Below are 55,439 nucleotides of genomic sequence, written 5' to 3'. Positions count from 1 at the left end.
CGTCTTCGCCGAACTCGACGCGGATCGACGCGCGCGACTGGCCGGCGTGGTGGCGGATTTCGAGCAGGTCATCGTGACGGCCGCCGTCGAAGGCGACGTCCCCGAAGCGCTCCGAGTGCGGACCGTCCGAGTCGAAGCGGGCACGATCGTGACGGATGCCGATGTCTGATCCCGCCGGCATCCCGGAGACGGTCGCGACGTACATGCGCCTGCGCGGACTCGAGCCGTCGGCCGCCAAGAAGCGCCGCAAGCGCCGCCGGAACGACGACGACGAGAACCAGCCGTTCACGTCGGGACGCGATCCGAAGGGGGTCGGCGATCTGCTCGCGGACCTGACCCGTCAGTCCGGGTGGGATGCGCAGCTCGCGAAGGAGGACCTCGTCCTCCAGTGGGCCCAGGTCGCCGGCGAGGAGACCGCCCGTCACGCGGATCCCGTCGCGCTCAGCGACGGCGTCCTCACCGTGCAGTGCGATTCGACGGCGTGGGCGAAGAACCTGCACCTCATGCGGTCGACCATCGTCACGGAGCTCATCCGACGATTCCCCGAGGCCGGCGTCGAATCGGTGCGTTTCGTGGGGCCGGACGTCCCCTCATGGAAATGGGGCCCCAGAGCCGTTCCAGGGCGGGGCCCTCGCGATACCTACGGGTGAGGCACGTCCCGCACCATCCGGGAAGCTTTCACGCGCTCACAGCGCCGTTCAGCCGCTCATCGCGCCCCCTTTCCGATAGACTGGGGAGAAGGCCTGAACGATGGATGTGGAGCGCACGAAACCGATGACGTCAGAAACCCCCGACACCGTTCCCGAAGAACCCGAAACTCCCGCCGAACCCCGGATTCCCGCCGAATACGGCGCCTCCGAGATTCAGGTGCTCGAGGGTCTCGAAGCGGTTCGCAAGCGGCCCGGCATGTACATCGGATCGACCGGTGAGCGCGGCCTCCACCACCTCGTGTACGAAATCGTCGACAACTCGGTCGATGAAGCCCTCGCGGGCTACTGCGACACGATCCACGTGACGATCCTCGAAGACGGCGGGCTCCGCGTCGTCGACAACGGTCGCGGCATCCCCGTCGACCCGCACTCGTCCGACCCGAGCAAGTCGACCGTCGAGGTCGTGCTCACCGTCCTCCACGCCGGCGGAAAGTTCGGTGGCGGCGGATACGCGGTCTCCGGTGGTCTCCACGGCGTCGGCTCCTCTGTCGTGAACGCCCTGTCGACGCGGTTCGAGGTCGAGATCGCGCGCCAGGGTCACGTGTGGCGTCAGACCTTCTCAGGCGGCGGCAAGCCCGAGGCGCCGTTGGCGAAGGGCGAGGAGAGCGACAAGACCGGCACGACCATCACGTTCTGGCCGGACGGGTCGATCTTCGAGGCGACGGACTTCGACTACAACACCCTGCGCACGCGCTTCCAGCAGACCGCGTTCCTCAACAAGGGCCTCCGCATCACCCTCACGGACGAGCGTCCCGAGGCCCTCGACGTCGTCGACCTGCCCGAGGGCGGGTCCGAGACGGCCCAGCGCCACGACGACTTCCTGTACGAGCGCGGCCTCGTCGATTACGTCGAGTACCTCAACAAGGTCCGCAAGGCCGAGGTGATCAATGACGAGATCATCGAGATCGAGTCCGAGGACACCGTCCGCCACATCTCGCTCGAGCTCGCGATGCAGTGGACCGCGGGATACACCGAGAACGTCTTCACCTTCGCGAACACGATCAACACGCACGAGGGCGGTACCCACGAAGAGGGTTTCCGCGCCGCGATGACGATGTACATCAACCGCTACGCGAAGGAGAAGGGCCTTCTCAAGGAGAAGGACGAGAACCTCGCCGGTGAGGACATCCGCGAAGGACTCACCGCGGTCATCTCCGTGAAGCTCGCCGAGCCGCAGTTCGAGGGCCAGACGAAGACCAAGCTCGGCAACACCGAGGCGAAGGCCTTCGTGCAGAAGGTCGTCGGCGACCAGCTCATGGACTGGCTCGACCGCAACCCGCAGCAGGCCAAGCTCATCATCACGAAGGCGATCGAAGCCGCCACGGCGCGCATGGCCGCCCGCAAGGCGCGCGAGACCGCGCGTCGCAAGAGCGTCTTCGAGTCGGCATCCATGCCCGAGAAGCTCAAGGACTGCACGAGCAAGGACCCGTCCATCAGCGAGATCTTCCTCGTGGAGGGCGACTCGGCCGGCGGCTCGGCGGTCTCGGGTCGCGACCCGGAGCGGCAGGCGATCCTGTCGCTGCGCGGCAAGATCCTCAACGTCGAGAAGGCACGCCTCGATCGAGCGCTCGGCAACGCCGAGATCCAGGCGATGATCCAGGCGTTCGGCGCCGGCATCGGTCCGGACTTCGACATCGCGAAGGCCCGGTACCACAAGGTCGTCCTGATGGCGGATGCCGACGTGGACGGCCAGCACATCACGACGCTGCTCTTGACGCTGCTCTTCCGCTACATGCGCGGACTGGTCGAGGCCGGCTACGTCTACCTGGCGCAGCCGCCGCTGTACCGCTTGAAGTGGTCGAACGCTCCTCACGAGTACGTGTACAGCGACGCCGAGCGCGACGCGCTGATGCGCGACGGGCTGGCGGCGGGCCGCCGCATCCCGAAGGACAACGGAGTACAGCGCTACAAGGGTCTCGGCGAGATGAACGCCAAGGAGCTGTGGGAGACGACGATGGACCCCGAGACGCGCACGCTGCGTCAGGTCACCATCGACGACGCCGCGGCGGCCGACGAGATCTTCTCCGTGCTGATGGGCGAGGACGTCGAGGCGAGGCGCGGGTTCATCCAGCGCAACGCCAAGGACGTGCGGTTCCTGGACATCTGAGTCCGCTGCATCCGCCCCTGCACTCCGACGACGACGAACGAAGACTGAGAGAACATGGCTGACGAAGAGCGTCCCGACCCGACTGCCGGCTACCAGCACGGCAACATCGACCAGGTCGACCTCCAGGTCGAGATGCAGCGGAGCTACCTCGACTACGCGATGAGCGTGATCGTGGGGCGTGCGCTGCCGCGCGTCGAGGACGGCCTCAAGCCCGTCCACCGCCGTGTCATCTACGGCATGTACGACGGCGGTTACCGTCCCGACAAGAGCTACTCGAAGTGCGCTCGCGTCGTCGGCGAGGTCATGGGTCAGTACCACCCGCACGGTGACAGCGCGATCTACGACGCCCTCGTCCGCCTCGTCCAGCCGTGGTCGCTGCGCTACCCGCTCGCCGACGGTCAGGGCAACTTCGGCTCCCCCGGCAACATGGGTGCCGCCGCCCCGCGGTACACCGAGACGAAGATGGCTCAGCTCGCACTCGAGATGGTGCGCGACATCGACGAGGACACCGTCGACTTCGAGGACAACTACGACGGCCGCACGCGCGAGCCGGTCGTCCTCCCCTCGCGCTTCCCGAACCTGCTGGTCAACGGCTCGGTCGGCATCGCGGTCGGCATGGCCACGAACATCCCGCCGCACAACCTCCGCGAGGTGGCCGACGGCGTGATGTGGGCGCTGGAGAACCCGGATGCCTCCCGCGAAGAGCTCCTCGATGCGCTCATCGAGCGCATCCCCGGGCCCGACTTCCCCACCGGTGCGCAGATCCTCGGCACCAAGGGCATCCGCGAGGCGTACCGCACCGGCCGCGGATCGATCACGATGCGCGCCGTCGTGAACGTCGAGGAGATCCAGAACCGCACGTGCCTGGTGATCACGGAGCTCCCGTACCAGGTCAACCCCGACAACGTCGCGGCGAAGATCACCGCACTCGTGCGCGAGGGCAAGCTCAGCGGCATCGCCGACATCCGCGACGAGACGAGCGACCGCACGGGTCAGCGGCTCGTCATCGTGTTGAAGCGGGATGCCGTCGCAAAGGTCGTCCTCAACAACCTGTACAAGCACACGCAGCTGCAGGAGAACTTCGGCGCGAACATGCTCGCGATCGTCGACGGCGTGCCCCGCACGCTGCCCATCGACGGTTTCATCAGCTACTGGTTGACGCACCAGTTCGAGGTCATCGTCCGTCGCACCCGCTACCGGTTGCGCGAGGCCGAGAAGCGCATGCACATCCTGCGCGGCTACCTCAAGGCGCTCGATGCGCTCGACGAGGTCATCGCCCTCATCCGCCGCTCCCCCACGGTCGACGAGGCGCGCGAGGGACTGAAGTCGCTCCTCGACGTCGACGACGCGCAGGCCGATGCGATCCTCACGATGCAGCTGCGCCGACTGGCGGCCCTCGAGCGCCAGAAGATCGTCGACGAGGCGACCGAGCTCGAGCTCAAGATCGCCGACCTCAACGACATCCTCGCCTCGCGCGACCGCCAGAGCGCGATCATCGGCGACGAGCTCGGCGAGATCGTCGCGAAGTTCGGCGACGAGCGCCGCACGCACATCCTGCACGGATACGACGGCGACATGTCGATGGAGGACCTGATCCCCGAAGAGGAGATCGTCGTCACCGTCACGCGCAACGGGTACGTCAAGCGCACACGCAGCGACAACTACCGCTCGCAGCACCGAGGCGGCAAGGGCGTGAAGGGTGCGCAGCTGCGCGCCGACGACATCGTCGAGCACTTCTTCGTGTCGACCACGCACCACTGGCTCCTGTTCTTCACGACCAAGGGTCGCGTCTACCGCGCGAAGGGCTACGAGCTCCCCGAGGGCGGGCGCGACGCGAAGGGTCAGCACGTCGCCAACCTCCTGGCGCTCCAGCCGGGCGAGGACGTCGCGCAGATCCTCGACATCCGCGACTACGCCGCCGCCGAGTACCTCGTGCTCGCCACACGCGACGGCAAGATCAAGAAGACGGCCCTCACCGAGTACGACACCAACCGTCAGGGCGGCATCATCGCGATCCGTCTGCGCGGGCAGGACGAGGAGAACGGCGACGAGCTCGTCAGCGCGATGCTCGTCGACTCGACCGACGACCTGCTGCTCGTCTCGCGGCTCGGCATGTCGCTGCGCTTCACGGCGAGCGACGAGTCCCTGCGTCCCATGGGTCGCTCGACGGAGGGTGTGAAGGGCATGTCCTTCCGCGACGGCGACAGCCTGCTGTCGGCATCCGTCGTCCGTGATGAGGGCTTCGTCTTCGTCGTCACCCAGGGCGGGTACGCCAAGCGCACGGCGGTCGATCAGTACCGCGTGCAGGGCCGTGGTGGTCTCGGCATCAAGGTTGCCAAGCTGCACGACGACCGCGGCGAGCTCGCCGGCGGTCTGATCGTCAGCGCGGACGACGAGGTCCTCGTGGTTCTTGCCAGCGGCAAGGTGGTACGCTCGGCCGTTGCTGAGGTGCCCGCCAAGGGCCGCGACACGATGGGCGTGGTCTTCGCCCGGCCCGACGACGACGACCGGATCCTCGCCATCGCCCGCAACGGCGAGCGTGGACTGGCCGAAGCCGTGGCCGACGCGGAAGCCCCGGCCGATCCCGCAGCCGCCTCGGCTCCTGAGACCACCGAAGAGAGTGACGCATGAGCTCTGTTGCCGACAAACTCGCCAAGAAGTCCTCGAGCCGGACGACCGCCAAGCAGGTCCGCCTCCGCCTCGTCTACGTCGACTTCTGGTCGGCCGTAAAGCTGTCGTTCCTCGCTGCGGTCGCCCTCGCGATCGTCACGGTGGTCTCGACTCTGCTGATCTACCTCGTGATCAGCTCGACGAACCTGATCGGCCAGGTCGACCAGCTCCTCGGTGCCGTCAACGGTGAGAACTCCTTCACCCTGTCGTCGGTGATCAACCTTCCGCAGGTGATGGCGTTCGCTGCCGTCGTGGCGATCCTCAACCTCATCGTCGTGACGGTGCTGGGCGCGGTCATGGCCGGGATCTACAACCTCATGGTCAAGGTCACCGGCGGCCTGCTGGTCGGCTTCACCTCGAACTGAGTCGGATGCCGCGGCATCCCGTCACGCGACGGAGGTGCCCAGCAGCAGACCCAGCGCCCACGTGACGGCGAGGGCGAGCGCCCCGCCGACGACGAGGCGGGTGACGGCGCGACGTTTGCCGGCGCCGCCGAGGCGGGCCGAGATCGTCCCGGTCAACGCGAGCGCGATGAGCACGGCGACGAACGTCGTCGGGACGCGCCATTCCGCCGGTGGGAGGACGATCGCGAGGAACGGCAGCAGGGCGCCCAGCGTGAACGCGATCGCCGACGACAGGGCGGCCTGCCACGGGCTCGTGAGGTCATCCGGGTCGATGCCGAGCTCGATGTCGAGGTGAGCGCCCAGCGCGTCGTGCGCGGTGAGCTCTTCGGCCACCTTCAGCGCCGTCTCCTCTGACAGTCCCTTCTCGCGGTACAGCTCCGCGAGTTCTGCCAATTCCTGCTCGGGCATCTCGGCCAGCTCGCGCTTCTCCTTCTCGATGAGGGCGCGCTCGGTGTCGCGCTGGCTGCTCACCGAGACGTACTCGCCGAGTGCCATCGAGATCGCCCCACCGACGAGCGCCGCCGAGGAGGCCGTGATGATGGGACCGAGGTCGGTCGTGGCGCCGGCGACGCCGACGGCGACGGCCGCGACGGAGACGATCCCGTCGTTCGCGCCGAGTACTCCGGCGCGCAACCAGTTCAGGCGCTGCCCGAGGCCAGCGCCCTGCGGTTCGGTGTGGAACGTCGTGCTCATGAGCCCAGTGAATCAGAACGAGCGGATGCCGCGGCCCACCCGTCGCTCGGATTCGTCAAACAGGCCCATCGTCGGGTAAAGTCTTGGAGGTTGCAGGCGTGAGCCGGCAACGACGGGGCTATAGCTCAGGCGGTTAGAGCGCTTCACTGATAATGAAGAGGTCCCAGGTTCAAGTCCTGGTAGCCCCACCGTCACCGCACCGGGGGCCTTAGCTCAGTTGGTAGAGCGCCTGCTTTGCAAGCAGGATGTCAGGAGTTCGAATCTCCTAGGCTCCACAGTACGAACGCCGGAATCCGCATCGGATGCCGGCGTTCTGTCGTTCTGTGATCGTTTCGTTGCCCGATCTTGCGGCTTTCTTGCGGTGGCCTTGCGCCTTCGTTGCGCCGAGGCGGCGACGATAATCGTGTCGCCGAAAGAACCGATGACCCGAATCTCGGATCCTTCGAAGAGCACCGGCTCCCGCGGGGGACGCGGAGCATGTTCGCGACATTCGCCTGGGGCGCGTGGCTGGGGAGCCCGCGCTCCAGGCAGTCGCGCGCCCACCGGCATCCGTTCCCACTAGGGTGAACGCGTGGACATCCGCGTCGCTGCCTACGCCGTCATCACCGACGGAGACCGCATCCTTCTCGCCCATTGGAACAGCCCCACGCGTCCCGCGTGGACGATGCCGGGCGGCGGATTGGATCCCGGTGAGGATCCGATGGATGCCGCGGTGCGGGAGGTCCTGGAGGAGACGGGGTTCCACGTGGAACTCGACGGGATCCTGGGGACGGACTCGCAGGTGATCGCCGAGAAGGACCGATTCCACGGCAGCGGACCGATCCAGGCGCTGCGGATCGTCTACCGCGCGCACGTCGTCGGTGGCGCGCTCCGGAATGAAGAGGATGGCTCGACGGACGAAGCCGCATGGTTCCCCCTCAGCGACGTCCCCTCCCTCACACGGGTCGGGCTCGTCGACACGGCGATGCGGATGGCGGGCCTGGGCGCCTGACCGCGACCCGGCCGGGTCACTGAATCGTCTTGATGTAGGCGAGCACGTCGTCCACGCGCTCGGGGCAGAACGTGACCGGCCCCATCCCGACCATCCCGGACGCGCTCTCGCTGTCGAGGAATGTGCCGGCCGTGACGATGAAGTTGTCGATCGCATCCTTCATCGGCAGGGTCTCGAGGTCTGCGCACAACTCCCGCGAGATCGCGAGGGCCTTGGTGATGTCGACGTCGGGGAACTCCTTGGCCGTGTACTGCTTGAAGGCCTCGACGAGCTTGGGCTCGTCTCCCGGACAATACGTCTCGACGGCGGGCGTCACGATGATGTCGACCGCGTCCTCGCCGTACTGCTTCCGGATCTTGTCGTTGAAGACCCCGTACCCCAAGATGTAGCCCTTGTCGTCGTCGTACAGGTCCTCGCAGAGCTGGTGCACCATCGGGATGAGCGTCTCCATGTCGGCCTCGGGCAGCTTCGCCGTCACCTCGGCCGTGAAGGCGGCGTCTTCTGCCGACACCGTCGGTGTGGGAGTGGACGACGGCGATGCCGACGGTGACGCCGTCGTGCCGGCGGCCGGACCCGTCGCCGTCGGAGCCCCGGAACAACCGACCAGGGTGAGCGCGGTCACGATCACGGCGAGGGCGGGCAACAGGCTGCGCGAGACGGCGGAAGTCATGACTTCATGCTGGTGCACGCCCCCGCTGACGACAAAGGCTGGCGCCGGGCACCCCGCGCCCCCTAAAGAAGGGTCAGACCCGTCGCTCGCTCATCGGCTGCGAGATGTCGTCGACGACGGCGTCATAGGAGCGGATGAGGTCATCCGCGTCGACGAAGAGACTGAACCCGTGCGCCCCGGCGCCCATCGCGATCCGTTTGCCGACGATGCTCGCATCGGCGTAGACCGGCCAGGCGGTCGTGCTGCCGACCGGTGTGATGGTCCCGCGCTCGAATCCCGTCGCGGCAAGCGCCAGCTCGGGTTCGGGGAGTCGCAGCTTGTTCACCCCGACGACGGCGCGCAGCTTCGGCCAGGAGATGGCGCGGTCCCCCGGGATGAGGGCGAACAGATACGTGTCGTCGCTGCGTTTCACGACGAGGGTCTTGACGATGTCGGATGCCGCGAGTCCGAGAAGCTCCGCGGCCTCGTCGATGCTCTCCGCCGCCGGACGAGCCACGAACTCCACCGACAAAGACCGGGAGCGCGCCGCTTCAGCGACGCGCTCCGACGGTACGGGCGTGGATTCAGGCATCCGGTGCGCGCAGCGGGTCGTCCGCCACCCACAGCTCGTCGTCAGCACGAAGCGTCTGCCACGCGGCGTAGAGGACACCGGCCGTGGCGGCGACACCGAAGATGATGGCGAGGACGCCACCGGCGCCGAGGCCCTTCTTCTCGGGGACCGACAGCTTCTTGGTGGCCTTCTTGCCGGCCTTGGCAGCATTCTTGCGGAACGAGTCGGCGTCGAACCCTCCCAGGCCCTTGCCCTTGGAGAGGCGGTGGCGCTGGTCGTTGGCGACATCCCACACCGACATCGCGGTGCCGACGACCGCGCCGGCGGCGGGAACGATCGCGCCGTTCAGCACCTTGCGGCCGGTCTCGACGCCACGGTCGACGTACGGTGCGGCGTAGCGCTCGTAGGAGTCCTTGGCGGCAGGCACGACGTGGTCGTGGTTGTACTTGCCGAGCTGGCGACCCGCCTCGCGGGCGACGTCACCGGCCTGACCGACGAGCACCTGCTGTGACTCCCACAGGTTCGCAGCCTGCTTCTGCAGCTTGCGGAGTTCCTTCTTGGTCTTGCGGTTGAGGCTCACGGGGCCCTCCCTTTTCGGGGTTCATCCGGGGACGTAGTGGGTCCATACTGCCAGACGCATTCAGGCGGCGCGGGGGGTTGCAAGTGAGAGGATGATGAGTATGCCGATTCACTCCGCTGTCGCAACACTGCACACCAACCACGGCGACATCGTCGTCAACCTGTTCGGCGATCAGGCGCCGCGCACCGTCAAGAACTTCATCGGTCTGGCCGACGGATCCCAGGCCTGGACGCACCCCGCCACGGGCAAGCCCGGCGAGGGCCCCCTGTACACCGATGTGATCTTCCACCGCATCATCCCCGGTTTCATGATCCAGGGCGGCGACCCGCTCGGTCAGGGCGTCGGCGGACCCGGATACAACTTCGACGACGAGATCAGCCCCGAGCTGACCTTCGGCACGCCCTACCTCCTCGCCATGGCGAACGCGGGCCTCCGCCGCAACGCCATCACCGGCAAGGCCGAGGGCACCAACGGCTCGCAGTTCTTCATCACGACCGACCCGACTCCGTGGCTCAACGGCAAGCACACGATCTTCGGTGAGGTCGCCGACGACGCCTCGCGCGCCGTGGTCGACGCCATCGCCGCCGTTCCGACCGGAGCGCAGGACCGCCCGGTCGAGCCCGTCGTGATCTCGTCGATCGACATCACCGAGGCCTGACACCTTCGTGACCTCAGCCGACCCCCGGACCAATCCGGACAACTTCTGCTACCGGCATCCCGACCGTCAGAGCTTCGTGCTCTGCCAGCGGTGCCTCCGCACCATCTGCCCCGAGTGCCAGACGCCGCTTCCCGTCGGCGTCATCTGCCCGGAGTGCCTGGCGGAGCAGCAGAAGGGGGCGCGGTCGGCTGAGGTGAAGCGGATGCCGGGGCGGTTCGCGCGCAAGATGCGCAGCGACCGCCCCGTCGTCACCTACGCGATCGTGATCTTCACGCTCGCGATGTACCTCGTGCAGCTCATCCCCGTCGTGGGTGGTGCGGTCACGAGCGCGCTCGCGTTCGTGCCGGCGTACGCGGTGCCCGGCACGGGTCTGCCGTTCGAGCCGTGGCGGATGCTCACGGTCGCCTTCGTCCATTCGACCCCGCTCCCCTTCCACGTCGCGCTCAACATGTTGGCGCTGTGGGCGCTCGGCCGGAGTCTCGAGCCGCTGCTCGGCAAGGCGCGCTTCGTCGCGCTCTACGCACTCAGTGCGATCGGTGGTTCTGCCCTGGTCGCACTCATCGCGCCGGGTACCGTCGTCGTCGGCGCCTCGGGTGCCGTGTGGGGGCTTCTCACCGCGATGCTGATCATCGGTCGCAACCTCGGCGTGAACATCCTGCCGATCGCGATCCTGCTCGGGATCAACCTGGTCTTCTCGTTCGTGGGCTCCGGTGTTTCCTGGCAGTCGCACATCGGGGGCGGCCTGGTGGGCCTGCTCATCGGGTTCATCTTCTCGAGGACGCGCGCGCAGAAGCGTCAGCCGTTGCAGGCAGCACTGCTCGTCGCTGTCGGTGTGGGTCTCGTCGCGCTGACCGCAACGGTGCCGGCTCTGCTGTACCTCTGAGTTATCCACAGATTCATCCCCAGGCTGGGGATGAATCACACCGGTGTAATTCCTGTCGGTGGGATGTCGCGGCTCAGCGCCAGCGCGTCGTCATCAAGAAGCCGACGAAGGCGATGCCGAAACCGATCGCGAGGTTCCACGGACCGATGTCGGGGATCGGGAAGGCCTGGCCGCTCAGGTAGAAGACGATGATCCAGACGAGGCCGATGAGCATCAGCCCGATCATGATCGGCTTGAACCAGACCGGGTTGGGGGCGGCGTCGCCCTCGGGCTGGACCAGTCGGTCCTCGTCCTTGTCTCCACGTGCCATGGCGAGAAGTCTACCTGCCAGCCCTGTTTCAGCCTGCGCTGGCTAAACTCCGATCGTGACCGCCTCCTCGCCCACGGAGCACCAGACCCGACGCACTCGTCGGAACCGTCCTCGTCCACGCACCACCGTCCTGAGCGTCGTCGGTGAGATCCTGCTGACGCTCGGTGTCGTGACCCTCCTCTACGTCACGTGGCACACCTGGATCGGTGACGCGATCGTGCAGGGCGAACAGCATGCGGCCGCGCAGGCGCTGGCTGATCAGTGGGCCGCCGAGGGTGACCCGACCCCCGACGCCTCGGCCCCCTCGACGCCGGCGCCGGACGACCCGGCGGCGATCCCGATCCTGGGAGATCAGAAGCACGCCGAGGTGTTCGGCATCATGAAGGTGCCGCGCTTCGGCAAGGACTGGCAGTTCAAGATCGCCTCCGGCATCTCGCGCCCCGACATCCTCGACCGCGGTGAGATCGGGCATTACCCCGACACCGCCATGCCCGGGGCGGAGGGCAACACGGTCTACGCCGCGCACCGCTGGACCTCGGGTGCGCCGTTCGATCCGATCGACCGGCTCGTCATCGGCGACGCCATCGTCATCCAGACCAAGGCCGGCTGGTACACGTACCGCTTCCGGTCCCTCGAATACGTGCAGGACACCCAGATCCAGGTGCTCCTGCCTGTCCCCAACAAAGAAGGCGTCGCCGCGAACGGTCGTTACCTGACGCTCACGAGCTGCGCGCCGAAGCTGAACTCCCTGGAGCGCATCATCGCCTACGCCGTCTTCGACGAGTTCACTCCCGCGGCCGCCGGTCCGCCGGCCGCGCTGACCGCCGGGGTGGGTGCCTGATGTACGCGGCATTGTGGCGCGTGCTCCCGGGTCCGTGGTGGGTACGGGTGCTGATCCTGCTGGTCCTCGCGGCCATCATCTTGTATCTGCTCTACTTCTACGTCTTCCCCTGGGTGTTCCAGACGGTGTGGCCCAGCGAGGAGTCCACCGTCGGCGGCGGCGGGTGAGCGGCGGCATCCGGGTACTGGTCGTCGACAACCACGACAGTTTCGTCCACACCCTGATCGGCTACCTCGCAGAGCTCGGGGCCGAGGTCGACATGGTCGAGTCGGATGCCGCCGATGCCGTCGACCGCGTCGGTGCAGCCGACGCCGTGCTCATCTCTCCCGGTCCCGGTACCCCCGAGGGTGCGGGCGCGTCGATCGCCATCGTGGAGCGGTGCGCGAGCACGGCCACCCCGCTCCTCGGGGTGTGCCTGGGACACCAGGCGATCGCGGTCGCCTTGGGCGGGGTCGTCTCGCACGCGGCCGATCTGATGCACGGGCGGACGTCGCTCGTGCACCACGACGGTTCCGGTGTCTTCTCGGGTCTGCCGCGGCCGTTCACCGCCACTCGGTACCACTCGCTCGCCGTGGCGCGCGAGTCGCTGCCCGTCGATCTGCGGGTCACGGCGTGGACCGACTCCGGCACCGTCATGGGCCTGGCCCATCGGTCACTGCCGGTCGAGGGGGTGCAGTTCCACCCCGAGAGCGTCCTCACCGAAGGCGGTTACCAGCTGCTCGGTACCTGGCTGGAGGGCGTCGGACTGCCGGATGCCGCGCGTCGGGGTGCGAGCTTGAGCCCGCATCGGGCGGTCGGCTGAGCCTGAGCGGTCAGCCGCTGCAGGTCGTGAGGGTGATCTCGGACCCGACCGGCACCTCGCCGATCGCGGACTGCACCTTCACCATCCGCGGGTCGGTCGCGGGGCACGACGGATCCTCCTGCACCACCGGATCGAGGTTGTACTGGTCGGACTCGAGGATCTCGACGGCCTTGTCGACCGTGTAGTTGAGCGCGAAGTCCTCGACGGTGACCGTGCCGGTGGCGACGACCAGGTCGACCGCGCTCCCCTTCGGGATCTCCTGCCCGTCGGTCACCGCGGCGCCGTTCACAGACCCGCTGATCACAACGTCGGCCGCCAGCCGCGGATCGTTGCGCCGGGTGATCGAGCCGAGCTTCAGGCCGGCCTGCTCGAGCGAGGAGGTGACCTCCGAGACGGTGAGATTCGCGAGCGCGGGGACGGCTGCCTTCTCGACGCCCTGCGACACGTAGACCGTCACCTGCTCGCCGGGTGCGACCGTGGTCCCTGCAACGGGATCGGTGCGGACGACGGCGCCTTCGGGCACGTCGGCGCTCGTCTCGTCGACCTGCTGCGGAACGAGTTTGGCCTTGTCGATCACCTGCTCCGCGCGGTCCCAGGTCATGGTGACGACGTCGGGCACCGTCAGGGCGTTGGGCGTGACCGTGCCCTCGTCGGGTCGGAGCGTGTTCACCCAGATGAAGACGGAGACCAGCAGCACCGCGAGCATCGCGATGCCCGCCCACACCCACGCGACCGGCGGTCCCGACTGGGTGCGGCGCATCGTGTCGTCGCTCGTGAGCTGACGCAGCGACCGCGCCGTCTCGGCGGCCTGCTTCGGATCGGGGCCGTAGAGCTCGTTGCTGAGCGACTCGACGCGGCGCTTGCTCGGAGCCTTGCGTCCGGTCGCGGCCGCAAGGGCGTCGCGGAACGCGACGGCCGTCTGCGGACGCTGGAACGGATCCTTCGCGAGCGCGCGGAGCACCAGGGCGTCGAGCGAGCGCGGGACGGTGTCGACCAGCTCGGACGGCGGAACCGGAGCCTCGGAGACGTGCTGGTACGCGACGGCGATCGGGTTCTCGCCGCGGAACGGCGGCTGCCCGGTGAGCAGCTCGTACAGGACGATCCCCGCCGAGTAGATGTCTGCGCGGGCGTCGACCGGGTCGCCCTTGGCCATCTCGGGCGAGAAGTACGACGCGGTCCCGATGATCGCCGTGGTCTCGGCGACCGTCGACGACGAGTCCGACACCGCGCGCGCGATGCCGAAGTCCATGACCTTCACCTGACCGGCATCCGTCACCATGACGTTGCCGGGTTTGATGTCGCGGTGGACGACGCCGGCGCGATGCGAGTACTCGAGCGCCTCGAGGATGCCGTCGGTGTACCGCAGCGCGTCCTCGAGCGGAACCGGGCCGTCGCTGATGATGTCCTTCAGCAGGTGCCCGGTGACGAGCTCCATGACGATGTACGGCTCGGGATGCGGCTGGCCCGCGGCATCCATCCTCGTCTCCTCGCCGGCGTCGTAGACACGGACGATCGCGGGGTGCGACATGCGCGACGCCGACTGCGCCTCGAGCCGGAACCGCGTGCGGAAGGCGCTGTCTGCGGCCAGGTCGGCCGCGAGGATCTTGATGGCGACCGGACGACCGAGGGTCAGGTCCTGTCCGCGGTACACGGAAGCCATGCCACCCCGGCCGATGAGGTCATCGACTCGGTAGCGGCCCGACAGCACGCGTGACGTAACGGACACTTCACTCCCCGGAATGGAACCCGGACAGCCTATCCGACCGTGTTCGAAAGCCTGCTGAATGCGGTCGTGATCAGCCGTCGCTGCCGTTGCCGCCGCCGTCGCCACCGTCAGCGGGAGGGGTCTCTTCCTGAGCGGGGACGATGGATGCCGCAGCCTCCGACGACTCTCCCGAGACCCGCTCGGTGCCCTCGCCGTTGCAGGTGACGTTGTAGGTGACCGAAAGGGCCTGACTGTTCGTGCCGACGACGACCTCCTGCGGACGGTCGCCGATCGCGAAGCTCGCGGTCGACTCGCCGTTCTTCTGGAAGACGCCCCCCGAGAGGGTCATCGTGTAGCTCGTGGCCTGCGGTGCGCCGGCGGGGCAGGTGTAGCTGTCCCACATGATCCGCACGGTCGACCCGGCGGTGACGGTTCCGTCGTCGTTGCCGCCCTGGATGCTCGGCGCTGCGGGCGTCTCCATCTGGGCCGTCTTGTCGTAGTACAGCAGGGTGATCTCACGATCGAACTGCACGTTGCCCGTGGGGTTGATGCTGTAGACCGTTCCGACCTGGTCGTCGGTGTTCGCCTGGTCGCCGCGCTCGCAGACGACGTTGGCGAATCCGTTGTCGTTGAGGATCTGCCTCGCGTCTTCGCACGCCTTGCCCTCGATGTCGAAGGACTCGGGATCGGCCGAGGTCGGCGCCGCGGGCGTCGACGGCGGCGGTGAGGACGGCGGCGGGCTGGAGACCGGGGCCGGGCTGCTGGGCGGCGGCGTGGTCGGTCCCGTCTCGCCGGTCGGCTGGAAGAGGGTGACGAGGGCACCGATCAGCACGACGGCCAGCAGGACGATGAGGGCCACGAGGGGCCAGGTCCACGGGCTGCGCTTCTTCTTGGCGGGCTGCGAGCGAGCGGGCTGCTCGGTCGCGAGGGCGGCCGTCCCGGTCCCGACGCCTGCCGCTGCGCCGACGCCGGCGGCTGCTCCGGCCGCTCCGGCCGCGCCCGCAGAGGGGAGCAGGCGGGTCGTCGCGTCGGTGCCGTTGTTGGACGTCAGGAGCTGCGTGAAGGCATCCGGTGACACGGCGCCGGCGATCGCCGGAACGATTGCGGCCGCGCCGGCGACATCGCCGCGGCGGAGTGCACCTGCAGCGCGGGCGACGGCCGAGGTCGACGCCGGACGCTCGTCGGGCTTCTTCGCGATCATGCTCATCACGAAGCGCTGTACGGGCTCCGAGATCGTGTCGGGAAGCGGCGGCGGGGTGTCGTTGATCTGCGCCATCGCGATCGCGACCTGCGATTCGCCCGTGAATGGCCGTCGGCCGGCCAGCAGCTCGTACGCGACGATGCCGAGCGAGTAGATGTCGGTCGAGGGGGATGCCGCGTGACCCGACGCCTGCTCGGGCGAGAGGTACTGGACCGTGCCCATGACCTGACCGGTCGCGGTGAGGGGCACCTGATCGGCGATGCGCGCGATGCCGAAGTCGGTGATCTTCACGCGACCGTCGGGAGTGATGAGCAGGTTGCCGGGCTTGATGTCGCGGTGGACGAGGCCTGCGGCGTGGGCGGCCTGGAGCGCCGAGGCGGTCTGCGCGACGATGTCGAGCGTCTTGTCGGTCGACAGCGCGCCCTCGCGCTCGAGGATCGTCGACAGGGCTTCGCCGGGGACGAGTTCCATCACGAGGAACGCGGAGCCGTTCTCCTCGCCGTAATCGAACACGCTGGCGATGCCCTCGTGGTTGACGAGCGCGGCGTGGCGGGCCTCGGCGCGGAAACGCTCGAGGAACCCGGGGTCGCCCATGTACTCGTCTTTGAGGATCTTGATGGCGACGGTACGCCCGATGACGTGGTCGGTGGCCTCCCAGACCTCGCCCATGCCGCCGATCGCGATCCGCGAAGCCAGTTCGTACCGTCCGCCGAAGCTCACACCCTGCGTCGGTCTCATTCGCTCAGCACCGCCTCAATCACTTTCTTCGCGATCGGGGCCGCGATCCCGTTGCTCGTTCCGTTCTGGCCGAGCCCACCACCGTTCTCCACCATCACCGTGACGACCACCTTGGGGTCCTCCGCGGGGGCGAAACCGGTGAACCACAGCGTGTACGGGTCCCCCGGATCGTGCTCCGCCGTTCCGGTCTTCCCGGCGACGTCGACTCCGTCTATTCTCGCACCCGACGCGGCGCCGTTTTTGACATTGCCGATCATCAGCTGCGTCATCGTCTGGGCCACCTCGGGCGACACGGCCCGGCCGAACTCGGTGTCGGCGGGCTCGTCCTGAACCGTCAGGTCCGACGCGACGACGCGGTCGACCATGCGCGGGTTCATGACGACGCCGTCGTTCGCGATCCCCGCGGCGACCATGGCCATCTGCAGCGGCGTCGCGCGGACATCCGTCTGGCCGATGCCGCTCAGCGCGGTCTGCGGCTCATCGAAGCCCTCACGGTAGCGGGACGCGGTCACGTCGAGCGGGATCTCGAAGGCCGAGTTGAACCCGAACTTCTGCGCCTGCTCCCGGATCGCGTCAGTGCCGAGCTCAAGCGCGAGCTCGGCCATGGGGATGTTGCAGCTGAGCCGCAGAGCTGTCTCGAGCGTCGTCTTCTCGCCCGGACCGCACGTGCCGCGATCGAAGTTGTGCAGGACGTTCGTCGTTCCGGGGAGCGTGAAGGTGGCGGGGTTGTCGAACGTCGAGTCCGGCGTGTACTTGCCCGACGCGAGCGCCGCCGAGGCGACCACGAGCTTGAACGTCGACCCGGGGGGCTCGGTCTCGCGCGTCACCCGGTTGGTGAGGGGACGCAGCGGGTCGGCCTGCAGCTTCTGATCCGCCGCGTTCACGGACGAGCTGTTGTGCGAGGCGAGCAGGTTCGTGTCGTAGCTGGGGCTCGTGGCCATCGCGAGGATGCGACCGGTGTCGGGCTCCATCGCGACGACCGCGCCCTCGAGACCGTCGAGCGCGTCGTAGGCGACCTTCTGAACCTTCGGGTCGAGCGAGAGGAGGACGTTCGATCCGCGCGCCGGCTGACCGCTGACGATCTGGTCGAGACGGGTCAGGAACTGCTGGCTTCCCGTTCCGGCGAGGGCCGCGTTCATGGCGTACTCCATGCCCGTCGACGAGCGGAGGACGGGGTTGATGAACCCCGTCACGGGCGCCCACATCTCGGCATCCGGGTACGTCCGGATCCAGCTGTAGACGTCGTCGCTCGGCTTCGACGAGGCGATCGCCGTGCTGCCCGCGTAGACCGTGCCGCGCTGCACCTCGTACGAGTCGTACAGGGTGCGGCGGTTCTCCCGGTTCTCGTTGAGCTGACCGGCGAGGGCCACCTGGATGACACTCGTCGCCGCGAACAGGCTGAGGAACATGAAGAGCACGACGACGCTCAGTCGGCGGAGTTGCTTGGTCATCCGATCACCACCCGGGGCCTGGAGCGAACCGCATCCGAGATCCGGAGGAGGATCGCGATGATGAGGAAGTTCGCGATGAGCGACGAACCGCCCGCCGCGAGGAACGGCATGGTCAGACCCGTGAGCGGGATGACGCGGGTGACACCGCCGACCATGATGAACACCTGCAGGGCGAGCGTGAACGAGAGCCCGGTCGCGAGGAGCTTGCCGAAGTCGTCCTGGCCGGCGATGCCGATGCGGATGCCGCGGCTCACGAACACCATGTAGAGCGCGAGGATCGCGAACACACCGACGAGGCCGAGCTCTTCACCGAGGCTCGGCAGGATGTAGTCGTTGTGCGCGAGCGGCGTCAGGTCGGGGCGGCCGAGGCCCCACCCGGTGCCGATCAGCCCGCCGTGCGCGAGACCGAAGATGCCCGAGACGAGCTGGTAGCTGCTGCCGTTGATGTAGTCGGGGTTGAACGCGTCGAGCCAGTTCGAGAAGCGCGAGCCGACGTAGGGCAGGATCCGCGATGCGACGATCGCGCCGCCTGCTGCGAGGAGGACCCCGAGGATCGCCCAGCTGGCCTTGCCCGTCGCGACGTAGAGCATCGCGATGAACATCCCGAAGATCAGGATGCCGGTGCCCAGGTCGCGCTGCAGGACGATGATCCCGAGCGAGACCCCCCAGATGATCAGCAGGGGGCCGAGCTGGCGGGCCTTCGGCCAGGTGATCCCGAGGAACTTCGTGCCGACGGAGCTGAGCGCCTCGCGGGTGCGCACGAGGTACCCCGCGAAGAAGACGGCGAGGCAGATCTTCGCGAGTTCACCGGGCTGGAACGAGAAGACGCCGCCGATCGACACCCAGACGTCCGCGCCGGCCTTGATGCCGAGCCCCGGCACGAAGGGCAGGAGGAGCAGCAGGATGCCGCTCAGGCCGAACACGTAGGTGTAGCGGAAGAGGACGCGGTAGTTGCGGAGGAAGACGACGATGAGGATCGCGCCGGCGATCGCGATGGCCGCCCACACGAGCTGACGGAAACCGAGCGAACCCCAGCCCGCGCGGTCTTCGGCGATGTCGAGGCGGTAGATCATCGCGATGCCGAGACCGGTCAGCAGGGTCGCGATGGGCAGGACGAACGGGTCCGCGTCGCGCGCGCAGATCCGGGTGACGATGTGCATGGCGAAGGCGAGTCCGGCCAGGCCGCCGCAGTACGAGAGGAACGTCGGGTCGATCTGGTCGCGGGTGCCCAGCTGGACGAGGATGACCGCGACGGTCGTCACGACGATGGCGAACAGGAGCAGCCCCAGCTCGCGGTTGCGCTGGGTGGCCGGCATCCGCAGTTTGCGCAGTGCCTTGATGACCGTGGTGTCGGTCTCTACCGAGGCTGTCATGGGGTCCCCTGGCGGAGGTTGTCGACGATCGCCTGCGCGTCGGCGAGGGATCGTGCGGAGATGGTCTGCTCGACCGACTGCCGCTCGAGGGCGTCCAGGTCGGCGAGGAGGATGTTCGTGTCCTCGTACGGTGTCGACAGTGAGATCGGGCCGATGTCCTGCTGGATGCCCCGGTAGATCACGACGCTGTCGTCGTCGGCGCCGATGAAGTACCGCGTCTGCGTCCAGGCGTAGCCGGCGAACACACCGGCGGCGATGACCGCGATGATCGCGAGGAAGCCGACGAACCACCAGACGCGACGGCGCCGGGCACGACGGCGGTCCTCCTCGATGAGTTCCTCGAGGTACTCCGCCGCCGGCTCGAAGTGGCTCGGCTCGTTGGCCGCCTGGCGCCCGGTCTGGAACCAGCCGGTGCGCGCCGGTCGCGCGACGGGGATCTCGATGCCCTTCGGCGTCGCGGCGGAACCGACGATCGTCGCGGTCCCGCTGTACATCGGATGCCGCCCGCCCACGTCCACGAGGACGATCGTGACGTTGTCGGGGGCACCGGCATCCAACGCCAGCTTCAAGAGCATGTCGGCGGTGCGGCCGGGGGCGAGGTCCTGCCGGAGGACCTTGGCGGTCTGCGCATCGTCGACGACGCCGCAGAGACCGTCGGAGCAGATCAGCCAGCGGTCGCCGGGCTGGGTCTGCATGATGAAGGCGTCGACCTCGGGGTCGGTGCCCATGTCGCCGAGGACGCGCATGAGGACGGAGCGCCGCGGGTGGTACCGCGCTTCTTCGGGCGTGATGCGTCCCGAGTCGACGAGACGCTGCACGAAGGTGTGGTCCGTCGTGATCTGAGTGAGCACGCCGTCGCGGAAGAGGTAGACGCGCGAGTCGCCGATGTGGGCGATGACGGCGTACTCGTCGACCATGAGGACGGCGCTGACCGTCGTTCCCATACCGGCCAGCTCGGGACGCTCGGCGACCGTGTCGACGAGGACGTGCGCCGCATCCACGATCGACTCGCGGAGTTCGCGCTCGGCCTCGGCCGGAGTCGGGAAGCCGTGGTCGAGGCCTTCGAGGTGGTGGACGGCGATGCTCGAGGCGATGTCGCCACCGGCGTGGCCGCCCATGCCGTCGGCGACGACGAACAGGTTCGAGCCGGAGAAGCCCGAGTCCTGATTATTGGACCGGACCTTCCCGGTATGGGAGATCGCGGCGCTCGAACCCTCGAAGACCATCGGTGCGGGCCGTTACTTCCGCAGCTCGAACGTCGTTGCGCCGACCTTGATGGGCGCTCCGACGATCACGGGGACGGGAGAGGCGACGCGCTCGCCGTCGTGCCAGGTGCCGTTGGTGGAATCGAGGTCCTGCACCATCCACTGCTCGCCCCAGAGGACGAGGCGCGCGTGGTGGCTCGAGGTGTAGTCGTCGCGGATGACGAGACCCGATTCGCTCGATCGGCCGATCGTCAGGGGCTCGTCGCCGAGGGGGAGTTCGAGCCCGGCCTTCGGACCGCTCGTGATGACGATGCGGGAGACGGTGCTGCGGGTGGCCTTCTGCGGCCCGCTCGGGGCGGCCGGGCGATTGGTGATCGGCGAGACGATCGACGTCTCGGCGTTGGCCGGCGCTGTCGCCACGGGGCCGGGCGCGGCGGCGACGGGCTCGGGCATCTTGCGGACCTTGACGCCGAACAGGTCGGCGCGCAGCGAGTAGACCACCGCGAAGACGAAGAACCACAGCAGGATCAGGAACCCGATCTGCAGCAGAAGGAGTGTCAGTTCACTCATGCCTGGCCTCCGATGTCGAACATGCGGGTCGCGGGATCCTGCGGCCGCGGCGGGATGCGGGAGGCCTGCGCGACGACGCGGAAGGTGATGCGCGTGCGCCCGATGGTGACGACGGAATCCGGCTCGAGGGCCGCCTCCGAGACCTTCACTCCGTTGAGCTGCGTTCCGTTGGTGGAGCCGAGATCGCGGACCATGGCGCGACGGCCGTCCCAGAGGATCTCGACGTGCCGGCGGCTCGTGCCGGCGTCGGAGATCGTGATGTCGGCATCCGTCCCCCGGCCGATGACCGTGCGGCTGGCTGTGAGGGTGTGCGCGGTGCCGTCGATCTCGACGACGCCGTGCCACGAGACGTCGTCGACGCTCGCGGAGGCGGAGTCGACGCGGACCGTACCGGTGCTGAGCGACTCGTCGGGGTTGATCCGCAGCGACACGGGCCCGGCGAAACTGTACTGCTGGCTTTTCGCGTGGGCTTCGACGAGCTGCAGCAGCTCGTCGTGCAGCGCGCGACCCAGCGTCCCCATGCGTTCGTGGTCCGCCGGCGCGAGCCGGACGACCAGCGTGTTGGGAACGAGGATGCGGTCTCGCGAGACGACGGCGGCCTTCGCGTCGAGCTCGGCCCGCAGTGCCGAGGCGATCTCGACAGGCTGCACACCGCTGCGGAAGGTCTTGGCGAACGCACCGTTCACGGCGCGCTCGATTCCCTTCTCGAAGCTGTCAAGTAGTCCCACGGGGCTCCTCAGGCAGTCTGGACCGGTGCTCACATGCTAGTTGTCGACCCTGGCAGGGTCTGGGGAACAAGGCTGCGGCTGTTTCTCCGGCGGGCTCGCGCCATGATATCCTCGGAAAGTTGATCCCGTGGCGACACGGGTTCGCGCGAGTGGCGGAATAGGCAGACGCGCTGGCTTCAGGTGCCAGTGCCCGAAAGGGCGTGGGGGTTCAACTCCCCCCTCGCGCACAGACAGTGCGACACGAAGCCGGTCGGTGATGCGAACCCCGACCGGCTTCGTCGTTCGCGCCGCTGGGTCAGGCGGGCGCGTCGCCCAACTGGTCGCCCATCGCGACGGTGCTGCGGCGGATCTCGAGGTAGATGTCACGGACGCTGCCTGAGGCGCCGAGCTCGGCACGACGGGCCCACTCGTCGAAGGCCAGCCGGACGATGAAGAAGACGATCCCGATGGCTGCACGGGCGGTGAGGATGTCGGGATCCGAGCCGGCGGCATCCACGGCGACTCCGGTCAGAGCGTCCACCTGTTCGGCTTCGGTACGGAGCGCGAGCGCGAGCAGGGTCGGCTCGTGGCCTATGAGGCGGCGGATGCGCAGCGCGCGCTCGTGCTCGTCCGGTCGGGAGTCGAATAGGGCGATCTGCGCGAGCCAGCTGCTCTCGAGTGCCTGCAGCAGCGGTGTGCCGCTGCTGATCGCCTCGCTCACCGCGGTCAGCATCGACTCCGATTCCTCGGGCGTGGGGAGGACAGCCGCCTCTTTGGTCGCGAAGTAGCGGAAGAACGTCCGGGGTGAGGTGCCGGCGCGGCGCGCGATGTCGTCGACGGTCGTCCCGCCGACGCCGTGCTTCTCGAACAGGTCGATCGCCGCATCCGACAATTCGCGCTGCGTCTCGCGGCGACGCCGCTCGCGGAGACCTCCGGGGGCAGGCTCCTCACCCGTCGCGTCGCCGCGGGAATACCCGTTCATCCGATCATTGTTGCACTGATCGTCAAATATGCACTGACCGCCAAAATGGCAGTGAGTGTCACATATGATGGACCAGGACGACCCGTCCCCCCCGACCTCGAAAGCGCCCCATGACCCTCAGTGACTCCCGCCCCGACACGGCGCCCTCCCCGACGATCTCCGCAGCCCCCGCGAAGACCGGACCAGTCATCGCGCTCCTCGTCGTCGCGGCCTTCGTCGTCATCCTCAACGAGACGATCATGGGCGTCGCGTTGCCGAGCCTGATGGTCGACCTCGACATCACGGCGGCCACCGCGCAGTGGCTGACGACAGGCTTCCTTCTCACGATGGCGGTCGTCATCCCGCTGACCGGGACGCTCCTCGCACGCTTCACCGTGCGCCAGGTGTTCTTCACCGCGATGACGCTTTTCGCGATCGGCACGCTCATCGCGGCCCTGGCGCCCGGGTTCGGGATGCTGCTGGTCGGCCGCATCGTCCAGGCGTCGGGCACCGCGATCATGATGCCGCTGCTCTTCACCACGGTCCTCAACGTGGTGCCTCCGACGCACCGCGGGCGGATGATGGGCGTCATCAGTATCGTGATCGCCGTCGCACCGGCGATCGGCCCCACCGTCTCGGGGCTCATCCTGTCGGCGTTGGACTGGCGGTGGATGTTCTGGCTGGTCCTTCCGATCGCGCTCGTCGCCATCGCCCTCGGCGCGCTGTGGGTGCGCAACGTCACCGAGACGAGGGACGCGCGTTTCGACATCCTGTCCGTCGTCCTGTCGGCGCTGGGCTTCGGCGGTCTCATCTTCGGACTCAGCTCCATCGGCGAGTCGGCTTCGGGTCACACCCCGGTTCCCGTGTGGATCCCGATGATCGTCGGCGCGGCATCGCTCATCGCGTTCGTCGTCCGTCAGCTGGTGTTGCAGAGGACGGATGCCGCTCTCCTCGACCTGCGGACCTTCCGGTCGCGCTCGTTCAGCCTCGCTGTCGTCCTCGTCATCGTGGTCATGTCGGCGCTCTTCGGCTCGCTGATCCTGCTGCCCATCTACCTGCAGCAGGTCCTCTCGCTCGACACGCTGACCGTCGGACTCATGCTGTTGCCCGGCGGCGTGCTGATGGGCATCATCGCTCCCGTCGTCGGGTCGCTCTTCGACCGCTTCGGACCGCGGCCGCTGGTCCTTCCCGGCATGGTCGTCGGGGCGGCGGCGCTGTGGGGCATGACGACCTTCGGCGAAGGCACGTCGGTCTCCTGGATCATCGCGGTGCACATGGCTCTGAACCTGGGTCTCGGCTTCGTCTTCACGCCGCTGCTCACGTCGGCTCTGGGATCCCTTCCGCAGCGCTTGTACTCGCACGGCAGCGCAACGGTCAGCACCCTGCAGCAGGTCGCCGGCGCGGCCGGTACCGCCCTGTTCATCACCCTCATGTCGGTCGGTGGAGCTGCGGCGGCGGCATCCGGTGCCGATCCGGTCGGTGCCGTCGCATCGGGCGTGCACACCGCTTTCTTCGTCGGCGCGCTGGTCGCATCCGTGGCCGTCGTGCTGGCTGCCTTCGTGCGTAAGCCCGTCAGTGAGTCGCAGGCACAGGACGCCGTGCGCTGAGGAGGCTCCCGGGATCGCCCGGTTCCCTCTCACGCTCGGGCCCTCAGACGGTCATCCGTCGCGCGTAGGCTCTTGAGGTGAGTGCATCGCGTGGCCGGATCTGGACCGGGGTCATCCGTGTCGCGCCCTACGACCGCGATCACACGGTGGCGATCCGTGCCGCGATCAGCGTCGGCGTCCCCCTGCTCGTCCTCTGGGCGATGGGCCGGCTCGATCTCAGCATCTACGCGAGTTTCGGAGCCTTCGCCTCGCTCTACGGGCGCACCGATCCGATCGGCGATCGCGTCAGGATGCAGGCGGCCGCGGGCGCGGTCCTGGTCACCGCCATGCTCATCGGCACGGCCACGTCGGTCGCCCAGGTGGCGGCGCCGTGGGCGATCCTCGTCGTGTCGGCGGTCGCCTCGGTCGTCACCCTGCTCGCGTACTCGGCCCAGTGGCATCCGCCGGGGGCGCTGTTCATCGTGTTCGCCGCGGGGGCGACGGCATCCGTTCCCGCCAATGCCACACGGCTGGTCGACGTCCTCGCTGTGGGGCTCACCGCCGTGGTCTTCTCGATCCTCATCACGCTCGTGTACGAGGCCGTCTCGGCCCGAGGGCTTCCGCGCCTGGTGCGAACGAAGAACCGCATCGCCGTCGGCGCCGTGGCCACGGAGATGGCCGTCACGGTGGCGGTGGCGACGCTCCTCGGCGGGATCGCGGGGCTTCTGCTCCTGGATTTCCACTGGTATTGGGCGATGGTGGGGGCGGTCGCGGCGGTGAGCGGTCCGCACGTGAAGGCGCGCATCATCCGCGGACTGCAGCGGCTCATCGGAACCGGGCTCGGAGTTCTGGTCGCAGCAGCCATCCTCGCCCTGGGCGTGCCTCCCCTCGGGGTCATCCTGATCGCCGTCGGTCTGCAGGCGAGTGCCGAACTGTTCGTGGGTCGCAACTACGCGATCGCGATGATCTTCATCACGCCGCTCGCGCTGCTGATGGTCCAGCTCGCGGCACCGACCACTGTCGGCGTGCTGCTGAGCGACCGACTGGGGGAGACGCTCATCGGCATCGTTGCGGGAACAGCCGTCGCCGTCGTCTCGGCGTTCGTCCGGAGCCGTCGGGCGACCCGCTGATCTCGCGCCGGGCTCTACCCGGGCGCCTCCCACAGTTCGATCTCGAGTCCCTCCGGGTCGACGATCCGGACGAACCGGCCGTACTCCGTCTCCCACTCCGGGCGGGTTTGGACCGGGACCCCGGCGCCCTCCAGACGCGCGACGAGGGCGTCGAGCTCGCTCACCCGAAGATTCAGCATGAACGGCTGGTCCGCCCCGAAGTAGTCGCTGTCGGCGGAGAACGGCGCGAATACGGTCATCCCGGCATCCTGCTGCCAGACGGCTCCCTGGCCTTCGGCGCCGGCATCGATGCCGAGGTGTCGGCGATACCACTCCGCCCGTGCCTGCGGATGACGACTGCGGAAGAAGAGCCCGCCGATCCCTAGTACGCTCACGCGGCCGAGCATACTCACGCGCCCGGGGCCCGGTCCGCCCTGATAGCCCGGTCAGCCCTGATAACCGATGAGCCAGGCGACCCCGAAGCGGTCGGTCACGGTGCCGTCATGGTCGCCCCACGCGCGCAGCTGCAGCGGATCGATGACGCTGCCGCCGTCGGCGAGCGTCGCGAACCAGGTCTCGAGCTCGGCGGGCTCGGCGGTGCCCAGGAGAGAGAACATGACGCCGCGCAGTTCCAGCGGTGGATCGCCCGGCCCACCGTCGGCGGCGAACAGCTCGACGCGCCCGCTCAGCATCCCGTGCGCGATGAAGTCGCTCGGCCCGTCCTCCCGTCCGAAGTCTCCGAAGGTGTGCAGCACCAGGTCGCCGCCGAAGACCTCCTGATAGAAGGTGAGCGCATCGCGCGCGACGCCGGGGAAGTGGAGATACGGAGTGAGTCCGGTCATCCGGTCACGCTATTGGGCGGACCCGCCCTGCGGAAGCCCCGCCTCGACGCCATCGGTCCAGGTGAGCCATCCGCCGTCGAGGTTGCGGACGTCGTGACCGAGCTGCTGCAGGAGCCGGCTGGCCGTGTGACCTCGCTGGCCGACCCTGCAGTGGACGATGAGCGGCGCATCGGGGAGCTCGCCGTGCCGCTCGCGGAGCTCGTCGAGCGGGAGCAGGACCGAGCCGGGGATCGAGCCTGCATCGTGCTCGCCGGCCGTGCGGACGTCGACCACGACGGCGCCGGCGGCGCGGGCGGCATCCACCTCGTGCCACTGGATCGTGCGATCGGCGCCCGTCGCGAGGTTCTCGGCGACGTACCCGGCCATGTTGATCGCGTCCTTCGCCGACCCGTACTGCGGTGCGTAGGCGAGTTCGAGTTGGGTCAGAGCGGATGCCGTGAGCCCGGTCGTCATCGCGACGGCCAGGACGTCGAGCCGCTTGTCGACGCCGGCCCGCCCGATGATCTGAGCGCCGAGGAGGAGGTCGGTCTCGGGGTCGATGAGGAGCTTCATCGCCATCTGCTCCGCGCCGGGGTAGTAGGTCGCGTGAGAGAAGGGATGCGTGTGAACGACCCGATGCGGCCGGCCTGCCGCGACGAGTCGGCGTTCGCTCCAGCCGACGAGCCCGACGGTGAGACCGAGCACCCCGACGATGGTCGTGCCGAGGGCGGGAGTCACGGCCGGGGTGGGTGCGCCGGCGATGTCGTCGGCTGCGGCGCGCCCGTGGCGGTTCGCGAGACCCGCCATCGTGACGAGGGTCGCCTGCCCGTCGAGGTGATCGGTCTTCTCGACCGCGTCGCCGACGGCCCACACCCCGGGGACGCTCGTGCGATGTCGGTCGTCGACGGCGATGCCGCCCGTCGCCCCGAGCGCGATTCCGGCGGCCTCGGCGATTCGCACGTCGGGACGGACGCCGCGAGCGTCGACGACCAGATCGGCGGGCACCCGGGTGCCGTCGGAGAGCGTGACGGCCTCCATGTCGACGCTCGATACCGTGACACCGGTGCGGAGGTCGACGCCGGCGTCGACGAGTGCGCGATGGACGGGCGACACCATCTCGGGGTCGAGAGGGCTGAGCACCTGCCGTCCTCGCTGGACGAGCGTCACGTGCGCGCCGCGGGCGACGAGGTTCTCGACCGCCTCGATGCCGATGAACCCGGCCCCCGCGACGACCGCTCGAGGCGACGCGACATCGGCGAGGGCGTCGGTGATCGCGTCGACGTCTTCGACGCTGCGCAGGGTGACCACCGGCATCCCGTCACCGGGAAGGCGATCGACTGCCGTCGCACCCATCGCGAGGACGAGGTCGTCGAACGGTTCGATCCGCTCGTCGCCGGCGTCGAGGTCGCGAACGGTGACGGTCCGCGCGGCCACATCGATCGCGACGACCTCGTGGCGGACGTGGACCTGCAGCGCGGAGCGCGCGGCGAGGGATGCCGGTGTCTGCAGCAGCAGCGAGGAGCGATCCTCGATCACTCCGCCCACGTAATAGGGGAGTCCGCAGTTCGCGAAAGAGACGTAGGAGCCGCGCTCGAATACCACGATCTCGCGGTGTTCGTCGAGCCGGCGGAGTCGGGTCGCCGCGGACATGCCGGCGGCGACGCCACCGATGATGATGGTGCGCATACCTCTGACTATACCCCGGGGGGTATTACGACATGTCGCGGGCTTGTCATATTGGTCACCGATCGGTGTCCGGCGGGCAACGTTTGTGTCACCTTCCTACGGAGGGGGTGACTGTACAGGTTGCGGGGGCTAGGTTGGGGAAGGACCGGCGGACGTGTCGCCGGCAACAATCAGTAAGGCAGTTCATGAGCGTCAGCGGTACCGTCAAGTGGTTCAACTCGGAAAAGGGCTTCGGGTTCATCGCCCCCGATGAAGGCGGCGCCGACGTCTTCGCCCACTACTCAGCCATCGAATCTTCGGGCTACCGCTCGCTGGAAGAGAACCAGCGAGTCGAGTTCGACATCGCCCAGGGCCCCAAGGGCCTGCAGGCGGAGAACATTCGCCCCGTCTGAGGTTTTACACCTCAGCAGTGAGGAGCAGGCGGCGGAGTTCGGCCATCGTGTCGACCGCCGCCTGCGCCCCTTCACTCTCGTGGGGCCAACTAAAGCCCCACCGTACGAAAATGACGGGGACGCCGTTCGCGGCGGCCCCGTCGACGTCGTGATGGCGGTCTCCGATGAGGACCGGGCGGCTCGTGTCCGCCCCCGCCGCCTTCAGGCGGCGCAGTGCCTCGGCGACGATGTCCGCCTTCGTGGCGAGTGTCATCTCGTCCGGAGTCGCACCGGCCATGGCCTGCATGTGCTCTGACAGACCGAAGTGCTCCATGAGCGCGACTACCTGCACCTCGGGCTTCGAGCTCGCGGTCGCCTGCGCGATGCCGGCTGCCGCGACATCCGCGATCAGCTCCCCGACTCCCGGGTAGAGCTCCACGTTCGCGGTGTAGCCGTCGGCCTTGCCGAGAGCCCGGTAGTAGGCGACCGCCTCGGTGGCCTGTTCCGGCGTCATCCCGACGTTCTTCTGGAACGAGTCGTACATCGGCGGACCGATCCAGTGGACCAGTTCCGCGCGCGTCGGCGCCGCGTACCCGAAGTGGGTGAGGCAGCGATCGAGGCGGCTCAGGATGCCGACGGACGCGTCGACGATCGTGCCGTCCACGTCCCAGAGGATGCAGGACCAGGGGGAGCTCGTCGTCATGCGTCCAGCCTACGGGGACGGATGCCGCGGGTAGGCTCGTCGCCGTGCGTCTCGTCATCGCCCGCTGCTCCGTCGACTACACCGGTCGCCTGAACACGCATCTGCCCCCCGCCACCCGTCTCATCATGGTGAAGGCGGACGGTACGGTCGCGTTCCACCGCGACATCCAGCACCAACCGCTGAACTGGATGAGCCCGCCGTGCACCCTGACGGTGATCGAGCCCGGCGAGGACGACGTCGACGTCGTCGAGAAGTGGCGCGTCACCCACGCCAAGACCGGCGACGAGCTCACCATCCGCATCTACGAGGTGCTCCACGACTCGTCGCACGAACTCGGCGTCGATCCCGGTCTCGTGAAGGACGGGGTCGAGGCCGATCTGCAGCGGCTGCTCGCCGAGCAGGTCGGCGTGATCGGCGAGAACCTGACGCTCGTGCGACGCGAGTTCCCCACGGCGATCGGTCCGGTCGACCTCCTGCTGCGCAACCCCGAAGGCGGCACGATCGCGGTCGAGGTCAAGCGCCGCGGCGACATCGACGGTGTCGAGCAGCTGACGCGCTACCTCGAACTTCTCGGGCGCGACCCGCACCTCGCCCCTGTCACAGGGGTGTTCGCTGCGCAGGAGATCAAGCCGCAGGCGAAGGTCCTGGCGACCGATCGCGGCATCCGCTGCGTCACCCTGGACTACGACGAGATGAAGGGCATCGAGTCAGGCGCGCCCCGCCTCTTCTGATCCCCGTCAGTGGCTGGTGCCGCGCGTGCCCGGCAGCGGCTTCGCCGCACCGGAGGCGAACCCTGACGCGGCCACCAGCGCCGCAATGATGAACAGCGTGTTCAGCAGACCGATGTGCGTGCTGATCAGGCCGAGGACCGGCGGCCCGCACAGGAACGCGACGTAGCCGATCGTCGCCGCCGCGCTCACTCGTGCCGCCGCGCGGGCCGGATCGTCGGCCGCCGCCGACATCCCGAGCGGGAAGCCGAGCGAGGCGCCGATGCCCCACAGGGCCGCGCCGACGAAGACGAGCGGCAGGTTCGGCGCCAGGATGAACAGCAGGATGCCGGCCACCGCCGTCACGGCGAGGACGCGAAGCGTCGCGACCCGGCCGAAGCGGTCGACGAGCGGGCCGCCGAAGACGCGCACGACCGTCATGGCGATCGAGAACACGGTCAGGGCTGCCGCGCCGAGCGCGAAACCGCCCTCGTGATCCTCGCTCACACCGAGGGCCAGCCAGTCGTTCGCGCCGCCTTCGGCGAACGCCATGCCGAGCATGACGACACCGAGGACGTAGGTGCGCGGCTCGCGCCACGCCGACAGTGCGGTCGCGAGTCGGTTGCGCCACCCCGTGGGTGCGTCCTCAGGCGAACCGAACTCCCGGTGCGGCACGTAACGGAAGGCGACGAACGCGAGGGCCACGATCGAGATCGCGATCACGGCGGTGTGGGGGAACACCGCGAGCCGCGCACTCGCGGCCAAGGCGCCGATGCCGGCACCGATCACGGTGCCGAGGCTGAAGAACGCATGGAACAGCGGCAGGATCGTCTTCTTCACCTCGACCTCGATCGCGGCACCGTCGACGTTCATGAGGACGTCGAGGGTGCCGTTGCCGAAACCGAACAGGGCGAGCCCGATGAGGACGAGGGGGAGGGACGGGATGACGTCGGTGCCGACGCCGATGAGGAAGAGCCCCACCGACAGGACGAGCATGACAGCGAGCATGCCGCGTCGGGTACCCATGCGTGCCGCGATCATCGAGGAGACCGAGAGGCCGATGATCGACGCGGCTCCCATGCCGAGCAGCAGGAGCCCGATCGTGGCGTTGTCAATGTCGAGCGCCGCCTTGATGGACGGAACCCGTGACGCCCACGTGGCGATGCTCAGACCGCTCGCGGTGAAGATCGCGAACACGGCGAGACGCCAGGTCCACAGGCGTGCGGAGGTGAGCTCGAGGGTCATAACGGTCACTCTAGCCAAATCTCCGAATCGATTCGACAAACGGATTCCGGCGGCTACGATCGAAAACATGAGCAGCCGCCGAGCGACGATCTCGGATGTCGCGCGCGAAGCCGGAGTGTCGGCCTCGACGGCATCCGTCGTCTTCAGCGGCAAGGTCGCCGTCTCGGACACGACCCGCGCGAAGGTGATGCAGGCCGCGGACGCGCTCGGTTACACGGGCCCCGATCCTCGCGCCGCCTCCCTGCGCACCGGCCAGGCCGGCGTCGTCGCGGTGCTGTTCCGCGAACGTCTCGGCGTCGCGTTCCGCGACCCCGTGACGACCGCCATGATGGACGGCCTCACCGACGCGCTCGGTCCGATCGGCGCCGGCATCCTGCTCCTCACCGACGAGGGGCCCGCCGAGTCCGGCCCTACGCTCACGACCGCCCCGCTCGACGCGGCGATCCTGCTCGGCTGCAACGAGATCCTGCAGTCCTCGGTCGACGTGCTCCGTCGCCGGGGCATCCCGGTCGTCGTGATCGAGGGGGATGCCGGATCCGACGTCCCCCGCGTCCTGCTCGACAACGTGGACGCGCAGCGCGCCGCGGCCGAGCACGTGCGCTCCCTGGGCCACGACGACGTCGCGCTCGTGACGCTGTCCACGGACGCCACGCGGGCCCGCGGCTTCATCGACGATTCCGCCCCGATCACCGTCGAGGTCACCCGCGACCGCCTGCGCGGCGCGCGAGAGGTCTTTCCCGACGCGCCGGCGTACGCGGTCAGTGAGAGCTCGATCGACGAGGGCCTCGCCGCGGGCCGGGTCCTGCTCGCCGGTGATCGACCGACCGCCATCATGGCGCAGAGCGACCTGCTCGCAGCCGGAGTTATCCGCGCAGCCGAAGAGGCCGGCCTGCGTGTGCCCGAGGACCTCAGCGTGACCGGTTTCGACGGCATCACGGTCGACGGTCTCGCGCCGTACGCCCTCACGACCCTCGAGCAGGATTCCCTCGCGAAGGGTCGCGCTGCGGGCGAGGCGGTCGTGGCGATGCTCGACGGGCGGGATCCGGCGTCCGTCACCCTGACGTGCACATTCCGCCGGGGGAACACAACCGGTCCGTTAACGGTCTGACCTGAGAGGCAACCGGGCGCCGCCTTTGCCTCAGCCGGTAGACTGAAATCCTCGACCCCCGATTGCGCAGAGGAGGCCAGGTTGCTGATCCTCCTCGCGGCGTTCGCGCTCGTCCCCCTGGTTCTGCCGACGCTCGTCGCCCGGTTGGGATCGCGCACCTTCCTCGTCGCCGCTCTCGTGCCGATCGCGGCGTTCCTCCACACGGCGATGCAGGCGCCGCAGGTCCTCTCGGTTGATATCCCGTTCGAGACATACGTCTGGATCCCCGATCTCGACGTCCAGCTCTCGATGCGGATGGACGTTCTCTCGTGGGTCATGGCGCTCATCGTCACCGGCGTCGGTGCGCTCGTGATGATCTACTGCCGCTGGTACTTCGCCGGCAAGCGCGAGGGCCTCGCGACGTTCTCCGCGGTCCTCCTGGCCTTCGCCGGCGCGATGTACGGACTCGTGCTCACCGACGACATCGTCGTGCTCATCATGCTGTGGGAGGTCACGAGCGTCCTCTCGTACCTGCTCATCGGCTTCTATCACCGCCGCGGCGCGAGCCGGCGCGCCGCCCTGCAAGCGCTGCTCGTGACGACCCTCGGCGGACTCGTCATGCTGATCGGCGTCGTCATGCTCGTCGTCCTCTACGGCACGACCAGCATCACCACGATGATCGAGACCGGACCCGTCTTCCAGGGCGGCGAAGCGGCCGCGCTGGATGCAGCGATCGTCATGCTCCTGGTGGGCGCCCTCAGCAAATCGGCCATCTTCCCGTTCCACTTCTGGCTGCCCGGCGCCATGGCCGCGCCGACACCGGTCAGCGCCTACCTGCACGCGGCGGCCATGGTGAAGGCCGGCATCTATCTCATCGCCCGGTTCGCGCCCGCGTTCGCCGACACCGACCCCTGGCGCCCGATCGTCATCGGCCTCGGGGTCTTCACGATGGTGCTCGGTGGCTTCCAGGCTCTCCGCGAATCCGACCTCAAGCGCATCCTCGCCTTCGGCACCGTCAGCCAGCTCGGCATGCTGACGGTCGTCCTCGGCTACGGCGAACGCAACAGCGCGCTCGCCGGCCTCGCTCTGCTCGTGGGCCACGCCCTCTTCAAGTCCGCGCTGTTCCTCATCGTCGGCGTGATCGACCGGCAGCTCAGCACCCGAGACATCACCGAGTTGTCGGGGGTGGGGCGGCAGGCGCCGACCCTCGCCACGTTCTCGATCATCGCGATCGCGTCGATGGCCGGCGTCGCCCCGACGGTCGGCTTCGTCGCGAAGGAGGCGGCTCTCACGTCCTTCCTCGAGGGTGGCGCGTCTCCCGCGGCCCTCATCCCGCTGATCGGCATCCTCGGCGGGTCGGCGCTCACGGCGGCATACGGCATCCGTTTCGTGTGGGGCGCCTTCTGGACGAAGAAGGATGCCTCGGGCTCGCCGCGCGAGCGCACCGAGTGGCCCGACCCGCCCATCGGCTTCCTCGTGGCCCCGGTCGTCCTCAGCGGTCTGACGATGGTCGCCGGCCTCGCGGCGCCCGTGCTCGATTCGGCCCTCGCCGGTTATGCCGACGGCATCCCGCTCGACGACGCTGGCACCGCGTACCACCTCGCCCTCTGGCACGGGTGGGAACCGGCGCTCTTCCTGTCGCTGGGGTCGATCGCGCTGGGTGCAGTCTTCTTCTGGGCGACGCAGCGACGTCCGCTCTCGGCGCGCATGCTGCCGTTCACCGCGAACGACATCTACAACCTGGCGCTGCGCGGTATCGCGAAGCTCTCGGTCTGGACGACGTCGCTGACCCAGCGCGGATCGCTGCCCTTCTACGTCGGCACGATCTTCGTCGTCTTCATCGCTGCCGAGGCCACCGCGCTCGCGGCGACGACCGAATGGCGCATCGCGGTCGACGCCTGGCAGAGCCCCGCGCAGCTGCTCGCCGCTCCCGTCATGATTCTGGCGGGCATCGTGGCGATCCGAGCGCGCAAGCGGTACACGGGCGTCGTGCTCGTCTCGGTGACCGGTCTCGGCATGGTGCTGCTGTTCGCGACGAGCGGCGCACCGGACCTGGCGCTCACGCAGATCCTCGTCGAGACGGTGACGCTCATCGCGTTCGCGCTCGTCCTCCGCCGCATCCCGGCTCGCCTGGGAGACCACAACGCCTCGGTGCTCCCGGTCGTCCGCGCCGTCATCGGCATCGGCGTCGGCGTCACGATGGCGGCGGTCGCCCTCATCGCGACGGGAGCACGCGTCGCCGACCCGGTCTCGGGCCCGTTCCCCGACCTCGCCTACGAGATCGGGCACGGCAAGAACGTCGTCAACGTGACCCTCGTGGACCTCCGCGGGTGGGACACGATGGGCGAGCTGTCGGTGCTCATCCTCGCGGCGACGGGCGTGGCATCCCTCGTGTTCGTCACCAACCGCTCCGACAGCCGGGTCCTGCCGTCGCTCCCGTCGAGCACGGGTCGCAGCCGTCGCCCGCTCGTCGAGACGGCCGACGGTCCTCGCCCCCGCTCGACCGCACCAGGTTCGACCCGGCAGGCGTGGCTCGTGGGCGGGCTCAAGGTGCGACCCGAGAACCGGTCGCTGCTGCTCGAGGTGATCGTCCGCGTCCTCTTCCACTCGATCATCGTCGTGTCGGTCTATCTGCTCTTCGCCGGGCACAACCTGCCCGGCGGAGGATTCGCCGGCGGTCTGGTCGCCGGTATGGCCCTCGTCATGCGCTACGTCGCGGGAGGGCGGTGGGAGCTGGGTGCGGCCGCGCCGACGGATGCCGGTCGGCTGCTGGGAGCGGGCATGGTCCTCGCGCTGTCGTGCGCGATCGTGCCGCTCTTCTTCGGCGCCGCACCCCTCACGAGTACGTTCTGGGAGGCGAACATCCCGGTCATCGGTCACGTCGAGTTCGTCACGTCGACGATCTTCGACGTCGGCGTGTACCTGGTCGTCATCGGTCTCGTGCTCGATGTGCTGCGCTCGCTGGGCGCCGAGGTCGACCGCCAGACGCAGGCGCAGCGGGATCGGGTGAGCGCATGACCGTCTCGCTCGTCCTCGTCATCATCATGGGTGCGCTGTTCGCCGCCGGGGTCTACGCGATGCTCGAGCGCAGCCTCACGCGCGTCCTCATCGGCTTCCTGCTGCTGGGCAACGCGGCCAATCTCTTCCTCCTGATCGTCATGGGCGCGCCGGGCGTCGCCCCCTTCTTCGGCAGCGCCAGCGAGGGCGAGACCTTCAGCGATCCGCTTCCGCAGGCCCTCTCACTGACGGCCATCGTCATCACGTTCGCGATCTCGTCCTTCCTGCTCGCCCTGATCTACCGGTCGTGGCAGCTCGGGCAGGCCGACACGGTCGCCGATGACGAGGCCGACCGCGAGGTGCGCGAGCGCGGCGCCCGCGACGAGGAGACGATGGACGACGAGATCACCGAAGAGGATGACGACGCCACGACCGACTTCATCGGGACGGAGACCTCCCCCATCCTGATCCTCCATGCGCAGGACATCGCCGAACTTCGCGACGACGCGGGCCTCGACAAGCCGGGAGGCCACCGGTGAGCGCGCTCGTCCCCCTCCTCGTCACCCTGCCGCTGCTCGGCGCGGGCATCGCGCTGATCTTCGGTCGCCGTCGGCGCGTGCAGGTGGGCGTCTCGATCGTGACCCTCACCGTGGCCGCCGCCATCGCCGCCGTGCTGCTCTACTACGTCGACGTGAGCGGGATGCCGCTGGCCGTCTCGGTCGGCGGGTGGCCGATCCCGTTCGGCATCGTCCTCTACGTCGACCGACTGGCCGCCCTGCTCGTGCTCGTCTCGAGCATCGTGCTCCTCGCGGTGCTGCTCTTCTCCGTCGGACAGGGTGCCGCCGACGGCGACGAGGAGACGCCGGTCTCGATCTTCCACCCGTCGTACCTGATCCTCGCCGCGGGCATCTTCAACGCGTTCATCGCCGGTGATCTCTTCAACCTCTACGTCGGCTTCGAGATCCTGCTCGTCGCCTCGTACGTGCTGATCACGCTGGGGTCGACGGAGTCCCGCATCCGCACCGGCGTCGTCTACATCGTCGTCTCGCTGGTCTCGTCGATCCTGTTCCTCGCCGCGATCGCGGCAATCTACGGCGCCCTCGGCACGGTAAACATGGCGCAGCTGGCCGACCGGATGGGGGAGCTCCCCGATGAGGTGCAGCTCGTCCTGCACCTGATGCTTCTGCTCGCCTTCAGCATCAAGGCCGCTGTCTTCCCGCTGTCGTTCTGGCTGCCCGACTCGTACCCGACCGCGCCGGCTCCCGTGACCGCGGTGTTCGCGGGATTGCTGACCAAGGTCGGCGTCTACGCGATGATCCGCACCGAGACGCAGATCTTCCGGGACAACGACGTGAATCAGCTGCTGCTGATCGTCGCGCTCGCCACCATGATCGTCGGCATCCTCGGCGCCGTCGCCCAGGCCGAACTCAAGCGCATCCTGTCGTTCACGCTCGTGAGCCACATCGGATACATGGTCTTCGGGCTCGCGATTGCGACGCCCGAATCGCTCGGCGCGACGGTCTACTACATGGTCCACCACATCGTCGTGCAGACGACGCTCTTCCTCGCGGTGGGGCTCGTCGAGCGGCGCGCGGGATCGACCTCGATCCTCAAGGTGAAGGGCCTCATGCGGGCCGCGCCCTTGTTGGCGGTGCTCTACTTCATCCCGGCGATCAACCTCGGCGGCCTGCCGCCCTTCTCGGGCTTCATCGGCAAATACGCGCTGTTCGACGCGGCCGCCGCGGTGGGCACGCCGATCATGTACGCCCTGATCGTCGCGGGGATCGTGACGTCCCTCCTCACCCTGTACGCCCTCATGCGCGCGTGGAACCTGTCGTTCTGGCGCGAGGAGGAGGACGCGAACGAGGAGTCCGGCGTCATCGACCGGATCTCGTACCTCGACGACGCTCCCGCCGCCGGTGTGCAGACCGAGCGTCGCGTCATCCCGAAGATCATGACGGCCTCCACGACGGGCATGGTCGCGGTCACGATCGCCCTCACCGTCTTCGCCGGGCCTCTCTACCACCTGTGCGCGAGCATGGGAGCATCGCTGCTGAACCCCGTGAGCCTCACGCAGCTGCAGGACGAGGTGAACGGTGGGAACTGACATCCGACGGAGTGCGCTGACCGGCATCTGGCGGCAGCTGCCGTTCTTCCTGTGGCTCATCGCCCTCTGGATGCTGCTGTGGGGGCAGTTCACGGTGCTCGCCTTCCTCACCGGCGTCGTCGTGGCCGTCTTCGTCACGAGCGTCTTCCGTCTGCCCCCCGTCGAACTGTCGGGACGCCTCAACCCGTGGTGGCTGCTCGTCTTCCTGCTCCAGTTCCTGGGCGCGGTCGTGAAGGGCTCCCTCGTCGTCGCGTGGCAGGTCGTCTCGCCGCGCAGTCAGCCCGGCGTCTCCGTCGTCGCCGTCCCGCTCGTGACCGACGACGACCTGATCATGGCGCACGTCGGGGTCACGGCATCCCTCATCCCGGGCTCGCTCGTCCTCGAGACCGACCGTGACCGGCGGATCCTGTACCTGCACGTCCTCGGAGCGTCGACGGATGCCGAGGTCGAGGCGCAGCGTCGCCTGGTGCAGCGGTGGGAGGCCCGGCTCGTTCGGGCCGTCGGGTCGCGGGCCCAGCTCGGCGCGATCCGCGCGTCGCAGGCGGACGTCCGGACCTCCGGGAAGGGAGAGCGCTCGTGACCGCCGTCCTCATCGTCGTGATCAGCGCCGTCTTCGGCGTGGCCGCGCTGCTCACGGTTTGGCGCATCATCGTCGGCCCGTCGATCCTCGACCGCGCCGTCGCCTCGGACGTCCTGCTGACGCTGCTCATCTGCGCCCTCGGGGCCGAGATGGCGATCAACCACCACACCCGCACGCTGCCGGTGCTCCTCATCGTCGCCGCGGTCGGCGTCTTCGGGTCGGTCTCGATCGCCCGCTTCGTCGCTCGTCGCGACTCGGAGGTCGACCGATGACCGAGATCCTCCACGTCGTGTCGCTGCTCCTGATCCTCGCCGGGGCTCTGCTCTGCCTCACGGCCGCGATCGGTCTGCTGCGGTTCCGCGACGTCCCGACCCGTCTGCACGCCGCGACCAAGCCGCAGGTGCTCGGCCTGTTGCTCATCGCGATCGCCGTCGGGCTCGAGCTGCAGTCCTGGCCGGTCGTCGCCTTCCTCGTCCCGGTGCTGCTCATCCAGTTCGCGACCGCACCGCTGTCGGCGCACATGGTCGGCCGGCAGGCGTACCGCAACGGCACGATCGACCGCCGGAACCTGCACGTCGACGAACTCGCCGACGCGAAGGAGACCCCGCCGGGAGCGGGCGGCTGACCCTCAGCCGATGAGGCTCGGCTGCAGGTCGCGCATGGTGCGCCGGAACGTCATCCGGGTCACGCCGGCCATGGCGACCAGCAGCGCGCCGACCAGCCACGTCGCGAGGACCGCGGCATCCGTCCATGCCCGCCCGGCGACACCGCCGTACATCACCTGCCGCATCGCGTCGACGACGAACCCCATCGGCAGCACGTGGTGGAGCGCCGCGAGCGGTGCCGGCAGCGTCTGCCACGGGAACGTGCCGCCCGCCGTGACGAGCTGCAGCACCATGAGGACGAGTCCGACGAACTGGCCCACCGATCCCAGCCAGACGTTGAGCGCCAGGATGATCGCCGCGAACGTCGCCGAGGCGAGCAGCAGGATGCCGAGGGTCGGCAGCGGATGCGTGAAAGAGAACCCCAGGGCGATCGAGAGCACGCCGAACAGCGACACCATCTGCACCGCGCCGAGGGCGGCCGGCGTCAGCCAGCCGGCGAGGGTCACGCGGATGGGGGAGCGGAGCGCCGTGACGGCCCGCTTCGAAATCGGCTTCACGATGAGGAAGAGCGCGTAGATGCCGATCCAGCCGGCGAGGGCGGCGAAGAAGGGCGCGAGACCGGCGCCGTAATTCTGCGCCTGGGTGAGGGAGTCCTCGGCGATCCCGACCGGGTCGGAGAGCGTCGCGGCCTGCGCCTTGCGGGTGTCGGCGCTGTCGTCGGGGAGCTTCTCGGCACCCGCGCGGAGGGCGTCACGCAGCGTGGCGGCGCCGTCGTCGAGCTTGTGGATGCCGGTCGCCAGGGTGTGCGCCCCGTCGTCGAGCTTGTGGGCACCGCTGTCGGCGCTCGCGACGCCGTCGGCGAGCGTGTGCGCTCCGGTCGCCGCGGTGGCGGCACCGGCGGCGAGCTTCGCGCTTCCTCGGGCGACCTGGGCGGCGCCGTTGTCGAGCGCGTCGATCTGGGCGACGGCCTGCTGGACGCGGGAGTCGAGTTCACCCACCCGCGTGCCGATCGGATCGACGACCTCGAGGACGTCCGCGATCTGCGCGTCGTCGAGCCCGCGCTTCTTCAGGGCCGCCGTGAGGTCCTTGCGCACGGTCGGCACGGCGGACGAGACGCGGTCGGCGGCCGATCCCACGCGGTCGGCGACACTGCGCAGCTTCGCCGTGCCTCCGGAGACCTGCTCGGCGCCCGACGTGAGCGAGGAGAGGCCGCTCGAGAGCGTGTCGACGCCCGACGCGAGCGACGCGGCGCCCGTGCGGAGCTTCGACGTCCCCGCGGCGAGGGTCCCGGCGCCGTCGGCGAGGGTGTCGGCGCCGTCACCGGCGCTTCCGAGCCCGTCGGTGAGCTTTCCGGCGCCGTCGGCGGCGTCGATGAGCTTGACGCGAACGGTGTTCAGGGCGTCGAGCATGGTCAGGCCGGCCTCGCGGACCACCTTCTCCGTGACGGTGGTCCGGATCCGCTGGACCGCCTGCGACCCGATGGTCGAGGCGAGGTAGTTGTTGGCGTCGTTCGTCGTCAGGTCGATCTCGGCCTGACGCGGGTCCTTCGACGAGATGGAGGCGACGGCGGAGGTGAAGTCGGCGGGGAGCGTGACGGCGAAGTCGAACGTGCCGTCATCCAGGCCCCGGTGGGCACCGGCGGCATCCACCTCATGCCAATCGAAGCTGCCGTCCTCGATCAACGAGTCGGCGACCTCGTCGCCGAGGTTGCGGTCGGCGCCGTTCAGCGAAGCGCCGTCGTCCTGCACGACGAGGGCGACCGGCACCTCCGACAGGTTTCCGTACGGGTCCTGGTTCGCCCACAGGTACAGGCCGCCGTAGAGGACGGGCACGAGGATGAGCGCGATCAGTGCGATGACCCGCATGCGGGTCGAGGTGAGGCGGCGCAGCTCGGCCGCGAACAGAGCGGGGATCTTCACGAGAGGATGCCTTCGGTAGACGTGGGGGTGAGCGGGCGGCGCCGGGGGCGAAGCGCCGAGGTGGGCCGGATGCGGGGCCTGCCGACGCGGCCGCGGGGGGCCGGCGGTTCGGCCTCGAGCGCGGTCGCCGCGGCGGTGCCGGCGATGACCAGGACCGCGAAGCCGCGCGCGGCGAAGTCCTCGGCGATGCGCTGCCAGTGCCGCGGGTCGCCGCCGTGACGGTCGGGCGAGACGAGGACGAGCGCCTCGATCCCGCGGCGCAGGGCGGCGAGTTCGAGCAGCATCCGGATGCGGTCGTCCGCCTCGAGCTGCCCGATGGGCGTGCGGGCGAGCGCCCGCCAGCCGTGGTCGTCGAGCCACCGCCGCGCCGAGAGCGGATCGGCGCGGCGACCGGCGAACATCAGCTCCTCCTCCACCACGCCGACGACGGCGATGTCGGGCGCCGGGTCGTTGACATCGGGGGCGTCGACGAGCGCCACGACCTTCCGCATCCGGCGAGGGCTGCGGCGGCCGTCGATCGTGACGGTGCCGGTGGCGGGGCGCATGCGGCCGCTCGCGATGAGACCGAGCACGGAGGGGCGCTGCTCGGTCTCGGCGGTGGTGAGGGTGACGCGACCGGAGGCGAAGGCGAGCCGGGTCGCCGGCAGGACGCCGCCGTTGCGTCCCTTCGAGACGTCGTCGAGCACAATCTTCATGCGCGGGCTCCTTCCAGCACCTCGTCGGCTTCGCGCCAGCCGAGACCGGCGACCCCGAGGATCGTCCGCACCGCGACCGAGGCGGCTTCGGGGCGACCGGTGTCGAGCCGGGTGATGACGGTGCGGGCCGCCTCCTCGACGAGCCGGGCGACCGTTGCCGCGGGCATGTCGGTGCGGATCGTGCCTTCGTCGCGCCCCCGCGTGACGATCGCGAGCACCCGGCGGCGGACGGGGGTCAGTACCGCGGCGGTCTCCTCGATGTGCGAATCGTCGAGGGCGACGGTCGCGGCGAACTGCACGTCGGCTGCGCCGTCCCAGAGGGCCAGGGCGAGGCGGGCGAGCGCGAGAGGGGCGGGACCGCTGTCGTCGACGCCGTCGGCGAGGGCGTTGAACCGCTCCGCGCCGCCGAGGATCATGGCGCGCAGCAGCGCGTCACGGTCGTCGAAGTGCCCGTAGAGCGCGCGTCGACTGAGCCCTGCGGCGCGCGCGATGGCGTCGATCGGGGCGTGGGGGTCGCGGGCGATGGTGGCCGCCGCCGCCGCGAGGATGTCGGCGCGGTTCGACGCGGCATCCTTTCGCGGACGACGCGGCGATGCGGTCGTGGTCACCCCACGATCGTACGAAGTTGCACAGTCGTGTGCAACTTAATTCAGCGACCTCTCAGTCGGCGCCGAAGTCGAAGGATGCCGAGTCGCCCGACTCGTCGATGGCACCCGCCAGCTCGTCGACCTCACCGGTGTTCCCCGTGATGGCCGCAGCGCCGCCCTGCTCGAGCTCGCCGACGAGCTCGGCGGTCGCGCCGCCGATCATGCCGAGCGACACGAAGTGCTCGAGGCGGGCCCGGGAGTCGGCGATGTCGAGGTTGCGCATCGTGAGCTGGCCGATGCGGTCGGTAGGACCGAAGGCGGCGTCGCCGACGCGCTCCATCGAGAGCTTCTCGGGGGAGTACGAGAGGTTGCGGCTCTCGGTGTTCAGGATCGTGTAGTCCTCGCCGCGGCGCAGGCGCAGCGTCACCGTGCCGCTGATGGCGGAGCCGACCCAGCGCTGGATCGACTCGCGCAGCATGAACGACTGCGGCTCGAGCCAGCGGCCCTCGTACATGAGGCGCCCCAGGCGCCGACCCTGCTCGTGGTAGGTCGCGAGGGTGTCCTCGTTGAGGATGCCGTTGACCAGGCGCTCGTACGCGATGAACAGCAGCGCCATGCCCGGCGCCTCGTAGATGCCGCGGGACTTCGCCTCGATGATGCGGTTCTCGATCTGGTCGCTCATGCCGAGGCCGTGGCGACCGCCGATCTCGTTCGCGGCCATGACCAGGGCCACGGCATCCGAGTACTCGACACCGTTGATCGCGACGGGGCGACCGGCTTCGAAGGTGACCGAGACGTCCTCGGTCTCGATCTCGACGGCCGGGTCCCAGAAGCGCACGCCCATGATGGGTTCGACGATCTCGAGCGACACGTCGAGGTGCTCGAGGGTCTTGGCCTCGTGGGTCGCGCCCCAGATGTTCGCATCGGTGGAGTACGCCTTCTCGACCGAGTCGCGGTACGGGAAGCCGTGTGCGACGAGCCACTCGCTCATCTCGGTGCGGCCGCCCAGCTCGGTGACGAAGTCGGCATCCAGCCACGGCTTGTAGATGCGCAGGGCGGGGTTGGCGAGCAGCCCGTAGCGGTAGAACCGCTCGATGTCGTTGCCCTTGTAGGTGGAGCCGTCGCCCCAGATGTCGACGCCGTCCTCCTTCATGGCCCGGACGAGCATCGTGCCGGTGACGGCACGGCCGATGGGGGTGGTGTTGAAGTAGGTGCGTCCGCCCGAGCGGATGTGGAAGGCGCCGCACGAGAGGGCGACGAGGCCCTCCTCGACCATCATCGGCTTGCAGTCGATGAGGCGGGAGCCCTCGGCGCCGTACTGCAGGGCGCGGCCGGGGATCGACGCGATGTCGTCCTCGTCGTACTGACCGAGGTCGCCGGTGTAGGTGAAGGGGACGGCGCCCTTGTCGCGCATCCAGGCGACGGCGACCGAGGTGTCGAGACCCCCCGAGAAGGCGATGCCGACGCGCTCGCCGACGGGCAGGGACTGAAGGACCTTCGACATGGTCCCCATCCTATCGAGGGGGCCGTGCCGCGATCGGCGCGGTTACGCGGGGGACCGTGTGGCGGAGATCCGCCCGACGCGCCGTGGGGCGGATGCCGGGGCCCGGCGCGGCGGCCGGGATCTCCGCCGTTCGCTCGACGGCGGATGTGAGTGCTCACATCCATGGAGGCGGGCGACGGAGGGGGACGTGGATGTCCTTCGGTGGTGGCACCCGCGTTACGCAAATGTTATCGCTCACAATCTAGCGCCGCGAGAAATGTGAAGGCTAACATTCGAGCAACCGGAGGCCACGGCGGCCCGGAACACCGGCGGTCAGCCGGACCCGAACAAGGAGGTTTTGGGATGAAGAAGACTGCTTTCGCAGCAGCGGCCATGCTGGGGGCACTGGCACTCGTCGTCACCGGATGCGCGGGCAACGGCGCACCCGGCGCAGGGGGCAACGGGGGTGGCGGCGACCTGATCACGGTCGGGTTCGCACAGACCGGTTCCGAGTCCGGATGGCGCGCAGCCAACACCGAGTCGATGAAGAAGGCGTTCTCGGAGGAGAACGGGTTCAAGCTGACGTTCAACGCGGCGGACAACAAGCAGGAGGCGCAGATCTCCGCCGTCCGCAACTTCATCAACCAGGGCGTCGACGCCATCGTCATCGCGCCGATCACGGTCGACGGCTGGGACGACGTCCTGAAGGAAGCGAAGGATGCCGGCATCCCGGTGATCCTCGAAGACCGCACGGTCTCGGCGAGTGACGACCTCTACGCCTCGTGGGTCGGTCTCGACTTCGAGCAGGAGGGTCGCACCGCGGGCGAGTGGGTCAAGGAGAACTTCGACGGCAAGGGCGCGAACCTGGTCGTCCTCGAGGGCACGACGGGTTCGTCCGCCGCGCTCGACCGTGCCACCGGCTTCGACGAGGCCATCAAGGGCACGGACGTGAAGGTGCTCGACTCGCAGACGGGTGACTTCACCCGTGACGGCGGCAAGAAGGTCATGGAGGGCTACCTCCAGAAGTACGGCAAGGACATCAACGTCCTCTTCGCGCACAACGACGACATGGGCCTGGGTGCTCTCGACGCCATCAAGGCGGCAGGTCTGACCCCCGGCAAGGACATCCAGATCGTCACCATCGACGCGGTGAAGGACGGCATGACCGCCCTGGCGAACGGCGAGTTCAACTTCATCGTCGAGTGCAATCCGCTCCTGGGAGAAAAGGCCGCCGACCTCGTCAAGTCCGTCGTCGACGGCAAGTCGGTCGAGAAGCGCACGATCGTCGAAGACCAGTCGTTCACGCAGGAGCAGGCCGCCGAGGTCCTCGACTCCCGCCCCTACTGATCGATCGCCACCCTCACGATCCTCAACGATCACCGAACCACCGCCGGGGACCGGATTCCGGTCCCCGGCGGTCATCACGGAAAGGCGCGCCTCATGGTCGATGTCGCAGCCACGCCGGCCTCGCCGGCCACCGCCCCGCAGCACGACGAGGTCGTGCGGATGCGGGACGTCACCATCCGGTTCCCCGGGGTCCTCGCGCTGGACCGGGTCGATCTGACGCTCCGCGCCGGCGAGGTCCACACCCTCATGGGCGAGAACGGCGCCGGCAAGTCGACGCTCATCAAAGCGCTCACGGGCGTCTACGCCATCAACGGCGGGACGATCGAGGTCGCCGGCGAGCAGCGCGTCTTCCGCTCGACCGCCGACGCAGAGGCATCCGGGATCTCCACGGTCTACCAGGAGGTCAACCTCTGCACGAACCTGTCGGTCGGTGAGAACGTCATGCTGGGCCGCGAGGTGCGGCGGGCCGGCTTCATCGACTGGCGCGCGACCCACCGCGAGGCGACGCGCTACCTCGCGGCCCTCGGGCTCGACATCGACCCGCACTCGGCCCTGTCGTCGCACTCCATCGCGGTGCAGCAGCTCGTCGCCATCAGCCGCGCGACGGTCGCCGACGCCCGCGTGCTCGTCCTCGACGAGCCGACCTCGAGCCTCGACCGCAGCGAGGTCGAGCAGCTCTTCACCGTCGTCCGGGGTCTCCGTGACCGCGGCGTCGCCATCCTCTTCGTCACGCACTTCCTCGACCAGGTCTACGAGATCTCCGACCGCCTCACGGTCCTCCGCAACGGGCAGCTGGTGGGGGAGTACCTGCCGGCCGAGCTGCCGCGCGGCGAACTCATCGCGAAGATGATCGGCCGCCAGCTCGACGAACTCGAGGCTCTCTCGCGCGCGTCCGAGCGCGAGATCGACCGCACCGCGACACCGGTCCTGCGGGTGGCGGGCCTCGGCCGCAAGAACGTCATCGAACCCGTCGACATGGAGGTGTACGAGGGCGAGGTCGTCGGCATCGCGGGTCTGCTGGGCTCCGGCCGCAGCGAACTCGTCCGCCTCGTCTACGGCGCCGACCGCGCCGACGCCGGTACGCACGAAGTGCGGGGGGATGCTGCGCGCATCACGAACCCGCGGAACGCGATCGACAAGCGCATCGCCTTCTCGAGCGAGGACCGTCGCGCCGAGGGGATCATCGCCGACCTCACCGTGGCCGAGAACATCGTGCTCGGCATCCAGGCCAAGCGGGGCGCCATGCGTCCCATCGGCCGCGCCGAGCGGGACGCCATCGTCGCCGAGTACATCTCGGCGCTCGGCGTCCGCCCCGCCGACCCGAACGCGCTCGTGCGCAACCTCTCGGGCGGCAACCAGCAGAAGGTGCTGCTCGCCCGGTGGCTCGCCACCGCGCCGCAGCTGATCATCCTCGACGAGCCGACGCGCGGCATCGACGTCGGCGCCAAGGCCGACATCCAGCGCAAGGTCGCCGAGCTGGCGGCCGAAGGCCTCTCGGTCGTCTTCATCTCCTCGGAGCTCGAGGAGGTGGTCCGCATCGCCCAGCGCATCGTGGTGCTGCGCGACCGTTCTAAGATCGGCGAACTGGACGCCACCGACGTGACGGTCGACGATCTGGTCGCCCTCATCGCGCAAGAGTCCGGCGAGACGACGTCGTCTCGCCTCAACCCGGAGACAGCGGCATGAACCCGACCCTCAAGCGCTTCCTGGCGCACCGCCTCGTCTGGCCGATCGCCGCACTTCTCGTGCTCGTGATCGTCAACACGATCGCGCGACCGTCCTTCATCTCGATCACGGTGCAGAACGGTCAGCTGTACGGCCCGTTGCTCGACATCCTGCGCAACAGCGCACCGCTCATGCTCGTCGCGCTCGGCATGACGCTCGTGATCGCGACGCGCGGCATCGACCTCTCGGTGGGCGCCATCATGGCGGTCTCGGGGGCGGTGGCCCTGACCGTCATCTCGAACTCCTCGTCGCCGGGGGACCTGTCGACCGTGCTCATCGCGATCGCGCTCGCCGTCTTCGTGGCGCTGTTGCTGGGGGCGTGGAACGGCTTCCTCGTCGCGGTCGTCGGCGTCCAGCCGATCATCGCGACCCTCGTGCTCATGCTCGCCGGTCGCGGTGTCGCCCTCCTCATCACGGGCGGCTTCATCACGACCATCACGAGCGCGCCGTACCGCTTCATGGCGCAGGGCTACCTGGTGGGCCTGCCGTTCGCCTTCTACGTCTCGGTCGTCGCGATCGTCATCGTCGCCGTGCTGCAGCGTCGCACCGCGCTCGGCGTCCTCACCGAGGCCGTCGGCATCAACCCCGAGGCCAGCCGACTCGCGGGCGTGCGGTCGCGCGGCATCATCTGGGGCGCCTACGCGGCGAGCGGCCTGCTCGCCGGATTCGCCGGCATCCTCTATTCGTCGAACATCATGGCGGCCGACGCCAACGCGGCCGGCCTCTACATCGAGCTCGACGCGATCCTCGCCGTCGTCCTCGGCGGGACGAGCCTCATGGGCGGCAAGTTCACGATCGCGGGCACCGTCGTCGGCGTCTTCACGATCCAGACGCTGAAGTCGACGATCACCTTCCTCGGCGTCCCGCCGGCGGTCAGCCCGCTGTTCCTCGCGATCGTCGTCGTCATCGTCGTGCTCGTCCAGTCCCCGCGAACGCGGTCGCTGGTCGCGAAGGGGGTCGATGCCGTCCGAGGCGGCGGCCGTCGCACCGTGGAGGTGGCCTCGTGAGCGCCGTCACCGCAGACCTCGGTCGCACCGGCGGGTTCGCCGACACGATCCAGCGCTTCCGCAGCCGGCACGCCTCGTGGGTGCCCGTGTTCGCCGCCGTCGTCATCCTCGTCGCGATGCTCATCGGGGCGCAGGCCTACTTCGGCAACTTCGTCACGCCGCGTGTGCTGTCGGCGCTCCTGCTCGACAACGCGTACCTGCTGATCCTCGCGGTCGGCATGACCTTCGTCATCCTCACCGGCGGCATCGACCTGTCGGTCGGCGCGGTCATGGCGTTCACCGGGATGCTGGGGGCGAGCATGCTGAGCCAGGGCACACCGGTCGCGATCGTCATCCCGGTCATGCTCGTCCTCGGTGCGCTGATGGGACTGTTCGTCGGGGTGCTCGTGCAGTACTTCGGGGTGCAGCCGTTCATCGCCTCGCTCGCGGCGATGTTCGCGGCGCGGGGGCTCGCGTTCATGGTGAGCCTCTCGTCGATCCGCGTCGAGGAGCCCGCGATCCTGTGGCTCCAGTCGACCCGCATGCAGGGCGGCCCCGGCAGCTTCTACCTCACCCCGACGGGCATCCTCGCGCTCGTCGTGGTGGTCGTCGGCATCCTGATCCTGCAGTTCACGCGGTTCGGGCGCACGATCTACGCGATCGGCGGCAACGAGCAGTCGGCGCGCCTCATGGGCCTCCCGGTCGTGCGGACGAAGCTGCTGGCATACGTCATCAGCGGGGTGTGCGCGGGGCTCGCGGGTGTCGTCTTCACGGCGTACACCGGGGCGTCCTACCCGCTGAACGGCATCGGGACCGAGCTCGACACCATCGCCGCGGTGGTGATCGGCGGCACGCTGCTCACGGGCGGCAGCGGGTTCGTGCTCGGCTCGATGATCGGCGTGTTCGTCTACGGCACCATCAAGACGGCGATCTCGTTCCTCGGCGTCGACCAGTCCTGGACGCGCATCACGATCGGCGCGTTGCTGCTCGTCTTCGTGGTCATGCAGCGCCTGCTGGTCGCGCGGACGGCGCGAACGTCACGGTGATGTCAGGCGTGAACCTCGGGGGAGGCTCACCGCGGGCATGATGGTCCGTATGGATGCGCGCGAAGCAGCGGTCGCGCCGGTCGTGGAAGTGACCGGCGCGACCGTTCGCTTCGGCGCCGAGACGGTGCTCGACGCCGTCGACTTCCGGCTGCTGCCGGGCGAGGTCCACTCGCTCATGGGCGAGAACGGGGCGGGCAAGTCGACGCTCATCAAGGCGATCACGGGGGCGCTCCGCCCGGATGCCGGGACGATCCGCGTCGGCGGAGAGCCGGTGCACTTCGCCTCGCCCGCCGATGCCCTCGCGGCCGGGATCAGCGCGGTCTACCAGGAGATCGATCTGCTCCCGAACCTGTCGGTCGGCGAGAACGTGCTGCTGGGGCGCGAGAGTCGACGCTTCGGAGCGATCGACTGGCGTGAGACCCATCGCCGAGCGGGGGCGATCCTCGAGGGCCTCGGACTCGACATCGACCCGCGGACGCGCCTGTCAGGTCATTCGCTCGCCGTGCAGCAGCTCGTCGCGATCGCCCGCGCGATCTCGGTCGACGCGCGTGTCGTCGTGCTCGACGAACCGACCTCGAGCCTCGACCTCGATGAGGTCGCCGAGCTCTTCCGCGTCATCCGCGAGCTGACCGTGCGCGGGGTCGCGGTGCTGTTCGTCTCGCACTTCCTCGACCAGGTCTACGAGATCTGCGACCGCATCACGGTCCTCCGCGGCGGGCGCCTCATCGGCGAGTACGTCCCCGCCGAGCTCCTGCGCATCGACCTCGTCGAGAAGATGCTGGGCCGCGGTGCCGACGAGATGGACGTCCACCAGAGGGAGGATGCCGCGGCATCCGTCCCCGTCGCGCTCGCCGGACGGGGACTCGCCTCGGGTACCGGGCTCACCGACGCGACCGTGTCGATCGGCGAGGGCGAGGTCGTCGGGCTCGCGGGGCTGCTCGGGTCGGGCCGCAGCGAACTGGCGCGTGCCCTCACGGGCGTGGACCGACCGGATGCCGGTGTCCTCGAGGTCCGTGGTGCTCCCGCCCACCTGCCGACCCCGCGCCGGGCGATCGGTCAGGGCATCGTCTACTCGTCCGAGAACCGCCGGACCGAGGGGATCATCGGCGAGCTCAGCGTGCAGGACAACATCACCCTCGCGCTGCAGGCCGATCGCGGCATCCTGCACCGGCTCGGCAACGCGCGCCGCCGGGAGCTCGCGATGAGCTGGATCGAGGCTCTCGACATCCGCCCCGCCGACCCCGACCGGCCGGCCGGCACGCTGTCGGGCGGCAACCAGCAGAAGGCGCTGCTCGCTCGGCTGCTCGCCCTGTCACCGCGCGTCCTGGTGCTCGACGAGCCGACCCGCGGCATCGACGTCGGAGCGAAGGTCGAGATCCAGCGGCTTGTCGCCGACCTCGCCGACAACGGACTGTCGGTGCTGTTCATCTCGGCCGAGCTCGAAGAGGTGCTGCGCGTCTCGAACCGCATCGCCGTCATGCGCGCGGGCCGCCTCGTCGACACGATCCCGGCCGACTCGTTGACCGTGGACTCGCTGCTCGCGCTCGTCGCCCGCCCCGAGGACGAGTCGTGAGCGACGAGCGCGGCGCGAAGTCCGCGAACATCTTCGACGTCGCGCGCCTGGCGGGGGTCTCGCACCAGACGGTGTCGCGGGTCCTCAACGACCTGCCGAACGTGCGGCCCGCGACGCGGGCCCGGGTCGAGCAGGCGATGGCGCAACTGCGCTACAGCCCGTCGCCGGCCGCCCGCGCGCTCGTCACCAAGCGCACGCGAACGATCGGCCTCGTCACCCCCGGCACGGCGGACTTCGGGCCGACGTCCATAGCCATGCACTTCAACGTCGCCGCCCGCGTGGAGCGGTACTCCGTCGACTCGGTGACCGCGCCCGACACGGATGCCGCCAGCATCCGCTCGGTCGTCGAGGGACTGCTCCGCCAGCGCGTCGACGCGATCGTCCTGGTCGTGACGGACCTGGGTGTCCTCGAGGTCGTGCGCGGGCTCGACCTCGGTGTGCCGATGGTCGCCGCGGCGGCGACCCAGCGGCGTCACCCGCAGCTCGTGTCCATCGACCAGTACCGGGGGGCGCGGGCGGCCGTCCGGCACCTCGCGGAGCTGGGGCACCGTCGCATCCTCCACATCGCGGGCCCGCCCCGCAATCCCGACGCGATCGAACGCATCCGAGGCTGGCGCGACGAGCTCGCGGCCCATCAGCTCGCGGTCGCGGAGCCGCCGCACGGCGACTGGACGGCGGCCAGCGGTGCCGAGATCGGCCGGACCCTCGACGTCGCCCGAGGGGATGCGGTCTTCGCGGGCAACGACCACATGGCGATCGGCCTGCTCTCCGCCCTTCGCGCGCGAGGGCTGCAGGTGCCGGAGGACGTCGCCGTCGTGGGCTTCGACGACGTGCCCGAGGCGGCCTACCTCTCGCCGCCGCTGACGACGGTGCGGCAGGATTTCCGCGCCCTCGGCGAGCTGATGATGCAGAAGGTGCTCCTCGCCGTCGAAGAGCCCGACGGCCTCACCGAGGACACTCCGCTCCCGACGCACCTGATCGTGCGGGAGTCGTCCCGCCGCTGAGCGTCGGCTCAGGCCGGGGCGGGGACCCGAGGCGCGCGGGTGCGCAGGCGCCCGACCCCGACGACGAGCGAACCGACGACGACGAACGCTGTCGAGATCCCGACGACGTACGCGCCGACCCCGCCCCACCCGTTGATGCCGTTCGGGTCGAGGAACGGATAGGGGTACCAGAACGCCACCCCGTCGGTCGGGTCGATCACGAGGGGTCCGCGCACGAGCGTGTATCCGATCCAGGCGATCGGGACGGCGAGGATCACGATCACCGCGCGCCATGGAAGGGCCCGACGGGTGGGGGCGAGGAACAGGTCGAGCAGCAGGAACAGCGGCGCGACGACATGCACGATCTCGTTCGCCCAGGCGACGTGATCATCCGACGTCGGATAGCCGCGCAGCAGCAGGTTGTAGACGACGCCCGTGATGAACAGGTAGCTCGTCGCGGCGGCGAGTCCGAGCGCGACCCCCGCCGGCTCGCGCTGCTCGTGGTGCGGCCGCATCCAGAACCAGACGACAGCGGCCAACAGGGCGAGGGCCCCGACGATGTTCGACAGGATCGTGAAGAAGCTGAAGAAGTTGGCGATCGTCGTCGCGACGTCGCGGTCCTGCGAGATCGCGGTACGGACGGTCGTGATGAATTGGGCCACGACGGCGACCATGATGGTGGCCGCCGCGACGAGCCTCAGCGCCGACCACACCGTCGGCCACGTTCGGGTACGCATGACCGAACCCTAGCGCGCGCCGCGCCGCCTCAGGCGGCGCCTTCCCGCGGGTGCGTTCCGCGTCCCCATCGGGCTCCCGCGCGGAAGATCCCGGCCCCGATCGCGACGACGGCGAGGACAGCGGCGAGGCCCAGCATCCCGGTGACGACGTCCCACATCGTCAGCCGGATCAGCCACACGATCGTCCACACCGTCGCGGCGGCGCCGATGCAGCGGGCGACGGCGCGAGCACGCACGATCGCCGCCAGGAGCGCGAGCACCCAGACGGCACCTGCCAGGAAGCCGGTGAACTCCTCCGTCAGGACCCGCAGCCAGATCGCGTCCGACGGGCTGCCGGGCGGCACCTCGAAGAAGAGGTGGAAGAAGACGAGGATGCCGGTCGTCATCGCCGCGGTCGCAGCTGCCGCGAGGCGCGCCCGGACGGGGGTGAGTATGGCGAGGAGGGCGAAGTCCGTCATCGTCACCGTCGTGATCGCGCGGGGACCGGCGAGCGGGTCGAGCTGGGCGTAGACGAACGCCCCGACGCCGGCCACGGCCGTGGCCGCGAGGGCGATGCGCGCCGCCCGCGCGGCGCCGCACAGGATCAGGACGAACGCGATCACCCACAGCCCGGCGGGCACGAGTCCCGGGCTCGCCTGCAGGTCGAGGTTCTGTCCCTCGGCGGGGAGGCGCCAATCCACGCGTTCGCCGAACCCGCTGAACACGGCGAACATCACGGCGAGGGCGAACCCGGTGGCTGCGGATGCCGTGGCGAGGGCTTCGCGGGCGGGGTGCGGCATCCACCCCAGGATGCGAACGGCGAGGCCGCTCCGCATCAGCGCGATGCGCTCGCCGCGGGAGGGTTCGTCTCGTCCCTGCGCCTCGGCTTCGTCGAGCAGCGTGCCGAGAATGGCCTCGCCGTGCCGTTCGCGCCACGAGGAGGGGTACGCGCGGAGCGCGCGGCGCCAGGGGGTGTCGTCGATCGTGGTCACAGGGCGCCTCCGAACGCCGGGCGCAGCGCGAGGCGGCGTCGGGCTTCGGCCACGGTCACCTCGCGTCGGGCGACCTCCTCGGCGAGCAGATCGACCCCGTCGGGGGTGAGTTCCACGTACCGGCGGACGCGCCCCTGCACGCGCTCCTCTCGGGCGATGCGGATCGTGCCCTCCTTCTCGAGGCGGTCGAGGGCCGCGTAGAGGGTCGCGACTTTCAGGCGGACGTGGCCGCGGGAGACGCGGTCGACCTCTTCGATCAGCGCGTAGCCGTGCTTGGGGCCGTCGGCCAGAGCCGTCAGCATGAGGAACGTCGGTTCCCGCATCTCCTGCGTCATGGGGCGACCATACTCTGACAGGCATAGTATCCGCCACTCTCCGTCGGCTCCTGACACCCGGCCCGATAGGATGGGGTGTAACCGTCCGATAAACGGGGGAGAGCCCATGCCAGGCATCGTGATCGTCGGAGTTCAATGGGGAGACGAGGGCAAGGGCAAAGCCACCGACCTCCTGGGTGAGCGCACCGACTGGGTCGTCAAGTTCAACGGCGGCAACAACGCCGGCCACACCGTGGTGATCGGCGACGAGAAGTACGCCCTGCACCTGCTGCCCAGCGGCATCCTGTCGCCCGGCGTCAACGCCGTCATCGGCAACGGCGTCGTCATCGACCTCGAGGTGCTCTTCGCCGAGCTCGGCGCCCTGCAGGCCCGCGGCCTCGACGTCTCGCGGCTCAAGGTCAGCGCGAGTGCGCACATCATCACGCAGTACCACCGCACCCTCGACAAGGTGACCGAGCGATTCCTCGGCAAGAAGATGATCGGCACGACCGGTCGCGGCATCGGCCCGACCTACGCCGACAAGATCAACCGCACCGGCATCCGCGTGCAGGACCTCTTCGACGAGAACATCCTGCGCCAGAAGGTCGAAGGCGCGCTCGATCAGAAGAACCACCTGCTGGTGAAGGTCTTCAACCGTCGCGCCATCACGGTCGACGAGGTCGTCGAGGATCTGCTCTCGTACGCCGAGCGCCTGCGCCCGATGGTCGCCGACACCGGGCTGATGCTCAGCAAGGCGCTGGATGCCGGTGACGTCGTCGTCTTCGAGGGCGGCCAGGCCACGATGCTCGACATCGATCACGGCACGTACCCGTTCGTCACGTCGTCGTCCGCCACGGCGGGCGGCGCCTCGACCGGCTCGGGTGTCGGTCCGAACCGCCTCGACCGCATCGTCGGCATCGTGAAGGCGTACACGACCCGTGTCGGCTCCGGTCCCTTCCCGACCGAGCTCTTCGACGAGAACGGCGACTTCCTGCGCTCACGCGGCTTCGAGTTCGGCACGACGACCGGCCGTCCGCGCCGCGTCGGCTGGTACGACGCCCCGATCACGCGGTACGCGACGCGGATCAACGGCATCACCGACCTCGTGCTCACCAAGCTCGACATCCTCACCGGGCTGAAGGAGATCCCCGTCTGCGTCGCCTACGACGTCGACGGCGAGCGGTTCGACGAGGTTCCGGTCAACCAGACCGACTTCCACCACGCGACGCCGATCCTCGAGAACTTCCCCGGCTGGGATGAGGACATCTCGACCGCCCGCACCTTCGAGGACCTGCCGCAGACCGCGCAGGACTACGTGCTCGCGCTCGAGAAGATGAGCGGCACGCGCATCTCGGTGATCGGCGTCGGCGCCGCGCGCGACGCGGTCATCGTGCGCCACGACCTGCTCGACTGACCCGTGCGGTTCCTGCTCGGCGGGTACTCCGCCGACATGGGCGGGTCGGCGACGGGCATCGGACTGCTGGATGCCGGTGGCCCCGACTCCCCGCTCGCGAGTGGCCCGCTCGGGGTGGGCCATGACGTCGTCGCGGCGGAATCGCCGTCGTGGATCGCGCGGCATCCGTCTCTCGACGTCGTGTACGCGGCACTCGAGGGCCGGGGCACCGTGCGTGCCTACCGGCGCACGGGTGACACCGCCTACGCTCCGCTCGGTGCCGAGGTGGCCGTCGGCGAGAGTCCCTGCCACGTCCTCGCGCTCGAGGACGCGCTGATCGTCTCCTGCTACGGCGACGGCGGTGTCGTCCGGGTCGCGCTGGCGGCCGACGGGCGACCCGGCGCCGCGCGACGGTGGACGGATGCCGCCGCGGGCGACCCGGCATCCGATCTCGCCGCGGCGGCTCGGGCCCTGCGTGCGGCCGTCGGCGCGGAGTACGCGGACGTCGTGCCCTACGCCGACGAGACCGAGTCCGAGCCCGACGCTGCACCCGACTCGTCGGCGCGACCCTCGCACGCGCACCAGGCGGCATCCCTCCCCGGCGGACTGGTCGCGACGACCGACACCGGCCTCGACCTCGTGCGCTTCTGGCGCGGCGGCCGCGAGATACAGCGCCTCGACCTGCCGGCAGGGACGGGGCCTCGGCACCTGCGCCCGCACCCGAGCGGGCACCTCTACGTCGTGACCGAGCACTCCGGCGAGGTCTTCGCCCTGGCCCCCGACGCATCCGGATCCTGGCGGCTCGTCGGCGGCGCGCAGCTCGGCGCCTACCCGGGGGATGCCGCGGCCGAGCTCGCGATGTCGCGGGACGGCGTGTTCCTCTATGCGGGGCTGCGCGGGAGCGACACCATCGCGACCGTCCGGGTGCGCGGCGGCGGCGAGATGCTGCAGCCCGTCGCGCTCGCCGAGTGCGGCACCGTCTGGCCCCGCCACCACGTCGTCGCCCGTGACACCGTGCTGGTCGCAGGTCAGCGTGCCGACGAGATCGTCTCGCTCGCGATCGACGAGCGGACGGGTGTCCCGGGCCGCGTGCGGCACCGGACAATAGCACCGGCACCGACGGCCCTCCTAGCCTTTCCGGCGTGATCCGGCGGCCCGGTAACGTGTCGGCTCGGAGGGGTTCATGAGCGCGGGCGGACGGACGAGGGCGGGCAGGTCCGTGGGCCCGAACCTCGACGGCTTCACCGTGCTCGTCTCGACCCTCGGCCTCGTGGTCGCCGCCATCATCGGTCTCGC

Annotated in this window: 56 protein-coding genes and 3 tRNA genes (2 of these 59 running past the window's edge); 34 read left to right on the top strand and 25 right to left on the bottom strand. The window is 69.2% G+C overall.

Annotated features, from left to right (window positions below; all coding sequences use genetic code 11):
* The 5 genes from recF to BLR68_RS05695 all read left to right on the top strand — a co-directional run.
* Window positions 1-169, top strand: partial view of a DNA replication/repair protein RecF gene (gene recF / locus BLR68_RS05715; protein WP_018187803.1) — the 3' portion only. 998 nt of this gene lie to the left of the window's left edge; only the last 169 of its 1,167 coding nucleotides appear in the window; its start codon lies off the left edge, out of view; its stop codon occupies window positions 167-169.
* Complete coding sequence (locus BLR68_RS05710; RefSeq protein WP_018187804.1) at window positions 156-650, top strand: DciA family protein; 495 nt, start codon at window positions 156-158, stop codon at window positions 648-650. Before recF ends, BLR68_RS05710 begins: the two co-directional genes overlap by 14 nt.
* 124 nt (window positions 651-774) lie before the next feature.
* Window positions 775-2,817, top strand: a complete 2,043-nt coding sequence (gene gyrB / locus BLR68_RS05705) for a DNA topoisomerase (ATP-hydrolyzing) subunit B (protein ID WP_026302949.1) — start codon at window positions 775-777, stop codon at window positions 2,815-2,817.
* Window positions 2,818-2,871: 54 nt separating this feature from the next.
* Window positions 2,872-5,448, top strand: a complete 2,577-nt coding sequence (gene gyrA / locus BLR68_RS05700; protein ID WP_018187806.1) for a DNA gyrase subunit A — start codon at window positions 2,872-2,874, stop codon at window positions 5,446-5,448.
* Window positions 5,445-5,852 carry a DUF3566 domain-containing protein gene (locus BLR68_RS05695; RefSeq protein WP_018187807.1) on the top strand — a complete coding sequence of 136 codons (408 nt, stop codon included), beginning with the start codon at window positions 5,445-5,447 and terminating at the stop codon, window positions 5,850-5,852. The genes gyrA and BLR68_RS05695 overlap by 4 nt, the downstream gene beginning before the upstream one ends.
* Window positions 5,853-5,873: 21 nt before the next feature.
* Here the strand turns inward: BLR68_RS05695 and BLR68_RS05690 are convergent, their stop codons facing one another.
* Entirely contained in the window at window positions 5,874-6,584 is a 711-nt protein-coding gene (locus BLR68_RS05690) for a VIT1/CCC1 transporter family protein (protein ID WP_018187808.1), read from the bottom strand.
* A gap of 114 nt (window positions 6,585-6,698) precedes the next feature.
* Between BLR68_RS05690 and BLR68_RS05685 the strand changes: the two genes are divergently transcribed.
* The 3 genes from BLR68_RS05685 to BLR68_RS05675 all read left to right on the top strand — a co-directional run bounded on the left by BLR68_RS05685 (window position 6,699) and on the right by BLR68_RS05675 (window position 7,575).
* A tRNA-Ile gene (locus BLR68_RS05685) sits at window positions 6,699-6,772 on the top strand.
* 14 nt (window positions 6,773-6,786) lie between these two features.
* A tRNA-Ala gene (locus BLR68_RS05680) sits at window positions 6,787-6,859 on the top strand.
* Window positions 6,860-7,155: 296 nt separating this feature from the next.
* Window positions 7,156-7,575 (top strand): NUDIX hydrolase, encoded by a 420-nt coding sequence (locus tag BLR68_RS05675; protein ID WP_018187809.1) that lies wholly within the window; start codon window positions 7,156-7,158, stop codon window positions 7,573-7,575.
* A gap of 16 nt (window positions 7,576-7,591) precedes the next feature.
* On the opposite strand, the gene BLR68_RS05670 is transcribed toward BLR68_RS05675, so the two are convergent.
* From BLR68_RS05670 to BLR68_RS05660, 3 genes are all read right to left on the bottom strand, one after another.
* The gene (locus BLR68_RS05670) at window positions 7,592-8,245 is read right to left on the bottom strand and encodes a hypothetical protein (protein WP_018187810.1); all 654 of its coding nucleotides are present in this window, start codon (window positions 8,243-8,245) and stop codon (window positions 7,592-7,594) included.
* A 73-nt stretch (window positions 8,246-8,318) separates the two neighbouring features.
* Window positions 8,319-8,816: an aminoacyl-tRNA deacylase gene (locus tag BLR68_RS05665; protein ID WP_026302950.1), complete on the bottom strand. Its 498-nt coding sequence runs from the start codon at window positions 8,814-8,816 to the stop codon at window positions 8,319-8,321.
* A complete protein-coding gene (locus BLR68_RS05660; RefSeq protein WP_018187812.1) occupies window positions 8,809-9,375 on the bottom strand; it encodes a hypothetical protein in 567 nt (188 codons plus the stop codon). The genes BLR68_RS05665 and BLR68_RS05660 overlap by 8 nt, the downstream gene beginning before the upstream one ends.
* 100 nt (window positions 9,376-9,475) lie before the next feature.
* Here BLR68_RS05660 and BLR68_RS05655 point away from each other — a divergent pair, with 100 nt between their 5' ends.
* Both BLR68_RS05655 and BLR68_RS05645 read left to right on the top strand, forming a co-directional pair.
* On the top strand, window positions 9,476-10,033 hold the full coding sequence (locus BLR68_RS05655; RefSeq protein ID WP_018187813.1) for a peptidylprolyl isomerase: 558 nt from the start codon (window positions 9,476-9,478) through the stop codon (window positions 10,031-10,033).
* A 7-nt stretch (window positions 10,034-10,040) separates the two neighbouring features.
* A complete protein-coding gene (locus tag BLR68_RS05645) occupies window positions 10,041-10,916 on the top strand; it encodes a rhomboid family intramembrane serine protease (RefSeq protein ID WP_026302951.1) in 876 nt (291 codons plus the stop codon).
* A 73-nt stretch (window positions 10,917-10,989) separates the two neighbouring features.
* Here the strand turns inward: BLR68_RS05645 and BLR68_RS05640 are convergent, their stop codons facing one another.
* The gene (locus BLR68_RS05640; RefSeq protein WP_018187816.1) at window positions 10,990-11,226 is read right to left on the bottom strand and encodes a cell division protein CrgA; all 237 of its coding nucleotides are present in this window, start codon (window positions 11,224-11,226) and stop codon (window positions 10,990-10,992) included.
* A 55-nt stretch (window positions 11,227-11,281) separates the two neighbouring features.
* Between BLR68_RS05640 and BLR68_RS05635 the strand changes: the two genes are divergently transcribed.
* The 3 genes from BLR68_RS05635 to BLR68_RS05630 are packed head-to-tail and all read left to right on the top strand — an operon-like array spanning window position 11,282 to window position 12,869.
* Entirely contained in the window at window positions 11,282-12,067 is a 786-nt protein-coding gene (locus BLR68_RS05635; RefSeq protein ID WP_018187817.1) for a class E sortase, read from the top strand.
* Entirely contained in the window at window positions 12,067-12,234 is a 168-nt protein-coding gene (locus BLR68_RS17695; RefSeq protein WP_020097610.1) for a hypothetical protein, read from the top strand. The genes BLR68_RS05635 and BLR68_RS17695 overlap by 1 nt, the downstream gene beginning before the upstream one ends.
* A complete protein-coding gene (locus BLR68_RS05630) occupies window positions 12,231-12,869 on the top strand; it encodes an anthranilate synthase component II (protein WP_018187819.1) in 639 nt (212 codons plus the stop codon). The genes BLR68_RS17695 and BLR68_RS05630 overlap by 4 nt, the downstream gene beginning before the upstream one ends.
* 10 nt (window positions 12,870-12,879) lie before the next feature.
* Here the strand turns inward: BLR68_RS05630 and pknB are convergent, their stop codons facing one another.
* The 7 genes from pknB to BLR68_RS05595 form a co-directional block, all read right to left on the bottom strand.
* Entirely contained in the window at window positions 12,880-14,577 is a 1,698-nt protein-coding gene (gene pknB, locus BLR68_RS05625) for a Stk1 family PASTA domain-containing Ser/Thr kinase (RefSeq protein WP_018187820.1), read from the bottom strand.
* Window positions 14,578-14,665: 88 nt separating this feature from the next.
* A complete protein-coding gene (locus BLR68_RS05620; RefSeq protein ID WP_081626461.1) occupies window positions 14,666-16,513 on the bottom strand; it encodes a protein kinase domain-containing protein in 1,848 nt (615 codons plus the stop codon).
* Window positions 16,510-17,964 (bottom strand): peptidoglycan D,D-transpeptidase FtsI family protein, encoded by a 1,455-nt coding sequence (locus BLR68_RS05615; RefSeq protein WP_018187822.1) that lies wholly within the window; start codon window positions 17,962-17,964, stop codon window positions 16,510-16,512. Before BLR68_RS05615 ends, BLR68_RS05620 begins: the two co-directional genes overlap by 4 nt.
* The gene (locus tag BLR68_RS05610; protein ID WP_018187823.1) at window positions 17,961-19,337 is read right to left on the bottom strand and encodes an FtsW/RodA/SpoVE family cell cycle protein; all 1,377 of its coding nucleotides are present in this window, start codon (window positions 19,335-19,337) and stop codon (window positions 17,961-17,963) included. Before BLR68_RS05610 ends, BLR68_RS05615 begins: the two co-directional genes overlap by 4 nt.
* Window positions 19,334-20,563: a PP2C family protein-serine/threonine phosphatase gene (locus tag BLR68_RS05605; protein ID WP_018187824.1), complete on the bottom strand. Its 1,230-nt coding sequence runs from the start codon at window positions 20,561-20,563 to the stop codon at window positions 19,334-19,336. Before BLR68_RS05605 ends, BLR68_RS05610 begins: the two co-directional genes overlap by 4 nt.
* 12 nt (window positions 20,564-20,575) lie before the next feature.
* Entirely contained in the window at window positions 20,576-21,112 is a 537-nt protein-coding gene (locus BLR68_RS05600; protein ID WP_018187825.1) for an FHA domain-containing protein FhaB/FipA, read from the bottom strand.
* Entirely contained in the window at window positions 21,109-21,840 is a 732-nt protein-coding gene (locus BLR68_RS05595) for an FhaA domain-containing protein (protein ID WP_018187826.1), read from the bottom strand. The genes BLR68_RS05600 and BLR68_RS05595 overlap by 4 nt, the downstream gene beginning before the upstream one ends.
* 143 nt (window positions 21,841-21,983) lie before the next feature.
* Between BLR68_RS05595 and BLR68_RS05590 the strand changes: the two genes are divergently transcribed.
* Window positions 21,984-22,067, top strand: a tRNA-Leu gene (locus BLR68_RS05590).
* A gap of 68 nt (window positions 22,068-22,135) precedes the next feature.
* Here the strand turns inward: BLR68_RS05590 and BLR68_RS05585 are convergent.
* On the bottom strand, window positions 22,136-22,801 hold the full coding sequence (locus tag BLR68_RS05585; protein ID WP_018187827.1) for a TetR family transcriptional regulator: 666 nt from the start codon (window positions 22,799-22,801) through the stop codon (window positions 22,136-22,138).
* Window positions 22,802-22,911: 110 nt separating this feature from the next.
* Between BLR68_RS05585 and BLR68_RS05580 the strand changes: the two genes are divergently transcribed.
* Together BLR68_RS05580 and BLR68_RS05575 are read left to right on the top strand one after the other, a co-directional pair.
* Window positions 22,912-24,387 carry a DHA2 family efflux MFS transporter permease subunit gene (locus tag BLR68_RS05580; protein ID WP_018187828.1) on the top strand — a complete coding sequence of 492 codons (1,476 nt, stop codon included), beginning with the start codon at window positions 22,912-22,914 and terminating at the stop codon, window positions 24,385-24,387.
* Between the two features lie 77 nt (window positions 24,388-24,464).
* Entirely contained in the window at window positions 24,465-25,496 is a 1,032-nt protein-coding gene (locus BLR68_RS05575; protein ID WP_018187829.1) for an FUSC family protein, read from the top strand.
* A gap of 14 nt (window positions 25,497-25,510) precedes the next feature.
* Here BLR68_RS05575 and BLR68_RS05570 read toward each other — a convergent pair whose 3' ends face one another.
* The 3 genes from BLR68_RS05570 to BLR68_RS05560 are packed head-to-tail and all read right to left on the bottom strand — an operon-like array spanning window position 25,511 to window position 27,982.
* Entirely contained in the window at window positions 25,511-25,882 is a 372-nt protein-coding gene (locus BLR68_RS05570) for a VOC family protein (RefSeq protein ID WP_018187830.1), read from the bottom strand.
* Window positions 25,883-25,921: 39 nt separating this feature from the next.
* Window positions 25,922-26,317 carry a VOC family protein gene (locus BLR68_RS05565; RefSeq protein ID WP_018187831.1) on the bottom strand — a complete coding sequence of 132 codons (396 nt, stop codon included), beginning with the start codon at window positions 26,315-26,317 and terminating at the stop codon, window positions 25,922-25,924.
* A 9-nt stretch (window positions 26,318-26,326) separates the two neighbouring features.
* Window positions 26,327-27,982 carry an FAD-dependent oxidoreductase gene (locus BLR68_RS05560; protein WP_018187832.1) on the bottom strand — a complete coding sequence of 552 codons (1,656 nt, stop codon included), beginning with the start codon at window positions 27,980-27,982 and terminating at the stop codon, window positions 26,327-26,329.
* A gap of 185 nt (window positions 27,983-28,167) precedes the next feature.
* On the opposite strand from BLR68_RS05560, the gene BLR68_RS05555 reads away from it, so the two are divergent.
* On the top strand, window positions 28,168-28,374 hold the full coding sequence (locus BLR68_RS05555) for a cold-shock protein (protein WP_018187833.1): 207 nt from the start codon (window positions 28,168-28,170) through the stop codon (window positions 28,372-28,374).
* 4 nt (window positions 28,375-28,378) lie between these two features.
* Here the strand turns inward: BLR68_RS05555 and BLR68_RS05550 are convergent, their stop codons facing one another.
* Window positions 28,379-29,056, bottom strand: coding sequence for an HAD hydrolase-like protein (locus BLR68_RS05550; RefSeq protein WP_018187834.1), 678 nt, complete (start codon window positions 29,054-29,056; stop codon window positions 28,379-28,381).
* Window positions 29,057-29,100: 44 nt separating this feature from the next.
* Between BLR68_RS05550 and nucS the strand changes: the two genes are divergently transcribed.
* A complete protein-coding gene (gene nucS, locus BLR68_RS05545) occupies window positions 29,101-29,787 on the top strand; it encodes an endonuclease NucS (protein ID WP_018187835.1) in 687 nt (228 codons plus the stop codon).
* A 6-nt stretch (window positions 29,788-29,793) separates the two neighbouring features.
* Here nucS and BLR68_RS05540 read toward each other — a convergent pair whose 3' ends face one another.
* Window positions 29,794-31,008 (bottom strand): MFS transporter, encoded by a 1,215-nt coding sequence (locus BLR68_RS05540; protein WP_018187836.1) that lies wholly within the window; start codon window positions 31,006-31,008, stop codon window positions 29,794-29,796.
* Between the two features lie 67 nt (window positions 31,009-31,075).
* On the opposite strand from BLR68_RS05540, the gene BLR68_RS05535 reads away from it, so the two are divergent.
* The 7 genes from BLR68_RS05535 (at window position 31,076) to mnhG (ending at window position 38,404) form a co-directional block, all read left to right on the top strand.
* Entirely contained in the window at window positions 31,076-32,116 is a 1,041-nt protein-coding gene (locus tag BLR68_RS05535; RefSeq protein WP_018187837.1) for a LacI family DNA-binding transcriptional regulator, read from the top strand.
* An 81-nt stretch (window positions 32,117-32,197) separates the two neighbouring features.
* Window positions 32,198-35,113 carry a Na+/H+ antiporter subunit A gene (locus BLR68_RS05530; protein ID WP_018187838.1) on the top strand — a complete coding sequence of 972 codons (2,916 nt, stop codon included), beginning with the start codon at window positions 32,198-32,200 and terminating at the stop codon, window positions 35,111-35,113.
* On the top strand, window positions 35,110-35,631 hold the full coding sequence (locus tag BLR68_RS05525; protein ID WP_018187839.1) for a Na(+)/H(+) antiporter subunit C: 522 nt from the start codon (window positions 35,110-35,112) through the stop codon (window positions 35,629-35,631). The genes BLR68_RS05530 and BLR68_RS05525 overlap by 4 nt, the downstream gene beginning before the upstream one ends.
* Window positions 35,628-37,199, top strand: coding sequence for a Na+/H+ antiporter subunit D (locus BLR68_RS05520; RefSeq protein WP_018187840.1), 1,572 nt, complete (start codon window positions 35,628-35,630; stop codon window positions 37,197-37,199). Before BLR68_RS05525 ends, BLR68_RS05520 begins: the two co-directional genes overlap by 4 nt.
* Window positions 37,189-37,779, top strand: coding sequence for a Na+/H+ antiporter subunit E (locus tag BLR68_RS05515; protein ID WP_018187841.1), 591 nt, complete (start codon window positions 37,189-37,191; stop codon window positions 37,777-37,779). The genes BLR68_RS05520 and BLR68_RS05515 overlap by 11 nt, the downstream gene beginning before the upstream one ends.
* Entirely contained in the window at window positions 37,776-38,051 is a 276-nt protein-coding gene (locus BLR68_RS05510) for an MrpF/PhaF family protein (RefSeq protein ID WP_018187842.1), read from the top strand. Before BLR68_RS05515 ends, BLR68_RS05510 begins: the two co-directional genes overlap by 4 nt.
* A complete protein-coding gene (gene mnhG / locus BLR68_RS05505; protein WP_018187843.1) occupies window positions 38,048-38,404 on the top strand; it encodes a monovalent cation/H(+) antiporter subunit G in 357 nt (118 codons plus the stop codon). Before BLR68_RS05510 ends, mnhG begins: the two co-directional genes overlap by 4 nt.
* Before the next feature lie 3 nt (window positions 38,405-38,407).
* Here the strand turns inward: mnhG and BLR68_RS05500 are convergent, their stop codons facing one another.
* The 4 genes from BLR68_RS05500 to argG are packed head-to-tail and all read right to left on the bottom strand — an operon-like array spanning window position 38,408 to window position 43,089.
* Window positions 38,408-40,303 carry a YhgE/Pip domain-containing protein gene (locus BLR68_RS05500; RefSeq protein ID WP_018187844.1) on the bottom strand — a complete coding sequence of 632 codons (1,896 nt, stop codon included), beginning with the start codon at window positions 40,301-40,303 and terminating at the stop codon, window positions 38,408-38,410.
* Window positions 40,300-40,998, bottom strand: a complete 699-nt coding sequence (locus BLR68_RS05495) for a hypothetical protein (RefSeq protein WP_018187845.1) — start codon at window positions 40,996-40,998, stop codon at window positions 40,300-40,302. The genes BLR68_RS05500 and BLR68_RS05495 overlap by 4 nt, the downstream gene beginning before the upstream one ends.
* On the bottom strand, window positions 40,995-41,606 hold the full coding sequence (locus BLR68_RS05490) for a TetR/AcrR family transcriptional regulator (protein WP_018187846.1): 612 nt from the start codon (window positions 41,604-41,606) through the stop codon (window positions 40,995-40,997). The genes BLR68_RS05495 and BLR68_RS05490 overlap by 4 nt, the downstream gene beginning before the upstream one ends.
* A gap of 52 nt (window positions 41,607-41,658) precedes the next feature.
* Complete coding sequence (gene argG / locus BLR68_RS05485) at window positions 41,659-43,089, bottom strand: argininosuccinate synthase (protein WP_018187847.1); 1,431 nt, start codon at window positions 43,087-43,089, stop codon at window positions 41,659-41,661.
* 342 nt (window positions 43,090-43,431) lie between these two features.
* On the opposite strand from argG, the gene BLR68_RS05480 reads away from it, so the two are divergent.
* The 6 genes from BLR68_RS05480 to BLR68_RS05455 all read left to right on the top strand — a co-directional run bounded on the left by BLR68_RS05480 (window position 43,432) and on the right by BLR68_RS05455 (window position 50,749).
* The gene (locus BLR68_RS05480; RefSeq protein WP_018187848.1) at window positions 43,432-44,415 is read left to right on the top strand and encodes an ABC transporter substrate-binding protein; all 984 of its coding nucleotides are present in this window, start codon (window positions 43,432-43,434) and stop codon (window positions 44,413-44,415) included.
* Window positions 44,416-44,508: 93 nt separating this feature from the next.
* On the top strand, window positions 44,509-46,101 hold the full coding sequence (locus BLR68_RS05475) for a sugar ABC transporter ATP-binding protein (RefSeq protein WP_018187849.1): 1,593 nt from the start codon (window positions 44,509-44,511) through the stop codon (window positions 46,099-46,101).
* Window positions 46,098-47,147: an ABC transporter permease gene (locus BLR68_RS05470; protein ID WP_018187850.1), complete on the top strand. Its 1,050-nt coding sequence runs from the start codon at window positions 46,098-46,100 to the stop codon at window positions 47,145-47,147. The genes BLR68_RS05475 and BLR68_RS05470 overlap by 4 nt, the downstream gene beginning before the upstream one ends.
* On the top strand, window positions 47,144-48,172 hold the full coding sequence (locus BLR68_RS05465; RefSeq protein ID WP_018187851.1) for an ABC transporter permease subunit: 1,029 nt from the start codon (window positions 47,144-47,146) through the stop codon (window positions 48,170-48,172). The genes BLR68_RS05470 and BLR68_RS05465 overlap by 4 nt, the downstream gene beginning before the upstream one ends.
* Window positions 48,173-48,221: 49 nt before the next feature.
* On the top strand, window positions 48,222-49,745 hold the full coding sequence (locus BLR68_RS05460; RefSeq protein WP_018187852.1) for a sugar ABC transporter ATP-binding protein: 1,524 nt from the start codon (window positions 48,222-48,224) through the stop codon (window positions 49,743-49,745).
* Entirely contained in the window at window positions 49,742-50,749 is a 1,008-nt protein-coding gene (locus tag BLR68_RS05455; protein ID WP_018187853.1) for a LacI family DNA-binding transcriptional regulator, read from the top strand. Before BLR68_RS05460 ends, BLR68_RS05455 begins: the two co-directional genes overlap by 4 nt.
* 8 nt (window positions 50,750-50,757) lie before the next feature.
* Here BLR68_RS05455 and BLR68_RS05450 read toward each other — a convergent pair whose 3' ends face one another.
* From BLR68_RS05450 to BLR68_RS05440, 3 genes are read right to left on the bottom strand one after another with little or no spacing between them, the layout of a single operon-like run.
* Window positions 50,758-51,465 carry a Pr6Pr family membrane protein gene (locus tag BLR68_RS05450; protein ID WP_040570582.1) on the bottom strand — a complete coding sequence of 236 codons (708 nt, stop codon included), beginning with the start codon at window positions 51,463-51,465 and terminating at the stop codon, window positions 50,758-50,760.
* Window positions 51,466-51,494: 29 nt separating this feature from the next.
* A complete protein-coding gene (locus BLR68_RS05445) occupies window positions 51,495-52,436 on the bottom strand; it encodes a hypothetical protein (protein ID WP_018187855.1) in 942 nt (313 codons plus the stop codon).
* On the bottom strand, window positions 52,433-52,771 hold the full coding sequence (locus tag BLR68_RS05440; protein ID WP_018187856.1) for a PadR family transcriptional regulator: 339 nt from the start codon (window positions 52,769-52,771) through the stop codon (window positions 52,433-52,435). The genes BLR68_RS05445 and BLR68_RS05440 overlap by 4 nt, the downstream gene beginning before the upstream one ends.
* Window positions 52,772-52,877: 106 nt before the next feature.
* Between BLR68_RS05440 and BLR68_RS05435 the strand changes: the two genes are divergently transcribed.
* The 3 genes from BLR68_RS05435 to BLR68_RS05425 all read left to right on the top strand — a co-directional run.
* A complete protein-coding gene (locus tag BLR68_RS05435) occupies window positions 52,878-54,164 on the top strand; it encodes an adenylosuccinate synthase (RefSeq protein ID WP_018187857.1) in 1,287 nt (428 codons plus the stop codon).
* A gap of 3 nt (window positions 54,165-54,167) precedes the next feature.
* Window positions 54,168-55,289: a lactonase family protein gene (locus tag BLR68_RS05430; protein ID WP_018187858.1), complete on the top strand. Its 1,122-nt coding sequence runs from the start codon at window positions 54,168-54,170 to the stop codon at window positions 55,287-55,289.
* 73 nt (window positions 55,290-55,362) lie between these two features.
* A protein-coding gene (locus tag BLR68_RS05425) for a hypothetical protein (RefSeq protein ID WP_018187859.1) crosses the window boundary here: on the top strand, window positions 55,363-55,439 show its start. 697 nt of this gene lie beyond the right edge of the window; the window shows 77 of its 774 coding nt (coding positions 1-77); it begins with the start codon at window positions 55,363-55,365; the stop codon falls past the right edge of the window.

The sequence above is a fragment of the Microbacterium sp. 77mftsu3.1 genome (genome assembly GCF_900100525.1).
Taxonomy (GTDB): domain Bacteria; phylum Actinomycetota; class Actinomycetes; order Actinomycetales; family Microbacteriaceae; genus Microbacterium; species Microbacterium aquilitoris.
This window is presented reverse-complemented; position numbering and strand designations above follow the sequence as displayed.

Excerpts from the sequence above, each read along its gene's own strand:
- BLR68_RS05540 (WP_018187836.1), bottom strand. The coding sequence starts at position 31,008 with ATGACCCTCGAGCTCACCTCCGCACGCCTGTGGACCTGGCGTCTCGCC.
- BLR68_RS05710 (WP_018187804.1), top strand. The coding sequence starts at position 156 with ATGCCGATGTCTGATCCCGCCGGCATCCCGGAGACGGTCGCGACGTAC.
- BLR68_RS05435 (WP_018187857.1), top strand. The coding sequence starts at position 52,878 with ATGCCAGGCATCGTGATCGTCGGAGTTCAATGGGGAGACGAGGGCAAG.
- BLR68_RS05480 (WP_018187848.1), top strand. The coding sequence starts at position 43,432 with ATGAAGAAGACTGCTTTCGCAGCAGCGGCCATGCTGGGGGCACTGGCA.
- BLR68_RS05550 (WP_018187834.1), bottom strand. The coding sequence starts at position 29,056 with ATGACGACGAGCTCCCCCTGGTCCTGCATCCTCTGGGACGTGGACGGC.
- BLR68_RS05615 (WP_018187822.1), bottom strand. The coding sequence starts at position 17,964 with ATGACCAAGCAACTCCGCCGACTGAGCGTCGTCGTGCTCTTCATGTTC.
- BLR68_RS05450 (WP_040570582.1), bottom strand. The coding sequence starts at position 51,465 with ATGCGTACCCGAACGTGGCCGACGGTGTGGTCGGCGCTGAGGCTCGTC.
- BLR68_RS05605 (WP_018187824.1), bottom strand. The coding sequence starts at position 20,563 with ATGGTCTTCGAGGGTTCGAGCGCCGCGATCTCCCATACCGGGAAGGTC.
- BLR68_RS05460 (WP_018187852.1), top strand. The coding sequence starts at position 48,222 with ATGGATGCGCGCGAAGCAGCGGTCGCGCCGGTCGTGGAAGTGACCGGC.
- BLR68_RS05560 (WP_018187832.1), bottom strand. The coding sequence starts at position 27,982 with ATGCGCACCATCATCATCGGTGGCGTCGCCGCCGGCATGTCCGCGGCG.
- BLR68_RS05620 (WP_081626461.1), bottom strand. The coding sequence starts at position 16,513 with ATGAGACCGACGCAGGGTGTGAGCTTCGGCGGACGGTACGAACTGGCT.
- gyrA (WP_018187806.1), top strand. The coding sequence starts at position 2,872 with ATGGCTGACGAAGAGCGTCCCGACCCGACTGCCGGCTACCAGCACGGC.
- BLR68_RS05690 (WP_018187808.1), bottom strand. The coding sequence starts at position 6,584 with ATGAGCACGACGTTCCACACCGAACCGCAGGGCGCTGGCCTCGGGCAG.
- BLR68_RS05585 (WP_018187827.1), bottom strand. The coding sequence starts at position 22,801 with ATGAACGGGTATTCCCGCGGCGACGCGACGGGTGAGGAGCCTGCCCCC.
- BLR68_RS05570 (WP_018187830.1), bottom strand. The coding sequence starts at position 25,882 with ATGCTCGGCCGCGTGAGCGTACTAGGGATCGGCGGGCTCTTCTTCCGC.
- BLR68_RS05555 (WP_018187833.1), top strand. The coding sequence starts at position 28,168 with ATGAGCGTCAGCGGTACCGTCAAGTGGTTCAACTCGGAAAAGGGCTTC.
- BLR68_RS05610 (WP_018187823.1), bottom strand. The coding sequence starts at position 19,337 with ATGACAGCCTCGGTAGAGACCGACACCACGGTCATCAAGGCACTGCGC.
- BLR68_RS05535 (WP_018187837.1), top strand. The coding sequence starts at position 31,076 with ATGAGCAGCCGCCGAGCGACGATCTCGGATGTCGCGCGCGAAGCCGGA.
- BLR68_RS05600 (WP_018187825.1), bottom strand. The coding sequence starts at position 21,112 with ATGAGTGAACTGACACTCCTTCTGCTGCAGATCGGGTTCCTGATCCTG.
- mnhG (WP_018187843.1), top strand. The coding sequence starts at position 38,048 with ATGACCGAGATCCTCCACGTCGTGTCGCTGCTCCTGATCCTCGCCGGG.
- BLR68_RS05470 (WP_018187850.1), top strand. The coding sequence starts at position 46,098 with ATGAACCCGACCCTCAAGCGCTTCCTGGCGCACCGCCTCGTCTGGCCG.
- BLR68_RS05580 (WP_018187828.1), top strand. The coding sequence starts at position 22,912 with ATGACCCTCAGTGACTCCCGCCCCGACACGGCGCCCTCCCCGACGATC.
- argG (WP_018187847.1), bottom strand. The coding sequence starts at position 43,089 with ATGTCGAAGGTCCTTCAGTCCCTGCCCGTCGGCGAGCGCGTCGGCATC.
- BLR68_RS05440 (WP_018187856.1), bottom strand. The coding sequence starts at position 52,771 with ATGACGCAGGAGATGCGGGAACCGACGTTCCTCATGCTGACGGCTCTG.
- BLR68_RS05665 (WP_026302950.1), bottom strand. The coding sequence starts at position 8,816 with ATGCCTGAATCCACGCCCGTACCGTCGGAGCGCGTCGCTGAAGCGGCG.
- BLR68_RS05695 (WP_018187807.1), top strand. The coding sequence starts at position 5,445 with ATGAGCTCTGTTGCCGACAAACTCGCCAAGAAGTCCTCGAGCCGGACG.
- BLR68_RS05565 (WP_018187831.1), bottom strand. The coding sequence starts at position 26,317 with ATGACCGGACTCACTCCGTATCTCCACTTCCCCGGCGTCGCGCGCGAT.
- BLR68_RS05655 (WP_018187813.1), top strand. The coding sequence starts at position 9,476 with ATGCCGATTCACTCCGCTGTCGCAACACTGCACACCAACCACGGCGAC.
- gyrB (WP_026302949.1), top strand. The coding sequence starts at position 775 with ATGACGTCAGAAACCCCCGACACCGTTCCCGAAGAACCCGAAACTCCC.
- BLR68_RS05525 (WP_018187839.1), top strand. The coding sequence starts at position 35,110 with ATGACCGTCTCGCTCGTCCTCGTCATCATCATGGGTGCGCTGTTCGCC.
- BLR68_RS17695 (WP_020097610.1), top strand. The coding sequence starts at position 12,067 with ATGTACGCGGCATTGTGGCGCGTGCTCCCGGGTCCGTGGTGGGTACGG.
- BLR68_RS05670 (WP_018187810.1), bottom strand. The coding sequence starts at position 8,245 with ATGACTTCCGCCGTCTCGCGCAGCCTGTTGCCCGCCCTCGCCGTGATC.
- BLR68_RS05475 (WP_018187849.1), top strand. The coding sequence starts at position 44,509 with ATGGTCGATGTCGCAGCCACGCCGGCCTCGCCGGCCACCGCCCCGCAG.
- BLR68_RS05640 (WP_018187816.1), bottom strand. The coding sequence starts at position 11,226 with ATGGCACGTGGAGACAAGGACGAGGACCGACTGGTCCAGCCCGAGGGC.
- BLR68_RS05495 (WP_018187845.1), bottom strand. The coding sequence starts at position 40,998 with ATGAAGATTGTGCTCGACGACGTCTCGAAGGGACGCAACGGCGGCGTC.